General features: G+C 35.8%; 62 protein-coding genes and 6 pseudogenes (1 of these 68 running past the window's edge). 51 read left to right on the top strand and 17 right to left on the bottom strand.

All coding sequences use genetic code 11. The annotated features are described in order from the left end of the window. Positions 1–123, bottom strand: the 5' portion of a protein-coding gene (locus tag B9T35_RS18415; RefSeq protein ID WP_171264259.1) for a hypothetical protein. The gene continues 42 nt to the left of window position 1, outside the view; the window shows 123 of its 165 coding nt (coding positions 1–123); its start codon is at positions 121–123; its stop codon lies off the left edge, out of view. A 364-nt stretch (positions 124–487) separates the two neighbouring features. Beyond that, positions 488–1,042, bottom strand: coding sequence for a lipocalin family protein (locus B9T35_RS09760; protein ID WP_086190923.1), 555 nt, complete (start codon positions 1,040–1,042; stop codon positions 488–490). Positions 1,043–1,470: 428 nt separating this feature from the next. Between B9T35_RS09760 and B9T35_RS09755 the strand changes: the two are divergent. Then, positions 1,471–2,303: pseudogene (locus tag B9T35_RS09755) on the top strand (IS5 family transposase); the annotation flags it as partial. A 153-nt stretch (positions 2,304–2,456) separates the two neighbouring features. Here the strand turns inward: B9T35_RS09755 and ilvA are convergent. Next, positions 2,457–3,995 (bottom strand): threonine ammonia-lyase, biosynthetic, encoded by a 1,539-nt coding sequence (gene ilvA, locus B9T35_RS09750; RefSeq protein WP_086190922.1) that lies wholly within the window; start codon positions 3,993–3,995, stop codon positions 2,457–2,459. A 116-nt stretch (positions 3,996–4,111) separates the two neighbouring features. Here ilvA and rpiA point away from each other — a divergent pair, with 116 nt between their 5' ends. From rpiA to B9T35_RS18660, 12 genes and pseudogenes are all read left to right on the top strand, one after another. Continuing rightward, positions 4,112–4,783 carry a ribose-5-phosphate isomerase RpiA gene (gene rpiA, locus B9T35_RS09745; protein WP_086190921.1) on the top strand — a complete coding sequence of 224 codons (672 nt, stop codon included), beginning with the start codon at positions 4,112–4,114 and terminating at the stop codon, positions 4,781–4,783. A 91-nt stretch (positions 4,784–4,874) separates the two neighbouring features. Continuing rightward, positions 4,875–5,546 (top strand): SprT family zinc-dependent metalloprotease, encoded by a 672-nt coding sequence (locus B9T35_RS09740; protein WP_086190920.1) that lies wholly within the window; start codon positions 4,875–4,877, stop codon positions 5,544–5,546. 205 nt (positions 5,547–5,751) lie between these two features. Beyond that, complete coding sequence (locus tag B9T35_RS09735) at positions 5,752–5,967, top strand: hypothetical protein (RefSeq protein ID WP_086190919.1); 216 nt, start codon at positions 5,752–5,754, stop codon at positions 5,965–5,967. A gap of 32 nt (positions 5,968–5,999) precedes the next feature. Next, complete coding sequence (argC, locus tag B9T35_RS09730) at positions 6,000–7,049, top strand: N-acetyl-gamma-glutamyl-phosphate reductase (RefSeq protein ID WP_086190918.1); 1,050 nt, start codon at positions 6,000–6,002, stop codon at positions 7,047–7,049. Between the two features lie 79 nt (positions 7,050–7,128). Next, a complete protein-coding gene (locus B9T35_RS09725) occupies positions 7,129–7,878 on the top strand; it encodes a DUF6776 family protein (RefSeq protein WP_086190917.1) in 750 nt (249 codons plus the stop codon). A 17-nt stretch (positions 7,879–7,895) separates the two neighbouring features. Then, positions 7,896–8,309, top strand: coding sequence for an ATP-dependent Clp protease adapter ClpS (clpS, locus tag B9T35_RS09720; protein WP_086190916.1), 414 nt, complete (start codon positions 7,896–7,898; stop codon positions 8,307–8,309). A gap of 9 nt (positions 8,310–8,318) precedes the next feature. After that, entirely contained in the window at positions 8,319–10,595 is a 2,277-nt protein-coding gene (gene clpA, locus B9T35_RS09715) for an ATP-dependent Clp protease ATP-binding subunit ClpA (protein ID WP_086190915.1), read from the top strand. Positions 10,596–10,782: 187 nt separating this feature from the next. Then, entirely contained in the window at positions 10,783–11,136 is a 354-nt protein-coding gene (locus tag B9T35_RS09710) for a YnfA family protein (protein ID WP_086190914.1), read from the top strand. A 59-nt stretch (positions 11,137–11,195) separates the two neighbouring features. Then, positions 11,196–11,369: a transposase-like zinc-binding domain-containing protein gene (locus B9T35_RS18835; RefSeq protein ID WP_416202437.1), complete on the top strand. Its 174-nt coding sequence runs from the start codon at positions 11,196–11,198 to the stop codon at positions 11,367–11,369. Between the two features lie 6 nt (positions 11,370–11,375). After that, complete coding sequence (locus tag B9T35_RS18250) at positions 11,376–11,573, top strand: hypothetical protein (RefSeq protein ID WP_139842017.1); 198 nt, start codon at positions 11,376–11,378, stop codon at positions 11,571–11,573. Positions 11,574–11,820: 247 nt separating this feature from the next. Then, complete coding sequence (locus B9T35_RS18830; RefSeq protein ID WP_086190913.1) at positions 11,821–11,949, top strand: hypothetical protein; 129 nt, start codon at positions 11,821–11,823, stop codon at positions 11,947–11,949. 12 nt (positions 11,950–11,961) lie between these two features. After that, a pseudogene (locus B9T35_RS18660) lies at positions 11,962–12,078 on the top strand (transposase); the annotation flags it as partial. Positions 12,079–12,189: 111 nt separating this feature from the next. Here B9T35_RS18660 and B9T35_RS09700 read toward each other — a convergent pair. Continuing rightward, positions 12,190–12,786, bottom strand: coding sequence for a phosphatase PAP2 family protein (locus B9T35_RS09700; protein WP_086190912.1), 597 nt, complete (start codon positions 12,784–12,786; stop codon positions 12,190–12,192). A 315-nt stretch (positions 12,787–13,101) separates the two neighbouring features. Between B9T35_RS09700 and ybaK the strand changes: the two genes are divergently transcribed. The 13 genes and pseudogenes from ybaK (at position 13,102) to B9T35_RS09640 (ending at position 25,995) form a co-directional block, all read left to right on the top strand. Continuing rightward, entirely contained in the window at positions 13,102–13,569 is a 468-nt protein-coding gene (ybaK, locus tag B9T35_RS09695; protein ID WP_086190911.1) for a Cys-tRNA(Pro) deacylase, read from the top strand. A gap of 323 nt (positions 13,570–13,892) precedes the next feature. Further along, positions 13,893–14,057, top strand: coding sequence for a hypothetical protein (locus tag B9T35_RS18410; protein WP_171264258.1), 165 nt, complete (start codon positions 13,893–13,895; stop codon positions 14,055–14,057). Beyond that, positions 14,054–14,434 carry a hypothetical protein gene (locus tag B9T35_RS09690; RefSeq protein WP_086190910.1) on the top strand — a complete coding sequence of 127 codons (381 nt, stop codon included), beginning with the start codon at positions 14,054–14,056 and terminating at the stop codon, positions 14,432–14,434. The genes B9T35_RS18410 and B9T35_RS09690 overlap by 4 nt, the downstream gene beginning before the upstream one ends. Continuing rightward, positions 14,422–15,693, top strand: coding sequence for an MFS transporter (locus tag B9T35_RS09685; RefSeq protein ID WP_086190909.1), 1,272 nt, complete (start codon positions 14,422–14,424; stop codon positions 15,691–15,693). Before B9T35_RS09690 ends, B9T35_RS09685 begins: the two co-directional genes overlap by 13 nt. Next, entirely contained in the window at positions 15,690–17,954 is a 2,265-nt protein-coding gene (locus B9T35_RS09680; protein ID WP_086190908.1) for a TonB-dependent receptor, read from the top strand. The genes B9T35_RS09685 and B9T35_RS09680 overlap by 4 nt, the downstream gene beginning before the upstream one ends. Positions 17,955–18,294: 340 nt before the next feature. Next, positions 18,295–19,569, top strand: a pseudogene (locus tag B9T35_RS09675) (MFS transporter). Between the two features lie 354 nt (positions 19,570–19,923). Further along, positions 19,924–21,525 (top strand): histidine-type phosphatase, encoded by a 1,602-nt coding sequence (locus B9T35_RS09670; RefSeq protein ID WP_086190907.1) that lies wholly within the window; start codon positions 19,924–19,926, stop codon positions 21,523–21,525. A 297-nt stretch (positions 21,526–21,822) separates the two neighbouring features. Beyond that, positions 21,823–22,461, top strand: a complete 639-nt coding sequence (locus B9T35_RS09665; protein WP_086190906.1) for a 2'-5' RNA ligase family protein — start codon at positions 21,823–21,825, stop codon at positions 22,459–22,461. Then, positions 22,449–22,961 carry a bifunctional adenosylcobinamide kinase/adenosylcobinamide-phosphate guanylyltransferase gene (gene cobU / locus B9T35_RS09660; RefSeq protein ID WP_086190905.1) on the top strand — a complete coding sequence of 171 codons (513 nt, stop codon included), beginning with the start codon at positions 22,449–22,451 and terminating at the stop codon, positions 22,959–22,961. Before B9T35_RS09665 ends, cobU begins: the two co-directional genes overlap by 13 nt. A gap of 20 nt (positions 22,962–22,981) precedes the next feature. Next, positions 22,982–24,034, top strand: a complete 1,053-nt coding sequence (cobT, locus tag B9T35_RS09655) for a nicotinate-nucleotide--dimethylbenzimidazole phosphoribosyltransferase (RefSeq protein ID WP_086191086.1) — start codon at positions 22,982–22,984, stop codon at positions 24,032–24,034. Positions 24,035–24,043: 9 nt separating this feature from the next. Beyond that, on the top strand, positions 24,044–24,799 hold the full coding sequence (locus B9T35_RS09650; RefSeq protein WP_171264257.1) for a histidine phosphatase family protein: 756 nt from the start codon (positions 24,044–24,046) through the stop codon (positions 24,797–24,799). Then, positions 24,796–25,548 carry an adenosylcobinamide-GDP ribazoletransferase gene (locus B9T35_RS09645; RefSeq protein ID WP_086190904.1) on the top strand — a complete coding sequence of 251 codons (753 nt, stop codon included), beginning with the start codon at positions 24,796–24,798 and terminating at the stop codon, positions 25,546–25,548. Before B9T35_RS09650 ends, B9T35_RS09645 begins: the two co-directional genes overlap by 4 nt. Before the next feature lie 108 nt (positions 25,549–25,656). After that, the gene (locus tag B9T35_RS09640; RefSeq protein WP_086190903.1) at positions 25,657–25,995 is read left to right on the top strand and encodes a DUF5713 family protein; all 339 of its coding nucleotides are present in this window, start codon (positions 25,657–25,659) and stop codon (positions 25,993–25,995) included. Positions 25,996–26,092: 97 nt separating this feature from the next. Here the strand turns inward: B9T35_RS09640 and B9T35_RS09635 are convergent, their stop codons facing one another. From B9T35_RS09635 to B9T35_RS09625, 3 genes are all read right to left on the bottom strand, one after another. Further along, positions 26,093–26,437 (bottom strand): hypothetical protein, encoded by a 345-nt coding sequence (locus B9T35_RS09635; RefSeq protein ID WP_086190902.1) that lies wholly within the window; start codon positions 26,435–26,437, stop codon positions 26,093–26,095. Positions 26,438–26,500: 63 nt separating this feature from the next. Then, positions 26,501–27,190 carry an LrgB family protein gene (locus tag B9T35_RS09630; RefSeq protein ID WP_416202435.1) on the bottom strand — a complete coding sequence of 230 codons (690 nt, stop codon included), beginning with the start codon at positions 27,188–27,190 and terminating at the stop codon, positions 26,501–26,503. Positions 27,191–27,192: 2 nt separating this feature from the next. After that, on the bottom strand, positions 27,193–27,639 hold the full coding sequence (locus B9T35_RS09625) for a CidA/LrgA family protein (RefSeq protein WP_086190900.1): 447 nt from the start codon (positions 27,637–27,639) through the stop codon (positions 27,193–27,195). 98 nt (positions 27,640–27,737) lie between these two features. Here B9T35_RS09625 and B9T35_RS09620 point away from each other — a divergent pair, with 98 nt between their 5' ends. Next, entirely contained in the window at positions 27,738–28,637 is a 900-nt protein-coding gene (locus B9T35_RS09620) for a LysR family transcriptional regulator (RefSeq protein WP_086191084.1), read from the top strand. A 176-nt stretch (positions 28,638–28,813) separates the two neighbouring features. Continuing rightward, a complete protein-coding gene (locus B9T35_RS09615) occupies positions 28,814–29,113 on the top strand; it encodes a hypothetical protein (protein ID WP_086191083.1) in 300 nt (99 codons plus the stop codon). A gap of 145 nt (positions 29,114–29,258) precedes the next feature. Here the strand turns inward: B9T35_RS09615 and B9T35_RS09610 are convergent, their stop codons facing one another. Continuing rightward, entirely contained in the window at positions 29,259–30,071 is an 813-nt protein-coding gene (locus B9T35_RS09610; protein WP_086190899.1) for an alpha/beta fold hydrolase, read from the bottom strand. A gap of 80 nt (positions 30,072–30,151) precedes the next feature. Continuing rightward, on the bottom strand, positions 30,152–30,856 hold the full coding sequence (locus tag B9T35_RS09605) for a hypothetical protein (protein ID WP_228147118.1): 705 nt from the start codon (positions 30,854–30,856) through the stop codon (positions 30,152–30,154). Between the two features lie 244 nt (positions 30,857–31,100). On the opposite strand from B9T35_RS09605, the gene B9T35_RS09600 reads away from it, so the two are divergent. Together B9T35_RS09600 and B9T35_RS09595 are read left to right on the top strand one after the other, a co-directional pair. Beyond that, positions 31,101–31,361 (top strand): hypothetical protein, encoded by a 261-nt coding sequence (locus tag B9T35_RS09600; RefSeq protein WP_086190898.1) that lies wholly within the window; start codon positions 31,101–31,103, stop codon positions 31,359–31,361. A 3-nt stretch (positions 31,362–31,364) separates the two neighbouring features. Further along, positions 31,365–32,111 carry a zeta toxin gene (locus tag B9T35_RS09595; protein ID WP_086190897.1) on the top strand — a complete coding sequence of 249 codons (747 nt, stop codon included), beginning with the start codon at positions 31,365–31,367 and terminating at the stop codon, positions 32,109–32,111. A 47-nt stretch (positions 32,112–32,158) separates the two neighbouring features. On the opposite strand, the gene B9T35_RS09590 is transcribed toward B9T35_RS09595, so the two are convergent. Beyond that, positions 32,159–32,470, bottom strand: a complete 312-nt coding sequence (locus B9T35_RS09590; protein WP_086190896.1) for an ArsR/SmtB family transcription factor — start codon at positions 32,468–32,470, stop codon at positions 32,159–32,161. Between the two features lie 87 nt (positions 32,471–32,557). Between B9T35_RS09590 and B9T35_RS09585 the strand changes: the two genes are divergently transcribed. Genes B9T35_RS09585 through B9T35_RS09575 form a run of 3 tightly spaced genes read left to right on the top strand, consistent with a single transcriptional unit; the run spans position 32,558 to position 34,282 of the window. Continuing rightward, entirely contained in the window at positions 32,558–32,968 is a 411-nt protein-coding gene (locus B9T35_RS09585) for a YeeE/YedE family protein (RefSeq protein ID WP_086190895.1), read from the top strand. Positions 32,969–32,981: 13 nt separating this feature from the next. Next, positions 32,982–33,392, top strand: a complete 411-nt coding sequence (locus B9T35_RS09580; protein WP_086190894.1) for a DUF6691 family protein — start codon at positions 32,982–32,984, stop codon at positions 33,390–33,392. Between the two features lie 2 nt (positions 33,393–33,394). Then, a complete protein-coding gene (locus B9T35_RS09575; protein WP_228147117.1) occupies positions 33,395–34,282 on the top strand; it encodes an MBL fold metallo-hydrolase in 888 nt (295 codons plus the stop codon). Positions 34,283–34,313: 31 nt separating this feature from the next. Here the strand turns inward: B9T35_RS09575 and hpaA are convergent, their stop codons facing one another. Next, positions 34,314–35,198: a 4-hydroxyphenylacetate catabolism regulatory protein HpaA gene (gene hpaA, locus B9T35_RS09570; protein WP_086190893.1), complete on the bottom strand. Its 885-nt coding sequence runs from the start codon at positions 35,196–35,198 to the stop codon at positions 34,314–34,316. A 148-nt stretch (positions 35,199–35,346) separates the two neighbouring features. On the opposite strand from hpaA, the gene B9T35_RS09565 reads away from it, so the two are divergent. The 9 genes from B9T35_RS09565 (at position 35,347) to B9T35_RS09525 (ending at position 44,327) form a co-directional block, all read left to right on the top strand. Next, entirely contained in the window at positions 35,347–36,006 is a 660-nt protein-coding gene (locus tag B9T35_RS09565; protein ID WP_086190892.1) for a fumarylacetoacetate hydrolase family protein, read from the top strand. Positions 36,007–36,009: 3 nt separating this feature from the next. Next, complete coding sequence (locus tag B9T35_RS09560) at positions 36,010–36,768, top strand: fumarylacetoacetate hydrolase family protein (RefSeq protein ID WP_086190891.1); 759 nt, start codon at positions 36,010–36,012, stop codon at positions 36,766–36,768. 72 nt (positions 36,769–36,840) lie between these two features. After that, positions 36,841–38,301 (top strand): 5-carboxymethyl-2-hydroxymuconate semialdehyde dehydrogenase, encoded by a 1,461-nt coding sequence (hpaE, locus tag B9T35_RS09555; protein WP_086190890.1) that lies wholly within the window; start codon positions 36,841–36,843, stop codon positions 38,299–38,301. Positions 38,302–38,350: 49 nt separating this feature from the next. After that, positions 38,351–39,211 carry a 3,4-dihydroxyphenylacetate 2,3-dioxygenase gene (hpaD, locus tag B9T35_RS09550; protein WP_086190889.1) on the top strand — a complete coding sequence of 287 codons (861 nt, stop codon included), beginning with the start codon at positions 38,351–38,353 and terminating at the stop codon, positions 39,209–39,211. A gap of 38 nt (positions 39,212–39,249) precedes the next feature. Then, on the top strand, positions 39,250–39,639 hold the full coding sequence (locus tag B9T35_RS09545; RefSeq protein ID WP_086190888.1) for a 5-carboxymethyl-2-hydroxymuconate Delta-isomerase: 390 nt from the start codon (positions 39,250–39,252) through the stop codon (positions 39,637–39,639). Between the two features lie 26 nt (positions 39,640–39,665). After that, on the top strand, positions 39,666–40,469 hold the full coding sequence (hpaH, locus tag B9T35_RS09540) for a 2-oxo-hept-4-ene-1,7-dioate hydratase (protein WP_086190887.1): 804 nt from the start codon (positions 39,666–39,668) through the stop codon (positions 40,467–40,469). Between the two features lie 15 nt (positions 40,470–40,484). Continuing rightward, entirely contained in the window at positions 40,485–41,285 is an 801-nt protein-coding gene (gene hpaI / locus B9T35_RS09535; RefSeq protein ID WP_086190886.1) for a 4-hydroxy-2-oxoheptanedioate aldolase, read from the top strand. A gap of 12 nt (positions 41,286–41,297) precedes the next feature. Next, positions 41,298–42,746 (top strand): NAD-dependent succinate-semialdehyde dehydrogenase, encoded by a 1,449-nt coding sequence (locus tag B9T35_RS09530; protein ID WP_086190885.1) that lies wholly within the window; start codon positions 41,298–41,300, stop codon positions 42,744–42,746. Positions 42,747–42,956: 210 nt separating this feature from the next. Further along, positions 42,957–44,327, top strand: a complete 1,371-nt coding sequence (locus B9T35_RS09525; protein ID WP_086190884.1) for an MFS transporter — start codon at positions 42,957–42,959, stop codon at positions 44,325–44,327. 31 nt (positions 44,328–44,358) lie between these two features. On the opposite strand, the pseudogene B9T35_RS09520 reads toward B9T35_RS09525, so the two are convergent. Continuing rightward, positions 44,359–45,205, bottom strand: a pseudogene (locus B9T35_RS09520) (IS982 family transposase). Positions 45,206–45,525: 320 nt separating this feature from the next. Here B9T35_RS09520 and B9T35_RS09515 point away from each other — a divergent pair. From B9T35_RS09515 to hpaR, 7 genes are all read left to right on the top strand, one after another. Beyond that, entirely contained in the window at positions 45,526–46,794 is a 1,269-nt protein-coding gene (locus B9T35_RS09515) for a p-hydroxyphenylacetate 3-hydroxylase oxygenase component (protein WP_086190883.1), read from the top strand. A gap of 28 nt (positions 46,795–46,822) precedes the next feature. After that, positions 46,823–47,767, top strand: a complete 945-nt coding sequence (locus B9T35_RS09510) for a p-hydroxyphenylacetate 3-hydroxylase reductase component (RefSeq protein ID WP_416202434.1) — start codon at positions 46,823–46,825, stop codon at positions 47,765–47,767. Between the two features lie 98 nt (positions 47,768–47,865). Beyond that, on the top strand, positions 47,866–48,732 hold the full coding sequence (locus B9T35_RS09505) for a helix-turn-helix transcriptional regulator (RefSeq protein ID WP_228147116.1): 867 nt from the start codon (positions 47,866–47,868) through the stop codon (positions 48,730–48,732). Positions 48,733–48,831: 99 nt separating this feature from the next. Further along, positions 48,832–49,794 carry a PDR/VanB family oxidoreductase gene (locus B9T35_RS09500; protein ID WP_086190881.1) on the top strand — a complete coding sequence of 321 codons (963 nt, stop codon included), beginning with the start codon at positions 48,832–48,834 and terminating at the stop codon, positions 49,792–49,794. Between the two features lie 18 nt (positions 49,795–49,812). Then, positions 49,813–50,907, top strand: a complete 1,095-nt coding sequence (locus B9T35_RS09495) for an aromatic ring-hydroxylating dioxygenase subunit alpha (RefSeq protein ID WP_086190880.1) — start codon at positions 49,813–49,815, stop codon at positions 50,905–50,907. A 154-nt stretch (positions 50,908–51,061) separates the two neighbouring features. Continuing rightward, positions 51,062–52,300, top strand: a complete 1,239-nt coding sequence (locus tag B9T35_RS09490; RefSeq protein WP_086190879.1) for an OprD family outer membrane porin — start codon at positions 51,062–51,064, stop codon at positions 52,298–52,300. Between the two features lie 248 nt (positions 52,301–52,548). Further along, positions 52,549–52,974 (top strand): homoprotocatechuate degradation operon regulator HpaR, encoded by a 426-nt coding sequence (gene hpaR / locus B9T35_RS09485; protein WP_086190878.1) that lies wholly within the window; start codon positions 52,549–52,551, stop codon positions 52,972–52,974. 19 nt (positions 52,975–52,993) lie between these two features. On the opposite strand, the pseudogene B9T35_RS09480 reads toward hpaR, so the two are convergent. Continuing rightward, positions 52,994–53,522 (bottom strand): annotated as a pseudogene (locus B9T35_RS09480) (IS5 family transposase); the annotation flags it as partial. 21 nt (positions 53,523–53,543) lie between these two features. On the opposite strand from B9T35_RS09480, the pseudogene B9T35_RS09475 reads away from it, so the two are divergent. Next, positions 53,544–53,651 (top strand): annotated as a pseudogene (locus tag B9T35_RS09475) (transposase); the annotation flags it as partial. A gap of 313 nt (positions 53,652–53,964) precedes the next feature. Here the strand turns inward: B9T35_RS09475 and B9T35_RS18405 are convergent. The 4 genes from B9T35_RS18405 to B9T35_RS09460 form a co-directional block, all read right to left on the bottom strand. After that, positions 53,965–54,123, bottom strand: a complete 159-nt coding sequence (locus B9T35_RS18405) for a hypothetical protein (RefSeq protein WP_171264256.1) — start codon at positions 54,121–54,123, stop codon at positions 53,965–53,967. A 56-nt stretch (positions 54,124–54,179) separates the two neighbouring features. Continuing rightward, positions 54,180–55,124 (bottom strand): alpha/beta hydrolase, encoded by a 945-nt coding sequence (locus tag B9T35_RS09470; protein ID WP_086190876.1) that lies wholly within the window; start codon positions 55,122–55,124, stop codon positions 54,180–54,182. Between the two features lie 174 nt (positions 55,125–55,298). Further along, the gene (gene argF / locus B9T35_RS09465) at positions 55,299–56,219 is read right to left on the bottom strand and encodes an ornithine carbamoyltransferase (protein WP_086190875.1); all 921 of its coding nucleotides are present in this window, start codon (positions 56,217–56,219) and stop codon (positions 55,299–55,301) included. Positions 56,220–56,344: 125 nt separating this feature from the next. Further along, positions 56,345–56,998 (bottom strand): TetR/AcrR family transcriptional regulator, encoded by a 654-nt coding sequence (locus B9T35_RS09460; protein WP_086190874.1) that lies wholly within the window; start codon positions 56,996–56,998, stop codon positions 56,345–56,347. 241 nt (positions 56,999–57,239) lie between these two features. On the opposite strand from B9T35_RS09460, the gene B9T35_RS09455 reads away from it, so the two are divergent. After that, on the top strand, positions 57,240–57,671 hold a 432-nt coding region (locus tag B9T35_RS09455; protein WP_171264255.1), incomplete at its 3' end, for an isocitrate lyase/phosphoenolpyruvate mutase family protein.

The raw sequence follows: 57,671 nt of genomic DNA, 5'->3' as shown, positions 1-57,671 counted from the left end.
CTCAGGTTCAGTTGATGGTTTTGGTGTACTTTCAGTATGTTCATTGGCCGCTTGAAGAGGGGGTAGAGCCGTAGAGTTGGCTTTACTTGAGAAAGCTTTGAATCCAGTAATTGGAGTGGTCATATTCTTTCCATTGAATTGTTTGTTGAGTAGCCATCATGGGCTTTAAAACTGTTAACACTACGGTAGTTGTGAGATGCATATGTGGATATATGTACGATTAAAATGTTTATATCTTATTTATATTTCAGGATTTTTTTTAATAACTCTATAGCGGCATGATTCATATCAGTATGTGAGTAGTCAAGGTGTTTCATTTATATTCCCTCGATACTGATCTACCACAATCGTTCTAATTGATGAATTCATCAATGTATTTCAGTTCATATCAAAAAGACATAATGAAGTTAGATGATTATCAGGTCGCAGATTGTAAAACTATATGTTGAAAGAGTTATTCAAAAAAGCCCTCAAGGGAGGGCTTAATTTATTTCTGTTGAGTCTTAATTAAATCACTTAAGTCATAACCTTGGTTTTTAGCGTGATCCAAAAACTCTGTAACGACAGCTGGATCAAGTGTTGGAGATCTGCTTAATAACCATAAGTATTTTTTGTTTGGTGTGCCGACCAAAGCAACTTGATAGTTTTCATCTATTTTTAAAATCCAATAGTCACCTCGTCCAACAGGCAACCAGCGAAGAGCTTTTGGTAAAAAACTAACTTTTAATTTAGAATTTGCAGGGGCATTCTGTACAGATGCTTCACCAATGGATTGCTCAAGCTTCCCATCTTTGTTAAAGCATTGATTATCAATCTTTATTGTTCCATTGTCATTTAATGAGTAATTTGCAGTTACATTGTAATCACATTTCTTTTGAAAATATAATGGTTTACGAGCAATTTCATGCCATGTTCCTAAATATTTATTTAGATCAACTTTTGGTACAGTCTGTACTTTCTCATCACTGGCATATGCTAATGCAGCAACACTAAGAAATGCCATTCCAGAGATAAGGGTAAAAATCTTCAATTTGTTGTTCATAATATAGCTCGTATATTTAAGTACTTCATAAATATACAGAGTTTGAATGCTTATTCGGGATGACGAATTGTAAAATTGTTTACAATTCATGTAATTTTTCATAACAAGATGGAGCTTCTTTTTTTTGTATTTTTAAGTTCGCGTGCTTTTAGCATAAATTTGAAATTAAGATAGTCTTAAATTAAAATGAGTGAAAGTTAATAAAATATTTAGGTTGTTTTTTTAAGGTTGCTATAGTTCTGTTTAATAAGTGTAGCTCGAAAGGTGTATAGAGAGTAGTCAAGTTGATAAATATTTGAAATAATAAAAAATTATTTGAATAATATTCAGTTTTCTATAAGAGGTTCATATGTAATCTTAAGATAGTTTCAGAAGGCTTTGTTGCGCAAAGCTGTTCTTAAAGACTTCTTCAGTAATATAATTTTCGAATGAAGAAGCCTATATTCAAAATCTATCTTACAACCAATTGGTCCTCTTACATGAGCAGTATACTGCACAAGGTTAATCAAGCGAGGCAATATTTCAATTTGGTCAACCCTAAGACTCAATGGTATGCTCGTCCACAAGGCAAGCATGGATGAAATCAAATCTATTCCGATACAGCATTCAATGTTGTTTGATGATCAAATCTCTATTTTGCCTTTCTTTAGGTATGGCCACTGGCTTTATTCAAAGCCTTATTCAACTTTGTGGTTTAGATTGGACAGCTCCGAATATAAGTGATATTCGTATTCAACTCTCTGTCGCAGACAAAAACATATTGATATTGAGATAGGTTATCAGAAAAGTCATGATGGTTTTCCTTGCGCAGTATAGTGCTCATCATAGACTTAACTGGCTTGAAGTTTTTAGGTGAAGGTGAATGAAGCGTAAGAAACATTAGCCTGAATACCGTCGCCAATGGCGTAAACTTCATATCGGCGTTGATCCTAAGACCTTGCAAATAAGAGCTGTGCAGTTAACAACAAATAATGTCAGTGATTCACAAGTACTCGGGGATTTACTCAATCAAATTCCACTTGATGAGCGAGTTAACTCTGTTTATACCGATGGAGCTTATGACACTAAATGCTGCTGACAGCTCATTTCAGATCGTCAAGCATATGCAGTCATTCTACCAATAAAGAATGCAAAGCCCTAGAAAGATAAACAAGCGAGGTTTATCGAGCGGAATGAGTTATTGAGAACAGTCAAATGCCTAGGAAGGGTAATTTGGAAAAAGTGGTCTAGGTATCATCATCGAAATTTGGTGAAAACCAAGTAGCTTTGTCTTTAAAATATTTATGCAACAAAGCTGTTTTGAATACATTTGCACGATTAAAGCAATTTAGAGGAATTGCAACTCGTTATGACAAGCTAAAGCGAAATTATGAAAAAAGAGCTTCAACTGAAGCTCTTTATTTTTTAGAAAGGATTACTTTAAGAAACGTTGATAACCTAAGTTATTGGTAATTTCTACATATGGATAAGTAATGCTTTTTAATGTTTCAATTAAACCGTCTGGATTCTGTTGAGCATCTTCTGCTTCAAGTCCAACCAATACACGACCTTCGGCAGCGCCGTGGTTACGGTAATGGAACAGGGTAATGTTATGCGTAGGCCCAAGACGTTCTAAGAAAGTCAGTAAAGCACCAGGGCGTTCAGGGAATTCCACACGGAATAAACGCTCATTTTCAATATCTGCATGGCCACCGACCAAATAACGAATATGTAGTTTCGCGACTTCATCATCAGATAAATCATCGACATCATAATCAGCGTTTAATAATTCATAGATGTCATGGCGTTCTTTTTCACCACCTTTTAAGCTAATACCAACGAAAACTTGTGCAGCAGATGAATGACTTGCACGATAGTTAAACTCAGTAATATTACGACCTTGTAAAGCTCGGCAGAAGTTTAGGAATGAGCCTTTTTCTTCTGGTATGGTCACGGCAAAAATGGCTTCTTTGCGTTCACCAAGCTCAGTACGTTCTGCAATATAACGTAAACGGTCAAAGTTCATATTTGCACCGCAAACAATCGACACCATATTTTTATTTTCTAAACCATGTTCAGCGACATATTTTTTAATGCCTGCCAAAGCCATCGCACCAGAAGGTTCGACAATGCTACGACATTCATCATAAGTATCTTTAATCGCAGCACAAATTTCATCTGTATTCACAATAATGACATCACGTTCAACAATTGGACCTGATTTATCAGATTTTTGTAGTTGAATCACTTCAAATGGTTTTTCGCCAATTTGTGCAACTGCTGTGCCATCAGCAAATAAGCCCACTTGAGGTAGAATAACACGTTCATTCTGTTCAAAAGCTGCTTTTAAACAAGCAGATTCATCATATTCAACAGGAATAATTTTAACGTGTGGTGCAACATCACCAAAATAAGCAGCGACACCAGCAATTAAACCGCCACCGCCCACGGCAACGAATACATATTCGACATCACGCCATTGACGTAAAATTTCATTGGCGATAGTACCTTGACCTGCCATGACCAATTCATCGTCATAAGGTGGAATGAAGGTCATGCCCTCATCTTTAGAGCGTTGAATGGCATATTTATTGGCAACGTCAAAAGAATCACCATGCAAAACTACTTCGCCACCCAAACGTTTTACCGCTTGAATTTTAATATCAGGTGTGGTTTTTGGCATCACAATAATGGCGCGAATTCCTAACTTTTGACCAGATAAAGCCACGCCTTGCGCATGGTTACCTGCTGAAGCAGTAATAACGCCACGTTCCAACTGAGATTTCGGTAATTGACTAATACGGTTATAGGCACCGCGTAGTTTGAAAGAAAAGACAGGTTGTAAGTCTTCGCGTTTGAAGCGAATATTATTATTTAGTTTTTCACTAATTCGTGGCGCTGCTTCGAGTGGGGTTTCGATGGCAACGTCATAGACAGTTGCTTGTAATATTTGTCGAACCAAACGAGACAGCATGTTAATTTTCCATCTAACAGTTTAAAATGAACATTCATTGTAACAAACCCCTGTACATTTGCGTTTTAAAATTGCGCTAAATATGCAAAGAAATTGAAATTAAGTTGAGTGATGTCATGAGCCTTTATGCAACCCAAGATGAGAAAAAACAAGCAGCAGCACAAGCCGCTTTAAAACACTTACCGAAAGGTGGCATTCTAGGAGTTGGAACAGGAAGTACTGTAAATTTCCTAATTGAATTATTGCCAGAGCTTCAACTTGAAGCCGCAGTTGCAAGTTCAGAAGCGACAGCACAACGCTTGAAAAAATTAGGCATTGAAGTGGTTGATATGAACCACGTGGGTGGTTTAGATGCTTATGTGGATGGCGCAGATGAAATTGACCGTCATATGCACATGATAAAAGGTGGTGGTGCTGCTTTAACACGTGAAAAAATTGTAGCGTCTATTGCAAAGAAATTTGTTTGTATCGTGGATGATTCAAAATGGGTCGAGCAGTTGGGGCGTGAATTTCCACTTCCAGTTGAAGTGATTCCAATGGCGCGTTCTGCTGTGGCACGTAAAATTGTTTCTTTAGGTGGCGATCCTGTTTATCGTGAAGGTGTAGTCACGGATAATGGTAATGTTATTTTAGATGTATTTAATTTGAATATTTTGAATGCATTAGAACTTGAAAAAGCTTTGAATGACCTGCCTGGTGTAGTAACAAACGGTATTTTTGCAATTCAAAAAGCAGATGTTGCGATTGTTGCGACCAACAATGGTATTGAAGAACGTACAGCGGTTTAATAAATTCTCCCTAACTCTCCTTTAAAAAGGAGGGAAAAAAGCCTTTCTTCGAAAAAGAGGGGCTAGGGAGGATTCAAAAGTAAATAAAAATATGACCCTAAACCTTCCTGAAATTAAAATTAGTCATCATGCACGTGCAACACGACTTCGTTTGCGGGTTGATCACACTCAAATTCGTTTAACTGTTCCTCAATTTTGTACAAAAAAGCAGATACAGGATTTTCTCAATCAATCTGAACAGTGGATGATTGAAACGTGGCAAAAACAACAAGAAAAAATTGTACAGATTGATCGAACTTTACCTACAGCGTTAAAGTTATTTAATTTAGAACAACCGTTACAAATTAGCTATCAGACTCAAAAACAATCTTTTATTTTAGATGATAAAAATCATCAAATTTTTATGAGTGATCGACAACCTGAGCAATATTTAAAAGCTTTTGTGATTGCTTATGCTAAACATCATTTACCTTTGTATTTTGAACAGATCAGTACTGAAATAGGTTTAAAGTATGGTCAATGTTCAATTCGTCAACCCAAAACACGTTGGGGAAGTTGTACTTCTAAACATGACATTATGTTGAATAGTGGTTTGATTTTATTTCCAAAGGAAATTGCTCGATATGTATGTGTGCATGAATTGGCACATACTCAACATTTTGATCATAGTGCAAAATTTTGGGTGGAAGTTGAAAAGCATGATTTGAATTATGAAAATCATCGTAAAATTTTAAAAAACAGTCCAGTACCATGGTGGTGGTAAATAAATTATTATTTTTAAAGTAATAATTATGTAGGATGTATTTTACTGTTTATGTAAATTAGAGAATGGTGAAAGAAAAGAGTCAATAAAAGAGTCAATAAAAGAGCTTTTAGATGAAGTTAAAGAGACTTTTGAAATAATAAGTAGTCATAAAAATATTTCAAAACCTAAAGTTAAGTCGGTATTTGAACATCTTAGAAGTAGTTTGGAGTATGCTGCTCATGATATTCATAGGGATGATGAGGTTGTAAAAGCTGCTTCTATTTCAGTAGGTGGAGTTAATTTAGCTTACTTAGGTGGTAATTTTTCCAATATAAGATTTATTAATACTCGAGTAAATGGAGTATTAATAGATGATTTTGTTTATGAAGGGCTAAAACTGTTCAGTAAGTGGAAACTTCCTGTCATACTAGCAAGTTAAGAAATAGATTGTTTTAAAGTGAGGTAAAGCACGTGATTTCAGTTGGTATTGTCGGTGGTACAGGTTATACAGGCGTTGAATTGTTGCGTCTATTACTACGACACCCAAATGTACAGGTGAATGTACTGACTTCACGTACCGAAAATGGTCGCCGTGTAGATGATATGTTTCCAAGTCTACGTGGACATACCGATCTTTACTATTCCGATTTAAACATCGACGAACTTAAAAAATGTGATGTCGTATTCTTTGCAACACCACATGGTGTCGCAATGAAACATGCCGAAGAATTGCTAAAAGCGAACACAAAAATTGTCGATTTAGCAGCAGATTTCCGTTTACAAGATTTAGAACAGTTTGAAAAGTGGTATGGATTAGAACATGCTTGCCCAGATATTTTAAAAGATTCAGTTTATGGTTTGTCAGAACTGAACCGTGACAAAATTAAACAAGCCAATGTCATTGGTAATCCTGGATGTTACCCAACAACCGTACAATTAGGTTTAGCACCCTTATTCAAACACGCTGAAACATTGGTTAAACCTGAAAGTATTATTATTGATGCGAAATCAGGTGTTTCAGGTGCAGGCCGCAAAGCCAGTTTAGGTATGATTTATTCAGAAAATGCAGATAACTTTAAAGCATATGGCGTGGCAGGACATCGTCACCATCCTGAGATTGTAGAAGCACTTGAAAATATTTCAGGTCAAAAAGGTGTGTTTGATCATATTCTTTTTGTACCGCATTTAGTGCCTATGATTCGTGGCATGTTCAGCACGATTTATATTGATTTGACTGATGCAGGCGAAGCAACAGATTTACAAGATTTGTATGAACAATTCTATGCCAATGAAGCATTTGTTGATGTGATGCCTCCGAATAGTTCACCTGAAACTCGTTCTGTACGTGGTGCGAATCAATTAAGAATTGCACTATACAAACCTCAGCCAAAGCGTTTGGTTGTTTTGTCCGTACAAGATAACTTAGTGAAAGGTGCTGCAGGTCAGGCTGTACAAAATATGAACTTAATGTTTGGTTTTGCAGAAGATGCTGGCTTACAAGGTATAGGATTATTACCATAAAACACGCTTTATAACTTCACACACGTCTAACTTTGCGGTTAAATGTGTGTTTTGACTCTATCAACGATCAGAGATGACGATGCCGAACACAGAAACAAATACCGCGTCACAACCCGCTCAGTTGCCAAAGAAGCCTTTTATGAAGGGAAGTATGCCCCTCATGTTGGGTGGAGTCGTATTGTGCGCTGGAAGTATGCTTTTGGGCTATACCGTGGGTCATCGTCAAGGATTAACAGTCGTTGGTTATGATGCAGATGCTGAGCAATTGGTTGATGTGGTGCAGAAACAGAAGACTTCTTTAAATGCATTAAATAAAAGTTTAAATGCTGCTGTGCAAGAAAAAGATGTTGCAGTTGCGAATTCAAACGATTTATTTGAAGCGTTAACGAAAGCAAAAGCAGAGAAAGAACAAGTAGAAGGTATGAGTACCATCTATCGTGAAGTTCTAAGAGAACGTGGCGGTTTAAGTTTAACCATACAAAATTTAGCAGTGAAAGCATTGCCTGAAAATGCGTATGAATATCAGATTGATTTAGTCCAAGTTAGCTCGAATCGTCGCCGTGCGACAGGTAGTGTTGAAATACGCTTAATTAATGGTACAGAAGTGCTCACTATTCCAATGGAAGATAGCAATTTCAACTTTGATGATATTGAGCGTTTAACAGGTCGTTGGACAATGCCTAAAGGCTTTAATCCACAATACATTGAAATACGTGTAAATGGTGCTACACCTGTCATTAAACGCTTTAGTTGGGCACGTGGTAAACCGATTGATAATACAGCTGCTTTTGCTGCGGAAGTACCGCAAGCTGAAGCCAATGCAAAATAGTGATGAACTCTAGAAATATGCGAAGTATCAAACGTCAAATGAGCTTAAATGAAGTTAAATCATCATTTCATCAAACTGGTTATGTCGATTGGCATTTGAGTCCTCGTTTAGGCGATACTCCTCAGGAAGATACAGAAGGTGATGTTTCAGTTCAAACAGCACCACCAGAATTCAAACGTCCACCTTTGTATGCTGTCGTTTTAATGAATGATGACTACACACCAATGGACTTTGTTATTGAAATTTTACAACAATACTTCGCATTGAATCTTGACCAAGCCACTCAAGTAATGTTAACAGTACATTATGAAGGAAAAGGTATTGCTGCTGTCTATCCGCGAGATATCGCAGAGACAAAGGCAAACCAAGTAAACAATTATGCTCGGTCTCAAGGTCATCCATTACTTTGTCAGATTGAGCCACAAGAATAAGGGGTTTTCATGCTCAGTCGTCAATTAGAAGTTTCGTTACGTTTGGCTGTTAGCATGGCTCGTCAAAAGAGACATGAGTTCCTTACAGTTGAACATTTATTATTGGCTTTGCTTGATAATGATTCTGCAGTGAATGCTTTAAAAGCATGTGGTGCGGAAATCGTGAGTTTGCGTAAAGAATTAGAAGAATATGTAGAACAACATACGCCTAAGCTTGGTGAAAGTAGTGATCAAGCACCTCATCCTACAGAAAGTTTTGATCGAATTTTACAACGTGCAATTTTCCATGTTCAATCGAGCGGTGGCGATCGGACAGTTGAAGGTGCAGATGTTCTGGTTGCGATGTATTCTGAACGTGACTCTTTTGCAGTTTATTTATTAAAACGTCATCAAATTAATCGTTTGACTTTGACTCAATATTTATCTCATGGTGGGCATAAAGAAGAGATCCAAGTTGAAGAAGAAGTTGAGGATTTAGATGGTGAATCAAGTGCATCTGCAAATGCGGGTCCATTAGAGCTTTATACGTTAAATTTAAATATAGAAGCACAAAAGGGCAAAACAGATCCGTTAATTGGACGTGAAAAAGAAATTGAACGGACTGCTCAAATTCTTTGTCGTCGTCGGAAAAACAATCCACTTCTAGTCGGTGATCCAGGTGTAGGTAAAACCTCAATTGCGGAAGGTTTAGCTTGGTTAATTGTGAATGGTAAAGCACCAAAACCTTTGGCGAATGCGGAAGTTTATAGTTTAGATATTGGCGCATTGGTTGCAGGGACTAAATATCGTGGTGATTTTGAGAAACGTTTAAAACAACTTTTAAATGCTTTGAAAAAGAAACCTGAAGCAATTTTATTTATTGATGAAATTCATATGATTATCGGTGCTGGTTCAAGTATGGGTAGTACTATGGATGCATCAAATTTAATTAAACCTGCTTTGGCCAATGGCTCTTTACGTTGCATTGGTTCAACAACTTTCCAAGAGTATCGTCAAGTTTTTGAAAAAGATCATGCACTTTCACGCCGTTTCCAAAAAATTGATGTGAATGAGCCATCGATTTCTGAAACCATTGATATTTTACGTGGTTTAAAGTCGAAATTTGAAGAATTTCATCATGTTCAATATGATGATAAAGCTTTGGTTTCCGCTGTAGAGCTTGCTGCAAAATTCATTAATGATCGCTTCTTACCCGATAAAGCGATTGATGTGATTGATGAAGCAGGTGCGCAACGTCGTTTAAAAACTGAAGAAGAAAATACAGTTATTACCGTTGAAAATATTGAAGATATTGTATCTAAAATTGCACGTATCCCACCAAAAACTGTATCGAAAGATGACAAGTCTGTACTTGAAAATCTTGAGCGTGATTTGAAACGTGTGGTCTTTGGGCAGGATGAAGCGATTGCTGCATTGGGTTCAGCAATTAAATTGTCTCGTGCTGGTTTGAAATCTCCAGATAAGCCTGTGGGTAGTTTTGTATTTGCAGGACCTACAGGTGTGGGTAAAACTGAAGTGACGAAGCAATTGGCGAAGTTGCTCGGTGTTGAACTTGTCCGTTTTGATATGTCAGAATATATGGAACGTCATGCCGTTTCACGTTTGATCGGTGCGCCTCCAGGTTATGTCGGTTATGACCAAGGTGGATTACTGACAGATGCAATTCATAAAAATCCGCATTGTGTGTTGTTGTTGGATGAAATTGAAAAAGCACATGTAGATGTTTTTAACTTGCTATTACAAGTAATGGATCATGGTGCTTTGACCGATAATAATGGTCGTAAATCTGATTTCCGCAATGTGATTATTGTTCTAACAACCAATATTGGTGCAGAAAGTATTTCACGGACTAGTATTGGTTTTAATGAGCAAGACAACAGTAATGATAACCAAGAAGCAATGAAACGAGCATTCTCACCTGAATTCCGTAACCGTTTAGATGGTGTAATCCAATTTAAAGCATTGCCAACGACTGTGATCGATTCGGTAGTTGATAAATTCTTAACAGAATTACAAGCACAATTGGATGATAAGAAAGTAGTGCTGGAAGTAGATCAAAGTGCACGTGATTGGTTATGTGATAATGGTTATGATCGTTTAATGGGTGCTCGCCCAATGCAACGTCTAATTCAGGAGCACCTGAAGAAACCGCTGGCTGAAATGATTTTATTCGGCGAACTTGCTGATCATGGCGGTAATGTTGCTGTTTCTGTTCAGAAAGAAAATGGCAAAGCTGTAGGTCTAAAACTTGAAGTTTTTGAAGATCAAACTGCTGAACCTGCATAAGCATAGATTAAGTAAAAATAACCCGTGAAGTCACGGGTTATTTTTTGTTTTTATTTTATCGATAAATTTTTTATGTGAAGTTTTTATTTTTTTCATTTAATAAGAAATGAATGTGCTTTATGTAAGAGGTTTATTATTTGTTGATGAAATATTTCATATTCCAAAGTGAAAGGAGGATGGGCTGTAGATGGATATTCAACTAACTAAAGTTGTAACGACATTTTTGTTGTTTTTAATCACTGCAGTTGCTGAAATTTTAGGATGTTATTTTCCTTATTTGATTTTGACCCAAGCTAAGTCGCAATGGTTATGGATTCCAACTGTCTTAAGTTTGGCAGTCTTTGTTTGGTTGCTGACATTGCATCCTGTTGCATCTGGACGAATTTATGCTGCATATGGTGGTGTGTATATTTTTACTGCTTTGATGTGGTTGAAATTTGTAGATCAGGTTTCATTAAGTCGTTGGGACTTAATGGGGGGAGCTATTGTATTGACTGGTGCCGCGATGATTATTCTGCAACCCCAGGGTTTAGTGCGTTAATTGGTAGTGTCCAATATCAACGTGTTTTAATCTAGAATAAAATCGAAAGCATCTGAGTAATAAATAATAAATATGATTACAAAACGATAAGCTATCTATGTACCCATTGCCAATCAGCGAATATCTTTAAGAATGGGCACAGCAAAAGTGGGAATGCACAGTTCAGATATAAAAATTGTGGTCGATCAAGTGTGCTCAAACCTAAAATCAAATACACAGAAGAGCAAAAATAATTCATCATGAACACTTATCTAGAACGAAGCAGTTTAAGAGGTATGCAACGTCTATTGGGTCTTGCGCCTGAAACACTTATGAGCTGGATAAAAAAAGTAAAAATAAGGAAACTCAGTGATGAATTACTGGATGCAGATCCTAAAGATGTACTCGAATTGGATGAACTTTGGAGCTCTGTAAAAGCTCGTCGTCATAAGCTTTAGACTTGGATTGCACCCTGCCATCGTACACGCTAGGTCGTCGCTTATGTATGCGGTCAGCGTAATGATAAAATATGTATAGATTTACGTTGCCGTATTCCTATAGGCTATTTTAATTCAGCCACATGCAGTGATTATTGGTCAAGTTATGCTGAGGTATTTGATGCTGTGCTGATACCCATCGTTCTGTGGGTAAACATACAGGTTAACTAACCATGTTGAGCGGTTCAATGGCACATTAAGAAATCGTTTGGGACGTTTTACACGGAAAACCTTAAGCTTTTCAAAGAAGAAAGAAAATCATGAAGCTGTCTTGCATATATTTTTATTGAAATATAATCAGGATATGAAAGATAAATGGGGAGCACGTCAGATTTGAGCACTACCATTGAAAAAATACAATCGAGAAATCAATAAAAGAAGAATAGGTGTAGAGCACGTATTTAGTGTATTGAAGACTTTTAAAATACTTTCAGAGCATTATAGAAATAGAGGTAAAAGACTCTGATTAAGATTTAATTTGATTACAAGAATTTACAACATGGAATTCAACAAAAAGTGAGTTATGCAAGAGGTCTAATAAAAAGGGAGAATATTCTCCCTTTACTATAAATCTAAGTTATTTAACCCAACCTTTTTGTAATGGCTTGGAAAATATAAAACAGTAAATCTTAAGTGCTAAATCAATTAAATTTGCACCATGCTTTATCCAAATTTTTTGCATGATGATATTGGTGAATAATGCGACAAAGAATGCCCCAACCATATCTAATGGGAAATGTACGCCTAAATAAACACGAGACCATGCAACTTCAATCGCCAGTAGAAGAAGAAAAACCCCGATATTCTTTTCTTTTGCAAATAAGTACGAGAGAGCAATACTACTGAAAATAAGCATATGATCACTTGGAAAAGATGCATTTGGAGCATGATAAATCAAGGTTCTACCCGCATCGATCATAAACGGTCGAGGATGAGGGAAAATAGATGAAATCATGAATCCAATTATTAAAGCGATCACTGTTGTGAGTACTGCTTTAAATGCAAGTTCTTTACTTTGGCGCGAACCTAAAAACCATGATAATAAAAGGAATATGATTAAAAGGTATAAAGTGTCATTTGCAATAAATATGGCAAAATCCACCATATAGATATTTGCGCCAATAGGGGCATTGAGATGTTCAAATAAATTGAGGTTAAATGCTTCTAAAGACATTTCTTCTCCATGATTGATAAATGTCTAAATTAAAATAATTCAAAGAGTTGAATAAATTGGATTGAGCATTATAGGACGCTAATAAAGAGTGTATGTTTGTATTATGTTTTAAGTGAATATTAGGCTTTTCCCTAAAGTTAATTTTCTTTCTCCTAATATCGAAAAAAAGAGATTATCTATACCTATCTAAGATGATGATTACCACAAGATATAAAACAGTTATGTTTTAATGATTGAAAAACAGCCTAAGTATATTTAACATTTGGTTTTAAAAACCATATAATTCAAATATTCATCATAATTCAATGAACAGATATGACACCTGCATGTAAAATTCTAAAAGCTCAAAAGTTTGAATATTCAATTCATGAATATGAACATGATGTAAATGCCAAAAGTTTTGGTTTAGAAGCTGCTGAAAAATTGGGTTTAGAAGTAGAAGAAGTGTTTAAAACACTCATGGTAACGGATGATAAGAATTTTTTTATTGCAGTATTGCCAGTAAATCATCAATTAAATTTAAAAAAAGTTGCAAGTGCTTTTGGCTGTAAAAAATTACATATGGCTGATCCAAAAGTTGCTGAACGATTAACAGGTTATCTTGTTGGAGGTATTAGTCCAATCGGGCAGAAAAAACGTTTAAAAACGGTGATTGATGCTTCTGCTACATCTTTAGCGAAAATCTATGTGAGTGGAGGGAAGCGTGGTTTAGATATTGGCGTTAAACCACAAGATTTAGCGGATGTTTTAAGTGCACAGTTTATAGATGTGGTGGATGAATGATTTTTATATACAAATGTCAATTTTATTAAAACAGTAGGTTTTTTAGATAGTTTTATAAATCAAACCTATTACAAATAAGAATATTATCATTTAATACAATTGAGTAATTAAGATTAATAATTAGAAGTATAGTGAATACAATAATAAAAAATCATTTATAAACAAAATCTTAAATCATACCTTTGTGATCGCTTTCAGGATAAATACAAAATTGCATATTTAAATGATAATTATTATTATTTATATTCTCTATTGTTGCTGATCACAACATCGAGTTTAGAAAAATCATAAATTAAATTTTAGCGTTTTATTAGGGTGATTCAATGAATAAATTATCTCAGCAGTATCATCATTTCTACTTTAATAATGAGATGCAAAACTATCTGAGGCGATTAGAGGATCGCTACCTAGCAGATTCAAAACAACAATTATCAACAAGCCTGAATATCTCCGAAAATAATGATAAACAAGCAGAGCCTGTTCTATGAGTTATACCTCCACATCGATCCAAATTAAGGACATGCGCTTTTCAGCGCATGTTTCTGTTGCTGAGTTTGAGCGGTGGCTCGCCGAAGTCGAACAATTTTTTTTATTAAAACAAAATTTTGTATTGGTAATGACAACAGAAATAGGAACAACATTTGCTGATGAATATCGCCAAATTCAGGCTGCTTGGTATAAGCGTTATAAGGCTGATTTTTTTAAGTATTGCATCGGTCTGGTGCGTATTGCACAAGATCAGAAGGATCAGCAACGTCTGAATGCACCTGCTTTGCATGCTGCTTGGCGTGTACCTTATTACGTTAGCTTAGAACATTCTGATGCCTTGCAATGGGCGGTGCAGAGGTGGATATGCAAAATATAAACTCAAATAAATCAAGAATGACAGTATCACAGCAGGTTTCTGTACTGAGCCTAGGTGTCGTGGTTATTTTATATTTAGCACATGCTTTACCACTATATTTTTATAACGTGGCTTTACCTGCCATTTTAAGACATCAAGGGGTAGATTTACGTTGGATTGGGATGTTGTCACTTCTATACATTCCATGGGCATTTAAATTTTTTTGGGCACCATATATAGACCAAATTTATATCAAAAAATTGGGTAAACGCAAAACTTGGCTATTGTTCACACAAATTGCTTTAGTCCTTGGTGTTATTGCGTTGGCATTGACTGAGTTTACCTATGGTTTAACGGTATTTGTGATTGTTGGATTATGGATTTCGACATTTGCTGCAACTCAGGATATTGCTATTGACGGTTATACCGTTGAGGCATTTTCAGAAGAAAATTATCGCTTTGGCAGTATGGCGCAAAGTATGGGGGTTGCTTTAGGAAGTATGATTGGTGGAGCAGCTACACTGTGGTTATACCAATATTATGGATGGAGAACAGCGTTAATTTGTCTTGCTATCATGACAGCAATGACCATGATTGCAATTTTTCAAATTAAAGAACTCACGGCGCAGCAAATTGCAAAAAAACCACCAAGCTTAAGTCGTGCATTTAAACGACCTGAAATTTTATGGGCATTATTACTAATTGTTTGCTATCGCGTGGTTGAAGCACCTGCAATGGCTATGCTCAATCCTATGTTAATTGATCAAAAATGGTCTTTATCACAAATCGGGATATTAATGTCTGTTGTGGGAGCCGGTGTAGGTTTACTTGCAGCAATATCAGCAGCATTTTTACTGAAAAAGATTCAAGCCACGCAACTTTTAATTTGGGCAGGTTGGTGTAGAACAGCGTTGTATGGCTTATTAGGAGTAGCCATTGTTTTAGGTTGGTTAAACCAGTGGCATTTATTACTTGGTATTTTTGTCGTGGCTTTTTTAGCGATTCGATATGTTGCCATGACTTCACTGTATGCCTATTTTATGCAAAAAAGCTCAAAAGAACAAGCAGGTACAGATTTTACTATTTTAGTTTGCTTTGAACTTTTGGTTTATTTTATTGGCGGAGCAAGTTCAGGATTTTTAGCAAAATCATTAGGCTATGGCAATTTTTATCTAGTTCTTGCTGTTGCTTCTATTGTGAGTGTTCTACTCAGCCAACTCATTATCTTTAAATCAAAAAAATATAATTCTTCAATCCTATTATCTGGGGAAAACTCATGAAAAACCTTTTTATTCCAATGCAACTGACTTGTTTAACATTGGCTGTATGTACTCAGCTTTATGCACAAGATACAAATATTGAAAATATAACAGGGAATACAACAGCAGAAGCAAAACAACTTGCACCTATTGTTATGACAGCAACACGTTCTGCGAAAAGCATTGCTGATATTGCAGGAACTGTTTATAGCATTGATCAAGCTCAAATTGAAAAACAAGCCAATGCAGGTAAAAGTATTGCGGATATTCTAGGAATACTTGTTCCTTCGTTAACACCCAGCACAGGAACGACCAGTAATTATGGAATGACTATGCGTGGACGAGTTGTTCAGTACATGATTGATGGTGTACCCCAAACGGGTTATCGAGATGGCTCAAGACAATTGAATAGCATCAGCCCTGCAATGGTGGAGCGAATCGAGGTTGTTTCAGGTGCAAGTAGTATTTATGGTTCAGGTGCAACGGGTGGAATCATCAATATCATTACTAAAAGCGGTGGTGAAGATCCGCTTAATTTTGAAACAAAAGTGGGTATTACTTCAGGCAATAATTTCCGTAGTGATGCTATCGCCTATGAAGCATCACAGAATATGTCTTTTAATCAAGGTGCGTTAAAAGGTTCATTGGGTGTGAGTTATGCCAAACGTGGTGAAATTCAAGACAGCAGCGGAAACAGAATTGGGCCTGAAATTGCGCAAACAGATCGCCAAGATACAGAAACTGTGGATGTGAATGGACGAATTAGTTGGAACATTGCAGATGGACAGAATTTAAGTTTCGGGGCGCAATATTATAATGATGAGCAGGACAGCGATTATGGTCCTGATTATGGAAAAAATTTAACCGTTTTATTGAAAGGTGCAACACCGAGTTTGAAAGCCATAAAAGGATTACAACTTGATAGCCAACCACAAACTGAACGTTATAGTTTCAATACACAATATCAAAATGATCAGTTTTTAGGACAAATACTGAATGTCGAAGCCTATTATCGTAATGAACAAGCACGTTTTTTCCCAGCAGTGAATCCAATTACCAATAGTGCCATTAAACCGAATGGTTTTGATTACTTAGTTTACCAATCAGCTACGGATATTGATGTATGGGGAGCACGTTTAGCATTACAAAAGAAATTTGATGTCTCTGGTCATCCTCTGGGGCTAACGTATGGGGTTGATTATGAAAATGAACAAGATCAACAGAATATTCAACGCTATGATCTCAATACGTTTATGGCAAGTAATGGATTACAATATAAGCCGTTAAAACAATATTCATTTGGACCTGATGTAGAAACAGATAAATTAGGTTTTTTTGTGCAAAGTGATGTTGAAATTTCTGACCGATTAAGCGTGCAAGCAGGTATACGTCATGAGCGCGTCGAAAGTGAAGTGGATGCTTCAACACCTTATACAGAAGCAATCGTGGCTGATATTACTTCAGGTTATTTGGCAAAAACCTTGAATGGTGGAACGGTTAAGCATGATGCAACTTTATTTAATATTGGAGCGGTTTATCACTTAACGGATGCACAACAAGTCTTTGCTAATTTTTCGCAAGGGTCAAACTTACCCGATGTGCAGCGAATGTTACGTGATGTACCTGCAAATTTTGTAGTTAATAGTCAAAGTATAGATCCAATTAAAGTGAATAGTTATGAGCTTGGCTGGCGTGTACAGAGCGAAAATGGATTAAATGCAGGTTTAACCGCATTTTATAATGATTCTGACAAGAGCCTGAAATTTGGTGCACCCAGTTTCACTATTGAAGTAATTGATACTGATGAGAGAATTTATGGTGCGGAAGCCAATGTCTCTTATCGAGTGGATCCTACATGGACTGTGGGTGGTACAGCTGCCTATACGCAAGGGCAATATAAAAATAACAATGGTCAATGGCAGGAACTGGATGCTATACGCGTAGCACCATTAAAAGGAACGCTTTATTCAGACTGGCAATTTACAGATGATATAGGTTTACGTGTACAGACTTTAGCAATTGGAGGCACAGATGAAGCACGTAAAGATGCAATTGCAAATGGTTCAACACGACCTCCTGCAGAGATTAAAGGTTTTGCAACAATGGATGTGATTACCAATGCAAAAATAGGACCTGGAACTTTAGGCTTTGGTGTCTACAATGTTTGGAATACAGATTATAAGTCTATTTATAGCCAAGCAGTTTTGCCTGTGTATGGTGCTATTTCAAGTTTACCTGCGCAAGGTAGAAGTTATGGTTTGAGTTATAGCATGAAATATTAAGTCATCTAGATGATTAGCGAAGAACATTTTATATAAGTGTTTATATAAAATGTCTCATAGTAGAGAGATTGGAAGATCTCTCTACTATTTATAATAGACCTCTTACGAAAGTTGAGAAATAAACAAAATTTTATAAGCGGAAATGATATTTGATTAAGATTAAATGTTCCTTTTCCCACAAGAAGAAGATGAGGATGAATCCTAAATCGAATGTTCTTCCTAGCTTGTCTCCTTAAAAGGAGAGGAGGAATCCATTGCTAAAAAATGTTGATTAAACGCTGATTTATGCAAGAGATTTAATACTAAACGATGCTGTTTTTAATTTTTTAGATTGGACGAGATAATGAAAAATAATAAGATTTTTATGGCTGCAAGTTTGGCAAATGGTGCTTGTTTTTCAATGATATTGCCAATTTTAGCGCCGTTGATTCGTCAAATACACATGAGTGAGCTACAAGCAGGATTATTGGTTTCAGCAGGTGCATTGTTAATGTCTATTGCTGCAATATGGATCTCTAAAAAACATGAATTTCAAAATATTTATAAATTATTAAGCATCGGTTTTGTTGGAATGGCGCTGACTTGGTGAGTATTTACAGGAGTTTTAGCGTATGGATTATATGCACATATCTCTGTAGGCCTGTTTTTTATATTATTGTTTCTAGCGCGTGCCAGTACTGGGATTTTTATGGCAATGCCGCAAATTGCATTGCAAACCTATGTGATGTCTCAATTTTCAGAAGAACAACAACGCAGTCAAAATATGGCTAAATTTGGCGCATTAAATAGTATGGGGTTAATTCTAGGACCACTACTGACAACCTTATTACTTGGATGGGGAATTTTAACGCCACTCTGGGCTGCGATTGTTTTATTAAGCTGTATCAGTGTTTATATCTTTATTCAATTTGATCACTCTTCAACTACAACGAATCATTCTGCGAATAATAAAATCTCTAAAAAGCAAAATATAGATGATCCTCATATTGATAAAAATGAATCTTTAAATAGCACATTGCCATTTAACAAGGATGACCAATCATTTGCCATAAGAAACAGTTTAATTTGGTTAATCCTTGGTTTTAGTGTGTATTTGGCTATTGTGACATTAAATTTAACAGCTGGCTTTTATATTCAAGACCATTTCAAAATGAGTATTCAACAGAGTGCAATTTATTTTTCACAGTGTTCACTGATTGTAGGAATAAGTTTGGTCACCGTGCAAATACTCATTTCTAAATATTTCAAATGGTCAATACAGCGTTTATTAAGCATTGGAATATGTAGCATGTTACTTGGACTCGTCATTTCGATCTATACAAATCAAATGATTGTTTTTCAATTGGCTTATATTCTTTATGGTATTTCTGTGGCGTGTTTAATTCCTGCTTTTACCACAGGCGCATCACAATCTGTACCTCAAGATGCTCAGGCAAAAATTGCAGGGCTATGTACTGCAACTCAAGCTTTAAGTTTTGTTTTTGGGCCCGTTTTAAGCACAGGTTTGTATCAAATGAATCAACAATTCCCTTATATCTTTTTAATTGTCATGTTTATTACGCTTTCATTATATTTTTTAGCCTCGCAATACAGCAAAAGAAGCATCGCTGTTTAATAGACTTTTACAAAAGTCAAAAAACGAATAAAACTTTATCAGTGGAAATAATATTTGATTAAGATTGAATATTCCTTTTCCCACAGGAAGACGGTTAGGATGAGGGTGAATCCTAAAAATAACCTTCTTCCTAACTCCCTCTTTAAAAAGGAGAGGAGGAATCCATTGTGAAACAAATGTTAATTAAACGCTAATTTATGCAAGAGGCTTAATATCTATCTATTTATGACTTTTAGAAGAAAATCTTTTGATTATTCTTTAAAATAAAAAGGTTATGAATATTTTTTAAAATTATTTAATCTTGTTGTCATAACATTTCGCTAGATTCAAGCAACTTTAAAATCTGGTTATAAAATGAAAGCTTTAAAATTAAATATAATGATCTGTTCAATTTTGGCAACCAGTTTACTTGTGTCTGCATGTAATAATAATGATTCAGATAGCCAAAATGCTGTTGTAGAACCACCGAAAGTTGATAACTCACTTTATTTACAAACCAAAGTTCCTTATCAACCACAACAAAAAATAAGTACCTATTCCGCCGTGCCAAATGGCTATAGTCCAGTCTTTACTGAACTTGTTGCTCGTCATGGTTCACGTGGTTTATCGAGTATTAAATATGATTTAGCACTGTATAACTTATGGTTAAAAGCCAAAGAAGAAAATGCATTAACGGATTTAGGGCTTAAATTGGGCCCAGATTTAGAAGCGATGATGAAAGCCAACATTTTATTGGGTTACGGCGTAGATGGTATTCGACAATTTGGGTATGGTAATGAATCAGCTTTGGGTATCAAAGAACATCGGGGGATAGCAGATCGCCTATTACAACGCTTACCTCAGCTATTTAAAAATGCTGCAACGCAAGGCCAATCCGTTCAAGTTGTGAGTTCAGGTGTCGATCGTGCGGTAGATAGTGCTAAATTTTTTACCAATGAACTGTTAAAACAACAAGTTGATCTAAAAAATATTATTACACCAATGACTTATCAAAGCTTGAGTAGCACTTCAACACCAAGTATTGCTGATGGTGGAGTGAATCGCTTTCAATTGTATTTTCATAGCCTAACCGCGGCTGATGATGTGGCCAATGTTAAAACAGATCTTGAAAAATCTGTGTATGATTCTAGTCTGAAATATCAAGATTTTGAAGCCAATAACGCTGATTTAGTACAAAAAATAAAAGACTTAAGCACAGATAGTCGTGCACAAAAAATTGCAATTTCAGTCCTTAGCCCGATTTTTAAACCTGAATTTATTCAGAAAATAGGGCAGTCTGGTTATACATTTAGCAATAGTGGTTCATTTACAGCGACTGCACCGAATGGCGATAAAATTACAGAAAAGGGCAAAGCAAAAAATACCATTGCTAGTTCTGTGGATGCAGCAGCTTATTTATATGAGTTATATTCAATTACAGGCGGGATGGCTGAGGAATTGGCACAGACTGATTTTAAAAAGTATATGCCTATAGATGCTGCAAAATTTTATGCTCAATTTAATGATGCCAATGATTTTTATAGTAAAGGACCGAGTTTTGATTCAGGTAAAGCCATTACCAGTAATATTGCCCAAGGATTAAAACAAGACTTTTTTAAACAAGTGGATGATGTGATTGCCAAAAAGCAAAAAAATGCAGCTGTATTACGTTTTGCTCATGCAGAAATCATTATTCCACTTGCAACCAGTTTTGAATTAAAAGGCATGATGCAATCTTTGCCTTTAAGCCAAACCTTTAATTATGAAAATAGTACATGGCGTGGAGAAGATATTTCACCAATGGCGGCCAATATGCAGTGGGATATTTATCAAAATAACCAAGGTCAAACTTTAGTGAAAATGTTCTATAACGAAAAAGAAACCAGTTTTAAAGCCACATGCGATTATGCACGTTATACGGCAAATAGTTTTTACTATGATTATCTAAAACTTAAGCAATGCTATAATATTTCATAGGCTTATTGCACAACTCAATTTTATTTCTCCTTTGTAATAAGTTTAATTATCGATATTTATATTGATATACATTTTTTTGATGGATAGAGGAGAGCATAAGCTCTCCTGCTTTCTAAGTGAAAATATGTGAATGGAATTAGTTTTTAACACTCTCAAAAAATAATTTTATTTTTAAATCGACTAAAATACCAAAGTGAATCTTATTCATGTTCTAGCGTTTAAAACTAAAGCAACATGTGCAGTAAGTTGTATAGTTCCATGTTTTAATAAGGCACTTTTATCTGTATGTGATGTTACGTGTTTCTACAACCTTCCAGCCAAACGATTGCAACTGATGCTCGGGATTATCCCGAATGGCATCACGGGCGAGAAAACTATGCGCTTTGGTATGTAGAAATAAAGAATTCTGCATTATTAGATTATTTAGAACAATTGAGAACACAATTTTCAGATATTCTTTATCAACCGAATCAACGACAATTTCACATCACTTTATATATTTGTGGATTTTTAACTAATCAAAAAAATCATTGGAATGATGACTTTCTCATTGAAAAATTACAGCAACAATTCAATATTTTATCCCAAATGCAATTGCAATCATTTCGTTTAAGAACCTATAAAATAAAAAGCTTTTCGAGTGCTTTATTTGTAGAAGTACTTGATATTGAGGGTATGCTTGAACATATTCGTTCAATATTAGTGAGTATGAAAGTCGATATTGCAGCTTTAACTTATTGTCCACACATTACACTTGGTTTATACAATAAAGCTTATGAAAGCGATCTTATTTTTAAGCGTATTGAGCAAGTTCAACAGCAAAATTTTGAGTTTTTGATTGATCATTTAACCTTTGGTCATTATCAAGCGCAGACTTTACAAGGGCAATTAATCCCTCATACACAGCTACAATTAGGTGATGCATGTTGCAATTGATATTAGGTGGTGCACGTTCAGGTAAAAGCCGATTGGCAGAACAAATTGCCAAAGATTCAACATTGGATGTGATTTATATTGCGACTGCTCAGGCGTGGGATGATGAAATGCAAAGTCGGATTATGCATCATCAACAAGAAAGACCTGATCATTGGCTGGTGATTGAAGAAAACCTTTACTTAGCAGACCGACTTTTACAAGTAGACCAAGAAAATCAAGTCATTTTAGTGGATTGCCTAACTTTGTGGATGACCAACTTGCTCATGCATGAACAAGTTGAATTACAAATACAACAATGTCAGAAATTATTGGATTTCTTACCAAAGTTTAAGTCTGACATCATTCTAGTGAGTAATGAAACAGGTTTAGGTGTTGTTCCCATGGGTGAAATTAGTCGTAAATTTGTCGATGAATCTGGGCGTTTACACCAACAATTGGGTCAAATTGCAAACAAAGTTGTGTTTTGTGTCGCTGGGTTTCCAATGATATTGAAAGGGTAAAAGTAAAGATGGAAAAAATGATGAATTGGTGGTTAGAAGTATGTCAGCAGCCGAGTAATGAAGCAAAACAAGCTGCAACTGAACGTCAGTTACAATTGACCAAGCCGACAGGTTCTTTGTCTGAACTGGAAAATACAGCCATTTTATTGGCAAGTTTACAGAATAATTCTCGCCCTCATATTGATAAACCGTGGATTACAATCTTTGCAGGTGATCATGGTGTGATGGACGAGAATATTTCGGCATATCCACAAGCAGTTACGCGTCAAATGTTGCAAAACTTTGCTTCGGGCGGTGCATGTATCGCTGTAATCGCAAAGGAATACAATGCGACTTTACAAGTGATTGACTGTGGCTCTGTTGGTGATGCTTATGACTATGTGGGTGTAGAACGGCATTGCATTATTTCAGGCACTGCTAATTTTGCGAAGAATGTAGCAATGACCGAAGAACAATGTATTCAAGCGATGAATTTAGGCCGCGAAAGTGTTGAAAAAGCTTTGGAAAATGGCGCTTCTATTTATGTTGCAGGTGAAATGGGGATTGGTAATACCTGTTCCGCTTCTGCTGTGGTATGTTTTTTACTCAATGAACCTGCTGAAAAATTGACAGGTGTGGGTACAGGTATTCGTGAAGAACAACTCATTCATAAGAAAAATATTATTGATCAAGCGATAGCATTACATACAGACTATGTGGCAAATGATGCTTTTAAAGCACTGTGCGCCGTAGGTGGTTTGGAAATTGCGGCGATGACTGGCGCTTATATCCGTTGTGCTCAACTCGGATTACCAATGGTGATAGATGGTTTTATCAGTTCGGTATCTGCTTTGGTTGCAGTGCGCCTAAATCCTGAAGTTCGTCAATGGATGCTCTTTGGACATCAATCGGCTGAATATGGACATCAACGAATTTTAGCTGAATTGAATGCCAATCCACTATTAAAATTGAATTTACGTTTAGGTGAAGGCAGTGGTGCAGGAGCAGCATTGGGCGTGATTAAGCTTGCATGTAGTCTACATAACAATATGGCGACTTTTGCCGAAGCAGCTGTGATTGGCGAAAAGGTTTAATTGCTTAGCATGCATAAATCAGCGATAAAACTCAGAATTGATCTGCTTCGTCATGGTGAAACCACGTTGAGCCATACTTTACGTGGTTCAACCGATGATGATTTGACTGAAAAAGGATGGTTGCAAATGCAACAGACCATCAACCAAGCTGTTCATGTATACACTCATCAAACGAATCAGAAAATTGATCATCAAAGTCGAAATGTTGGCCAATTCCAAAATATGGTTTCAAATCCATTGGTGCAATGGGATGTAATTTTTAGTTCACCTTTAAAGCGTTGTCGACTCTTTGCTGAAAATTTTGTAGAAAAAGTAGCTGCACAATTTGAAGTGCAAAGTCAGTTGCCTTTATTTTTAGATCAAAATCTAAAGGAAATGCATTTTGGTGATTGGGAGGGCATTTCGACCCAAACGATCTATGAAAATGAGCCTGAGTTACTCGCTAATTTTTGGCAAGAGCCTACAAAGTACACGCCACCGAATGCTGAAACCATGCAGATTTTTCATGATCGAGTTTTAAAGGCAATACATAATATTCAACAGCAGATGCTAGAAAATAAATGGCAACATGCATTGATTGTTACACATGGTGGTGTTATCAAATTATTAAAATGCTTGGCAATGAATCAACCTTTAGATGACATCTTAAAAATGTCCGCTGAGTTGGGACAATTGAATTCATTTGAACTTGATGAGGATTCCTCCATACGCTTAGTTGGGAAAGGTTGTTGGGGAAAGCTGAATAGTGGTGAGAATAAAGCATGACACCCTTTTTAATTGCTTTGCAATTTCTCACGACATTTCCTATTCAGTTGAAGGCGATGCCTACTCAGCAACAGAATGCACAATCATTATTGTTTTATCCTGTGATTGGTTTAATTATCGGTTTGATTTTATTTGCTCTAGCGACATTACTCCATGTTCTTCCTGTGGTTTTATTATCGAGCATTATTCTCATTCTCTGGATTTGGCTAACAGGTGGCTTGCATTTAGATGGTTTGGCAGATACCGCAGATGCATGGGTGGGTGGTTTTGGTGACAAACAACGTACTTTAGAAATAATGAAAGACCCTGCATGCGGTCCTATTGGCGTTCTGAGTTTAATTATTCTTTGTTTGATAAAATGGTCTGCCATTTATGTTTTATTGGAAAAACAACTCTATTCCGCTTTGATTTTATTTCCTATACTGGGACGGTTAGCGCCATTATTCTTATTTTTAACCACCAAGTACGTGCGTGAAAAAGGTCTAGGCTCATCTATTGCAGTGTTTATTCCTAAAAAATGGTCGATATTCATTTTTTTACTGTGCTTGTTTACAACAGTCTATTTTGCTTGGGTCGGAATATTTACAGCTTTAATTTTTATGCTTACTTTGCTGTATTTACGGCATAAATTTATTCAAAGAATAGGTGGAATCACAGGAGACACAGTTGGGGCGAGTATTGAAATTACAGAATCTTTAAGTCTATTGAGTTTTATGATTTTAAGTTTTTATTTTATTCGTTCTATTTGAATGGACTCATTATTTATTTTTTTAAAAATATGTTGAATTAATATAGAAAAATAGTTTGAAACATTGAATAATCAATTCATAAAATAAATCCCAATGATTGGAATACACATGATAAAAAATAAGGCAATTAATGAACATATTTTTCTTGAGGATATGTATAAAGATCAATATTATCCAAGAGATTTAGTCGATAAGTTGAAACAAATCCTATTGAATGTATGCATCGGGATTGAGCAAAATAATCCTAAAAATCTTGAACAGTTATATGCTTTAACTCATCAGGCAACTGAAGAAATTAATGATTTACAGCAAGCATTTGATGATGCTGACAGTGAAATTGAAACTGTAGCGAGGGAAAGCCTAGGTACTGACTTTCACTTTATTGCTCAGGCTTATGATTTTAAAGATGCAGACATAGAAGAATTAATTTCACCTCGAGATTGGTAAAGATTCTAGTCATTGAACAGTTCTGCCATTGATTCTGTATGATTAAATATGAGATGTCTTGTCATTCTTTTGTTTCTATTCAGCTTGAGTGATCATGTTATTTTATGGGAATGCAATATGATTTAATACTTGTAATCTTATTTTTTTGGTTAAAACTGTAAATATCACATGCAGCGATATGGTTTTTTGCATCATCAGAACGGAAAATTGCAAATCCATCAATGATCACGGTATTAGACGTTTCATAAGTATTATTAATCGAAAAAACACATTCCACAGATTTAAAATATTTAAAAATATTCTGGCAATATTTAAAAACTTCACCAATTCCATGAAGTTTTTGTTCACCAATAATGTCCCATTGAATATCAGTTGCAAAATATTGATCAATATCTTGCAATTGTCCTAAAGAAAATAATTGAGCGATTTCTATTTTTTGCATTTTTATTCCTTTGAGCAAGCTTTCTATAAAGTTGATTCAAATTACTCTATAGAAGTATTATATTTATCCAAGAAGATAAACAATACTATGCACTAAAAATGGTCCTAATATCACCATAAAAACACCTGCTAAAACCATCGTTAAGCTCGCGATAACACCTTCTTCACGATTTCTCATATAGGCTTTGGTGGTTCCAAAACCATGTGCAGAATTACCTAAAGATGCACCTAAGGCGAAATGTGATTTTAAGCGAAGGGTTGCTAAAATAAGATCACCAAATAGCATACCCACAACGCCTGTAATCATGGTGAATAAGATGACTAGTTTAACTGAACCTCCAATACGATTGGTTAATTCCATTGCAAAGGGGGTTGAAATAGAGCGCGCCATTAAACTGTAACGAGTAGATTGATCGAAATTGAACAATTGAGCCAAATAAAAGGCACTGATCATTCCTGCAAGCATACCAATCGTCACTCCCATACCAATAGATAAAATATGCTCTTGAATCATCTTTCTATATTCGTAAATTGGAATAGCGAAAGCGACAGTCGCTGGTCCAAGCATCCAGACGATCCAATGGCTTTCTTGCATATAAGTATCATAGGAAATATGAGTAATCATCATCATACAGATAAATAGAATAGGTACTAAAAAAGCAGGCGATAATATTAAATAAGGGAGTTTCCGATAAATCTGTTTCGCGATCATATATGCAGCAACAGTACCAATAAGACACAGCATTGAAAGCATCGTTATTCTCCACGATGAGCTAAATGTTTAACTTCTGTTTTATGGATGCGTTGTTTCAATTTGGTTTCTAATTTGAAGCCTAAATGAACGCTGTATGCCGTAAATACCATGACACAAATCGTGCCTAAAAATACAGAAATGATCAATTGCCATCCTTCAGTGAGGAATAAGTCTTTATATTTCATTAATCCAATTAAACAGGGAATAAAAAATAAGACCAATTCAGCAAGAATAAAATCTGAACCTGCTTTAATCCATTGAAGTTTAAACACACCGCTTAATAGTCCAATGAGAACAATGAAAAGCCCAATAACTGCGGCAGAGACAGGTAAATTAAATACGCTTTGAATAACTGAACCAATCCACCAAAACATTAATAAGATACCAACTTGTAAAAAGACTTGAGTCATTCTTTTTATTTTGGAAAATGCAGTGAGGTTTTCAGACATGTTACATACATCATTTTAGGAGATAGATTATTTTAATACTAAATTTTATGCTAAATTATGAATAATATTTTAATAATTATTCTATTTTAGGCATGATTGTGGATTTGAAAAGTTTAAAAATTTTTGTTGAAATTGTGCAGAGTCAAAGCTTTAGTTTAGCTTCAGATCATCTCTTTATGACTCAACCAACCGTGAGTAAGGCGATTCGTAATTTAGAAGAAGAGCTGGGTACTGCCTTATTTAAAAAGGGTGAAGCAGGTCGTAAACGAGAAGCTTCACTGACTTATACGGGCGAATTAATTTATCAACATGCTGTAAACATGTTAAATGAGCAAAAAAGTATTTATGAAACCATTGAACAAATCCAATTTTTAAAAAAAGGAAAACTCACTTTAGGATTACCACCTTTAGGCTCTATATTATTTAGTTCACTCATTGCTTTGTTTCATAAGCATTATCCTGAAATTCAATTAAGTTTTTTAGAGGTTGGTGGAAATAGCATTGAACAAGCAATTGCAGATAAAAGTGTGGATGTCGGGATATTACTGGGAAATTTACGTCCGATTTTTGCTTCTATTCCAGTCATAGATTCACCGATGTGTTTATTGTCTAAAAAAGATTCACAATGGAGGAATAAGACACAAGTTTCTTTATTGGAGCTGAAAGAGGAATCCTTTTTACTTTTTTCAGATACATTTACGTTAAATAATATGATTATAAATGAAGCTAATTCAGTTGGTTTTGAACCCAAAGTTGTTTGTAAGAGTAGCCAGTGGGATTTTATTGCGAAGATGATTGGATCCAATATGGGGATTGCTTTATTGCCACAAATTTACTGTGAACAACTCGATTTGAATCAATTTAATATTTCAAAATTAATCAACCCAAGTTTAAATTGGACATTAAATATGGCTTGGAATACCACTGTTGCGATGAGTCCAGCGACAAAAGCTTGGCTGAATATTGTGGAAGAGAATAGAGATAAAATTCATTTTTGATTGATATCTAAATTGTTAATCGTAGCATTTGTCATGTTTATAAAAGAGTGTGTAAAGATCCAGAGGATCTTTACACAAAAACCAGAAATGTGACATAAGTCTCACATTAATCAAGTTGATGATATATTAAGGAGACGTATAATTTAATAAAATAATTAGAATATATGGTGGTTTTTATGAGTCATTCTTCTGATCGAGTTTTTATTTTTAACTCAAATAAGTCGTGCTTTTCATCGGCTGTATTTTCTTCTTTTCCACTTGCAAATATTTGGATTGAAAAGAATGCATTAAGTGGTGTTTTAACAGAATACCCTTTAAATCAAGGCAGTTATGATTGGGCTGTAGAGCAAGGTTATTTTAAAGTGAAATCTCCAATTGATCGCGCACCTGTATTTATCGGCAGTTTTATTTCAACCTATCAAAAAAGATGGCATTTTATTGATGGTGAAGTGCTTCAAGAAACAGTTGATCAATAAAAGCCATTTCATTTATCTGTTAGAAATGAGCATTTTTTATAAGAAGAAAGCACCTCTTGCATAAAGCCTTTTAAACTTTATTTATAAAATAAAGAGGCGGTAGATACTTATGCAAGATTTTTAAAGATAAGTTCCGTATAAAATTTTATCGTTTAATCCAACTTTGAATAATAGATACAACTTTTTCAGGTTGTTTAATCCATGCACTGTGTTGATTACCTTGTATATCTTGGGTTAAATCTAAACGCTCAATTTGAGGGTTTTTAAAATAACGACTTAAAGCAAGCGTTGAACTGAGTGGTGCAAATTCATCATTCTTCATTTGGATAAATAAGGCAACATTATCAGAAATAACCTCATCTCCAATAATATGTTTGTAGTGACCTGTAAGTACCGTTTTAGACCAATCTTGCATTAAAGTTTTAGCTTCTTTATTGCCAAATCCAATTTTGTAGCCTGCCAAATAATCATCTTTATAAATCATGGTATTAAAAACGGTCACCGCTTTTAAAATATTGAATTTACCTTTTAAATTCCAATTTAGAAAACCAATATTGCCTGTAGCGATACCAATCACATCAACTTCTTCATGTTGGGCGTATAAGGTTGCCAAATGCCCACCTAAACTATGACCTAAAAGAACAGGCTTCTGATCTAATAGATCTTTAGACATTTGAACCAATTGTGGAATGAAATAACCAAGTAAATCTGCATAACCATAATCGAAGTCAGCAGAAACAGTCGGAGTGTTACGACCGCAACCCGGATAGTCTGCAGTAATGACATTAAAATTATGTTGAACCAATGTTTGAATCAACGTGTCATATTTACTTATCGCGACACCTAAAGCAGGCAATAAAATAATATTGGTTTTATTATTTAGCTGATGATAAATATCAACAGCAATTGCATCACTTTGATAAAAATGAAGGCTTTTTTGTAAAACATTCTCAGTCATTTGTTATTTTCCGTTGAGTTCCAAATTTTATTCTTTAAAAATATTCATTTTAATCATGGTCGATAAGCCTGATGCTGACATCAATGCTGTACGTGACTTTGGATTTCGTTTGCTTCTCGTTTAATCAGTGTTCGCATCACATCATTAAATTGAGCCCTTGGGTACTGCGCTAAAACCTCATCACGATAACTGGTTTGTAATATTCCGAGATCCGTTCCAATCACATCACATGCTGTCGCTTTTTGTAAGATCAAAACTTCTTTACTTAAGCTTGTATCATGTTCATCTAAATAGCCATTCATATGTAAGCAAATGGCATTGGAAATATTCTCAGTTTTATCTTGAGGATAATCATGCTTTTGGCACAAAGCCTCAGCATGTAAAGCACTTGCATAAGTAAAACATTTACATTGAGCATGGTTCTGAATCTTTTCATCTACTAAAGCCAAATCATGAATAAGACTGGCGATGAGGACACTTTCATGATCAATGTGCCATGTTTTACATTTGGCAATTGCAATAGCCCAAAAATAACTACGCCATGAATGGTTAATAATACTGAATGAACCACAATTGTCTAATTCTAAAATTGCCTCTTTCACCAGTGCCGTATCAGGAATCTGAAACTCACTTAATTCTAAAGGTGTCTGAGAAGGTGTTTGTTGCAGAAATGTTTTACTGAAAGCAAAGCTGGCTGGCATGAGTACTTGATTGATGAGTTTGATTTTTTCTTTAATTGATAACTGACCATGACGGTTATTCATCCATTCACGAGAACCTATCATCTCAAATTTAGTCCTATATTTTAAAATTAGAGTAATTGCTCTAATTTATTATGCATAAAGATAAAATGAATACAAGTACAGGTTTGATCATCTGATAAGGTGGTAAATTAAAGAATAGAAAATGATGAAATAAGCTGAATAAATAGACAAATATAACGATTGTGCTAAGATATTGAAAAGTGCATTTTTATGAATAGAAGGTCAGTAACTTCCTATCTATATAAAAAGCAGAGCGGAGCAGAGTATGACAGCATTTACAGCAATGAAAACCAGTGTACGAGAGGAAGCAATGATTCCTAAGCTTGCTATAGAAGCGTTTACACATGCTTTTGAACAAGCAAATGCATCATCTGCAGATGTGGTTTATGTACACAATCAACAATTAATTCAACAGAATAAATTGGGTGAAATAGTTGTCTTGAAAAATGTTTCAGATGCTTATGTGGTGCCAAAATTAAAACATACGGTGTTAAAACGTAAGAAAAAACATGAGCTAATGGCTTAAAGAATGCCTCAACCGCGAATTAGGATGTTTGCGGGTCCAAACGGATCTGGAAAAAGTACCATTAAAGATTATTTGCCGCCCCATCAAATTGGGGCATATTTAAATGCAGATGAACTTGAAAAGGTTTTATATGCAACGCAAAGTTTTTCTCTATATGACTATCATTCTGCTTTATCTGCCGAATCGCTGATTCAATTTTTAAAATTAAAAAAAAGAAAAAAAGGCGAGTTGATCATTTCATTGCTCTCTTCTGAACCTATTATTCAAAATGATGGCTCTATTCAATTCGAAGCACATGAAATAGATTCGTATCTTGCAGCGCGTATTATTGATTTTATTCGCCTAGAATTTTTACGATTAAAAATTAGCTTTACTTTTGAAACAGTAATGTCACATATCAGTAAAGTTGAGTTTTTAAGAGAAGCGCGAAAGCAGGGCTTTAAAACCTATTTATATTATGTCGCTACAGTTGATCCTGACATTAATATTGGTCGTGTGCATTATCGAGTCTTTGCAGGCGGGCATCCTGTGCCTGAGCAAAAGATTCGTGAACGTTATTATCGTAGTTTAGATTTATTGATGCCCGCAGTAGAAGCATCAAATCGTACTTATATTTTTGATAACTCTTCGGATGGGCAAAAAGCATCTTTCATTGCTGAGATTGAAGATGCTGAAACATTAAAATTGAATCCTGAAATTGATTTTTTCCCTAAATGGTTTGTAGATAAAGTATTGGATGAGTTTGGTTAATTTAGATGAATGACTAGTGATAACTTTAAAAATTCAGATGATGAAAACTAATCTTCTGTTTGGCAGTACAGTTCATACAGTTTTTGCATAAGATCTAATACTCGTTGATCTTGAATAGAATAATAAATTTGTTTACCCTCACGCCGTGTTTGTACCAATTGTGCTTTTCTGAGAAGTGTCAACTGTTGTGAAAGTGTAGGTTGTGGAATTGCAGTTAATTGTTCAATATTTTGTACATGAATCTCTCCATCTTTTAAGATGCATAAAATTTTTAAACGGTCAGGATTTGACAGAATCTTTAACTGATCTGCAACACTATTGATCTTATTTAAATCTATTGAAAAATTATTATTTTGCATTTTTAAATTTGCTCGATATCAAAATACAACTTGAATAATTAAAAATATTATATATTATTAATACATATATTGTATAGGTCATAAACGATGCATGATTTTCTTTATGCCTTTTTAGGCGGTTTACTTTTAGGTGTCGCAGTTGTTGGCTATTTATTTGTGAATGGTCGTATCGCAGGCATTAGTGGTCTTATTGCTCAAGTGCTTAATCCACAAACCATTTTAAAAACACCCGCAGTATGGTTTATCGCAGGATTATTCATTACACCTTTTATTTACGGCATTTTTGTAAAACCTGACATTGTGATGACTTCAAACCCGCTTATTTTAATTATTGCAGGTTTATTGGTTGGCTTTGGAACACGTTTAGGTTCAGGCTGTACCAGTGGTCATGGCATCTGTGGGATGAGTCGCTTATCTAAACGCTCAATAATTGCAACGTGTACATTTATGTTGGCAGGTTTTATTACGGTATTTATCACTCGTCACATACTTGGGTAAAGGGAGTATTCTAATGAAAAATATTTTTGCATTTATATTCGGTGGAATATTCTCTGTTGGGCTGATGTTTTCAGGTATGGCAAATCCAGGGAAAGTGATTGGGTTCTTAGACTTGTTTGGGAATTGGGATCCAAGCTTGGCATTTGTGATGATGGGTGCTATCGCTGTTGCCTTCATTCCATTTCAAATTGCTATTCGTAAACCTGTCACTGTATTTAATGAGCCAATTGAATTACCAAAGAGCAATCAGTTAGATCAAAAATTACTGACAGGTGCTTTTATTTTTGGTATTGGTTGGGGAATCGCAGGGATTTGCCCAGCACCAGCATTTACCTTGATTGGTTTAGGGCACTATGATGCGTTATATTTCATTATCGCAATGTTAGTTGGTGTATTAATTCATCGTAAATTTGCAGGAGCATAAGATTGAATAGCACAGTGTTAAATGGAAATCCGTGGGTACAAGATTTTTTTGATGAACAGACCAATACTTTTAGTTATGTGGTCACAGATTCAAAATCTAAACACTGTGCCATTATTGACAGTGTATTGAATTATGATGCGTCGTCAGCAACAACCAAAACGATTCATGCTGATCGTATTATTGCTTATATTCAAGAAAATCAGTTTACTGTGCAATGGATTCTTGAAACACATGTCCATGCAGATCATTTAACAGCTTCACAATATTTAAAAGAACAGTTAGGTGGCAAAATTGCCATGAGTGAAAAAATTGCGACCGTACAAGAAACCTTTAGTACAATTTATAACTTAGACATCAAATATTATAATTCACAGCAATCTTTTGATTATCTATTTCAAGATGGCGAGCATTTTAAAATTGGCGAATTAGAAGCCTATAACATTGCTACGCCTGGGCATACACCTGCTTGTTTGAGTTATGTGGTGGGTGATGCTGTATTCGTAGGTGATACTTTGTTTATGCCAGATTATGGTACGGCACGTTGTGATTTTCCTAAAGGAAGTGCAGGTCAATTATTTGATTCTGTACAGACTTTATATCAACTTCCAGAAAATATGCGCATGTTTTTATGTCATGATTATTTGCCTGAAGCACGACATACTTACAGTTGCGAAACGGATATTAAAACGCAAAAAACTGAAAATATTCACATTCATAGCGGTTCAAAAAAATTAGATTTCATTCAAATGCGTGAACAGCGTGATGCAACACTGTCTATGCCTAAGTTGATTTTACCTGCAATCCAAATTAATATGGATGCAGGGAAATTTCCTGAGCCTGAAGCCAACGGAGTTCGCTATTTAAAACTGCCTTTGAACTATTTTAAATAATTCTATTATATAGTTTTTTTGTATGATGTTTCTATTGTAAATATATTTGCCTAAATTCAGAAGGGCGAAGACCTGAATTTTTATGAAAAAATCGACTGAAGTAAGCAGGGTCTTTAAAACCTAATTGATAACAGATACTGTTAATGGTTGTATCAGTAAAAATGAGTAAGCGTTTAGCTTCTTGCATTTGGCGATCATAAATTAACTTTTTGGATGAAATTTCTGCTAAACGACGACAAATATCATTTAGTCGAGTTTCTGTAATGGTGAGCTTTTGTGCATATTGAGTCAGTGACCAATGTTGGTCATAATTTGATTCAATTAATTCATTAAATTTACGAAAAATAGTTAAATCATTACCACCATTCTTAGTACGTGGCGGTACAGCCTCAGCGAGACGCATGACTTGCAAAAATATTAAATTAATTAAACTTTTTAAAGCAAAGTTTTTTGCTTGTTTATTACTTTCAAACTCTAATTTAAGTTCATTTAAATATGTTTCTAGTAAAAATAACTCTTTTAAATATGTATCTTTAAGCTGCCCAGCGTGTAAACAGATGGGATGAATATGCTGAACTTTTAAATCTACTTGAAGAAGTGGCCAAATGATATTTTGTTGAATCGTTAATACATGTCCATCACATCCAGGATCTGTAATAAAAGAATGTGCAACAGATGGTGGGGTAAGAAAAAAGGCAGGCGCTTGGCAGACATATTTCACATCATCTAGAAATACTCGAACAGTACCTTTATTGAATACGTGCAGTTGAAAAAAACGATCATGACGATGTGGAGGCATATGTTGACCGAAGAAATTTGCAAGTTTAGCTTGAGCTTCATAGTGAATTTCTGCACCAGCATAGCGATGGTCATAAACATCACCCATATGTAAATTTGGAATAATTTCAGTTTTCATACATTCTAATCCGTGAAAAGTATTATTTTCATATCGTATCGTAAAAAGCGCTTGCAAATAGTTATGATATTAATTATAAAGTTAATATATTAACTAATTTGCAAAAAGCTCAATATGGAATATCGGGCATATCAAAAGAGAGTATCAAATGAATGATCTGAAGAAAATTGATACACAAGGTAATATCTTTGGTATTGCTTTGAATGATAAAGGTTTATATGAAGCCCTTAAAGAACAGTTTAACCAAAAACCGTATGTAAACGAGCCTGTTAAACCTGTTCTGTTTATCAAGACACCCAATACACGTAACCATTCTGGAAATGTTGTCGTTAAACAAGCGGATGACGTATTACAGGCTGGACCGACTGTGGGTATCGTGATTGGTAAAAGTACCAACCGTGTACCGAAAAGTGAGGCTTATGCACATATCGTAGGTTATGTGGTGGTGAATGAACTGAGTTTGCCAGAGGACAGTTATTACCGTCCTGCGATTAAAGCGAAATGTCAGGATGGATTCTGCGTGATTGGTGATGCTGTGGCGAAGGATCAAATAAAAAATGTGAATCAATTAGAATTACGTGTTTTTGTGAATGGCGAATTAAAGCAGACGGGCAATACTGCAAACTGGATTCGTACACCAGACCAAATTATTGAAGAAATTTCAGAATATATGCCTTTGAATGAAGGTGACATTATTCTGACAGGTACGCCACTCGGTCGTGTCAATTTGGAAGATGGTGATGTGGTTCGTATAGAAGTGGATCAATTGGGTGCTGTAGAAAATACCATTCAGGAACAGGGAGTATAAAACATGAAATCTGCTCGTATTCGTTACAACGATGACGTTATTAATGTTGAAGTACTGGATGACCTACAGGTCAAACTCCCGAATGGTCAGGTGCTTGCAGAGCAAGACGTAGAATGGTTGCCACCTGCGAATGGAACCATGTTCGCATTGGGTTTAAATTATGCAGACCATGCCCGTGAACTGGCATTTGAACCGCCGAAAGAACCACTTATTTTTATTAAAGCGCCCAATACATTTACAGGTCATAACCAAGTGACTTGGCGTCCAGATCATGTGGAATATATGCACTATGAATGTGAATTGGTTGCAGTCATTGGTAAAACAGCGAAGAACGTAAACCGTGAAGATGCGTTGGATTATGTTGCGGGTTATACCTTATGTAATGACTACGCAATCCGTGATTACCTGGAAAATTATTACCGTCCAAATTTACGGGTCAAAAACCGTCATTCAACCACACCTGTCGGTCCTTATATTATTGATACAGCATCAATTCCTGAGCCTAATCATTTAACCCTTAGAACATGGGTCAATGGTGAACTTCGTCAGGAAGGAACCACAGCAGACATGATTTTTAATGTGCCATTTTTAATTGAATACATTTCTTCATTTATGACTTTACAGCCTGGCGACATGATCGCAACGGGAACTCCTGAAGGTTTGTCCGATGTTATTCCCGGTGATGAAGTGATTGTAGAGATTGAAGGAATAGGTCGTTTACGTAATCACATTATTACAGAAACTGACTTTTTCAATCGTTGATTAACTGAATAAGCGCAGATATTGAATTTAAAAATATTGATTTTAAATAAATGAATCAAAAGGAATTTAGCCATGATTAAGCATTGGATTAACGGTCGGGAAGTTGAAAGTAAAGAAACATTTACCAACTATAACCCTGCAACAAATGAAGTGATTGGTGAAGTTGTAAGTGGTGGGCAGGAAGAAATTAATTTAGCCGTTGCAGCAGCGAAAAAAGCAGCGCCATTATGGGCCAAAACACCTGCCAAAGAACGTGCACGTTTAATGCGCCGTTTAGGTGATTTGATTGATCAGAATGTCGATAAAATTGCTGAACTTGAAACACTGGATACGGGTTTACCAATTCATCAGACTAAAAATGTGCTGATTCCACGTGCATCACATAACTTCAACTTTTTTGCTGAAGTTTGTACCCGTCTGAATGGTCATACCTATCCTGTAGATGATCAGATGCTGAACTATACGCTGCATCAGCCTGTGGGTGTTTGTGGTTTGGTTTCTCCGTGGAATGTACCATTCATGACAGCAACATGGAAAACTGCACCATGTTTAGCTTTGGGAAATACTGCGGTATTGAAAATGTCAGAACTTTCGCCATTAACAGCGAATGAGTTAGGGCGTCTGGCAATGGAAGCGGGCATTCCTGAAGGCGTATTTAACGTCGTACAAGGTTATGGCGCTACAGCAGGTGATGCACTGATTAGACACAATGATGTCCGTGCAATTTCATTTACTGGCGGCACCATGACGGGTCGTAAGATCATGGCAAGTGCGGGTCTGAAAAAATATTCAATGGAATTGGGTGGGAAATCGCCTGTTCTTATTTTTGAAGATGCAGATTTGGAACGTGCATTGGATGCAGCACTCTTCACTATTTTCTCATTAAATGGCGAGCGTTGTACTGCGGGTAGCCGTATTTTTATTCAGGAAACTGTTTATGATGAGTTTGTAAAAGAATTTGCGCGTCGTGCTAAAAATATTATTGTGGGTGATCCTCAGGACCCGAAAACCCAAGTCGGTTCAATGATCACCAAAGCACACTATGACAAAGTGACTGGTTACATCAAAATTGGCATGGAAGAAGGTGCAAATCTTGTGGCGGGTGGCTTGGAGCGTCCATTGCATTTGCCAGATCACTTAAAAAATGGTCACTTTGTTCAGCCTACAGTATTTGCAAATGTTGATAACAACATGCGTATTGCTCAGGAAGAAATTTTTGGCCCTGTGGTCTGTTTAATCAAGTTTAAAGATGAAGCCGATGCATTACGTCTGGCGAATGATGTTGAATATGGTCTGGCTTCTTATATCTGGACACAGGATATTGGTAAAGCACATCGTTTAGCTGCAGGGATTGAAGCAGGGATGGTATTTATTAATAGTCAGAATGTTCGGGATTTACGTCAGCCATTTGGTGGCGTGAAAGCATCAGGTACAGGTCGTGAAGGTGGTGAATATAGCCTTGAAGTCTTTACAGAGTTGAAAAATGTCTGTATTTCAATGGGCTCACATCATATTCCAAAATGGGGTGCTTAATTAATTTTCGTTCAATAGGGAAAAATCATAAATATCAGGATGACGTAAAATGGGAAAATTAGTACTCGCTGCAAAAATTACACATGTGCCTTCTATGTATTTGTCGGAACTTCCAGGGCCTCAGAATGGTTGCCGTCAGGCTGCGATAGATGGACATCATGAAATTGGTCGCCGTTGCCGTGAGTTGAATGTCGATACCATTGTTGTGTTTGACAGTCACTGGCTGGTCAATAGTGCATTTCATATTAATAGTGGTGCACATTTCGAAGGTGTTTATACCAGTAATGAGTTGCCACACTTTATTCAGAATATGGAATTCAGCTATGAGGGTAATCCTGAGCTGGGTCAGATTATGCAGGAAGAAATTTCTAAAACTGGTATTCGTGCTCAAGCACATAATATTAAAAGTTTAGAACTTGAATATGGCACATTGGTTCCAATGCGTTATATGAATGAAGACAAAAAATTTAAAGTGATTTCGGTTTCCGCTTTTTTAACCTCGCATGATTTACAGGATAGCCGTAAATTTGGTGAAGGTCTGGTCAAAGCGATTGAGCGTTATGACGGCAATGTTGCTATTTTTGCCAGTGGATCATTGTCACATCGTTTTATCTGGGATCGTGAATATCAACGTGGTATGGATGAATATACCCGTGAGTGGGATCATCAGGTAGACAAGCATGTTGTTGGTATGTGGGAACGTGCGGAATGGCCTGAATTTGTTGCCATGTTGCCTGAATATGCTGAATATTGTTATGGCGAAGGTGGGATGCATGACACCGCGATGTTGTTGGGTGCTTTGGGTTGGGATAAATATGACAAAGCGGTTGAAATTATTACACCAGCATTCCCAAGTTCAGGTACAGGACAAATCAATGCAATTTTCCCACTGCCAGATCATCTTAAATAAGTAAATTAAGACCCTATTAAGAGATAAGGAGCGTTCTTATGCCACATTTTATAGCTGAATACAGTGCAAATCTGGAAGATTGCATCGATTTTCAGGGTTTATTCGAACAGGTAAATACATTTTTAGGTGGCACAGGAATCTTTCCTTTAGGTGGTATTCGCAGTCGTGCCATTCGACTGGATCAATATCGAGTGGCAGATGCAAAGCATGATTATGCATTTGTACATATGACACTGAAGGTAGGCTCCGGGCGGGATCTGGAAACACGACAGCGAGTTGCAACAGAATTGTTCAGCATCATTGAAAAGTTCTTTCAGCCATTAAAAGACCAGCGCTTATTGGCAATCTCCTTTGAAATGACAGAACTTGATCCTGTACTTAATTTTAAATCCAATAACATTCACCAGTTTTTACAAGGGCAAGGCTGAATGCGTTTGAGGAAGGACTCTTTAAAATGTTAGAAAAAGCAAAAATTCAGGCACTCGCATTAGAGCTGGATCAGGCAGAAAAATCAGGGCAACAGATTCGCCAGTTTTCTTTGCAGTATCCTGAAATCACCATTGAAGATGCATACGAAATTCAAAAAGCATGGGTCGCTCATAAAATTTCAGAAGGCCGTAAACTGGTTGGACATAAAATTGGGCTGACTTCAAGGGCGATGCAGGTTTCATCCAATATTACAGAACCAGATTATGGTGCGCTGTTGGATGACATGGTCTTCCAGGAAGGCAGTGATATTCCAATGTCACATTTTATTGTGCCACGTGTGGAAGTGGAGCTGGCTTTTATATTGGCGAAGCCATTATCTGGCCCGAACTGTACCATTTTTGATGTGCTTGATGCGACAGATTATGTCATTCCAGCCGTTGAAATTATTGATGCCCGTTTACACAATGTAGACCCTGAAACTAAAATTACCCGTAAAGTTTTTGACACCATTTCAGATAATGCTGCCAATGCGGGTATTGTATTGGGTGGCCGTCCAGTGAAACCTAATGAACTTGATTTACGCCGTATTCCTGCAATTTTATATCGCAATGGTGTGATCGAAGAATCAGGTGTATCTGCTGCGGTGCTGAATCATCCTGCAAAAGGTGTGGCTTGGCTAGCGAATAAATTGTACCCTTATGGGGTAACTTTACAGCCTGGACAGATTATTTTAGGCGGCTCATTTACACGTCCTGTTGCAGCTCAGGCAGGGGATACCTTCCATATTGATTACGATCAACTCGGTTCAATTTCATTCCGCTTTGTTTAATCAGGAGTAATCGTTATGTTAGATACCACGAATTATTTTAAGAAAAAACTGAAGACTGAACAGCAAATTGGTATGTGGATTGGTTTGGCAAACGGTTATTGCGCAGAAATTGCAGCCAATGCAGGCTACGACTGGTTGCTTATTGATGGTGAGCATGCACCGAATGATATTAGAAGTATTTTAGAGCAACTTCAAGCTGTTGCTGCCTATCCAAGTCAGGCGGTTGTACGTCCTGTAACAGGTGATGTACATCTGATTAAACAATTACTGGATATTGGCGCACAAACTTTATTGATTCCAATGATAGAAACCGCTGAACAGGCTGAACTGATGGTCAAAGCCACCCGTTATCCACCCGAAGGAATACGAGGTGTCGGTGCAGCATTGGCAAGGGCTTCACGCTGGAATAACATTTCAGATTACTTGCAGACTGCGGATGAGGAAATTTGTGTCATTGTCCAGATAGAATCCAAAAAAGGTCTAGATAATATTGATGCAATTCTGGCCGTTGATGGAATTGATGGCGTCTTTATTGGGCCCGCAGATTTATCGGCAGCATTAGGCTATCGTGGAAATCCTGGTCATGCAGATGTACAAAAAGTTATTGTAGAGAGTATTGCAAAAATTCGTCAGGCAGGAAAAGCCGCAGGTATTTTATCTGCCGATGAAAAACTGGCACACAGCTATCTGCAATTAGGAACAGAGTTTGTGGCAGTTGGTGTCGATACCAGTTTATTGATGAAATCAATGAAACAGCTGTTGGGTAAATTCAAAGCAGTTGAAGGAAAAGTTCAACAAGGCCCAAGCGTCTATTAAGGAATACGACAGATGCAACTTCAAAATTCTACTTTATTTAAGCAACAGGTTTATATTGATGGTCAGTGGGTGAATGCTGATCAGGATAAAAGTTTTGCAGTCACAAATCCAGCCACTGGAGATGTAATTGCACAAGTACCGTCAGTGAGTGAGCAGCAGGTGGTACAAGCCGTTGAAGCCGCTGAAACAGCACTTGAAAGCTGGAAATTGACCACAGCAAAAGAACGCTCCATCTTACTGAAAAAATGGTATGCGCTAATTGTTGAAAATCAGGAAGATTTGGCAACAATTTTAAGCACAGAACAGGGTAAACCGATGACTGAAAGTCGTGGTGAAATTCTGTACGGTGCAAGTTTTATCGAATGGTTTGCCGAAGAAGCAAAACGAACGTATGGTGATGTAATTCCCCATGACAAACAAGGCCGTCGTTTGGTGGTGATTCGTCAGCCTGTGGGTGTTGTTGCGGCTATTACGCCGTGGAACTTCCCCAATGCGATGATTACCCGTAAAGTCGGGCCTGCACTGGCCGCAGGTTGTACGGTGATTATCAAACCTGCATCTGAAACACCGCTTTCTGCTTTGGCTTTGGTTGCATTGGCAGAACAAGCAGGCATTCCAAAAGGCGTTGTGAATGTCGTTACAGGGAGTGCACGTGAAATTGGTGCAGTACTGACCTCACACCCTACGGTACGTAAAGTTTCATTTACAGGCTCTACTCAGGTGGGTAAGTTATTGATGCAGCAATGCTCAACCACCATGAAAAAAGTCAGTATGGAACTGGGCGGAAATGCACCGTTTATTGTTTTTGATGATGCGGATCTAGACCATGCTGTTGAAGGCGCATTGGTTTCCAAATTTCGCAATAGTGGTCAGACTTGTGTATGTACCAATCGTATATTGGTACAGGACAAAGTTTATGATGCGTTTATTGAAAAACTGACTGCTGCTGTATCAAAACTGAAAGTTGCAGATGCATTTGAACAGGGTGCTGAACAAGGGCCTTTGATCAATGAAAAAGCCATTGATAAAATTCAGGAACATATTGATGATGCAACGGCAAAAGGCGCAAGAATCGTTTTTGGCGGACATCGCCATGCCTTAGGCCATACGTTCTTTGAACCAACCATTTTAGCTGATGTGACTGCTGAAATGATGGTTGCAAAAGATGAAACATTTGGTCCATTGGCACCTGTCTTTAAGTTTTCGACTGAAGCAGAAGCAATTTATATGGCCAATGATACCGAATTTGGTTTGGCGTCCTATATTTATACAGAAAGTCTGAGCCGTGCCTGGAGGGTGGGTGAAGCGCTAGAATATGGAATGGTCGGGATTAATGAAGGTATCATTTCAACTGAAATAGCACCTTTTGGTGGTATTAAGGAATCAGGTTGTGGTCGTGAAGGTTCTAAATATGGAATCGAAGACTATCAGGAGCTAAAATATATGTGCATGGGGATTTAATTTAAAAAATTAAATAGTAGTTTGAATATTTAATTTTTTATGTTATTAGTTAATATGTTAAATATATTTTGTTTTGGTAGCCTTAAAAATTAAGTTTAATTAAGAGATGGATTTTAAAAACAATCATATAGTTAATATATTAACTATATGATTGTGCAATTAAAAATGACATGAATTATCACGAAATTTGTCCTCTATAAGGAGATAGAAATGGCAATAAGTTCAGCATATATGTCCTCATCAGATAAAATGACCAAAGATGAAAAAAAAGTTGCTTATGCAACCATCGTTGGTACAACTGTTGAGTGGTATGATTTTTTTATTTATGCAGCCGCAGCAGGATTAATTTTCAAAGACTTATTCTTTGCACCTGCTGGGAATACTTTAGGTACAATTTTAGCGTTTGCTACAGTTGGTATCAGCTTTTTATTTCGTCCACTTGGTGCATTTCTTGCTGGATATTTAGGCGATAGATATGGTCGTCGAATAGTTTTAGTGACGACTCTTGTACTTATGGGTATTGCAACTACTTGTATTGGTTTATTACCAACTTATGCAAGTATTGGTGTTGCTGCCCCAATGCTATTATTGGTTTTACGTATTTTTCAAGGTTTGGCTGCAGGTGGTGAATGGGGTGGTGCTGTACTCATGGCAGTTGAACATGCACCTATACATAAGCGAGGCCGTTTTGGCTCATTTCCACAAATGGGTGTACCATTAGGTTTGATTTTAGCTTCAGCTATGTTTGCTCTTATGACAGGTGTTATTGCACCAGGCGATGCTTTTATTGAATGGGGGTGGCGTATTCCATTCTTATTCAGTATTGTTTTACTCTTTGTAGGTCATTGGATTCGCCGTACAGTAGAAGAAAGCCCAGTATTTGAAGAGATTAAAGAGCGTAAAAGTGCATCACAGACACCAATACGTGATCTTTTTAAAAACCATACTCTACTTGTTTTACTTGCTGCATTAGTTTTTGCAGGTAATAGTGCCTGTGGCTATATGACTACTGGAGGGTTTATTCAAAACTATGCAACCAACCCAAATGGTCCATTAAATATTCCGCGAACACCTGTTCTGATTTGTGTAACACTCGCTTCATTTTGTTGGTTGATTACAACTTACATTTCAGGTTGTGTTTCTGATCAAATTGGACGTAAAAAAACATATATTATTGGCTGGATCATCCAGCTCTGTGGTGTATTTGCTTTATTTCCATTAGTTAATACAGGGTCAGTTCCATTGCTTGCTGCTGGTTTATGCTTTCTTGCGAGTGGGATTGGTTTAACCTATGGTGTTCAATCTGCATTTTATTCAGAGTTATTTCCAGCATCTGTTCGTTTTTCAGGGATTTCAATTTCCTATGCTCTCGGTGCAATTTTGGGTGGAGCATTTGCACCAATGATTGGTACTTGGTTAGTCAGTGTTACAGGTTCAACATGGTCTGTGACAATTTATTTGGCCAGCATGACAACCATTGCTTTGTTGTCAACACTTGCTTTACGTGACCGTACAGGAATCCCATTAGGACCTGATCATGAGCAAGAACAATTAAAGTCCCCAATTATTTGGAAGAAATAATTATTTCATTTCCTATCAATAAAGAACCTGCTTAAGCCAACATTTTGTTAATTTGAATTGTTGGCTTATTCTTGTGACAGAGTTGATTAGTACATTATGAAGCATAAATCCCTACTAAATAACCAAAAATACTGCGAGCTTTACTGCTCAACAAATGGTACTTCCCTTTCAATAAGCTGAATAAGGTTTGTATTTTATTACGCTGTCTCAATCGGTATTCATTCGCTTTTGATAAGTTTAAGGCTTGTACGTTTTTACGATGATATGTAATTAATTCAATCCCTTAATCTTTAAGAATTTGCTTTAAATTTTGACTAATATATCCACAATCTGCATAGAGTTTTGCTTTTAACCCTTTTAATATCTGCTGTATATCCATTCGATAAAATCGTACTCACCAAATATCCTGACTAATTTGCGATCAAGTGCAACTTACGTCTAAATAATTATCCCATTGAACTTTTACCACGCGTTGCAAGCACTTTCATAGATTTATACCGCCCGATATACTGATTTTCGCATACAGGTAGCATCATTGAATCAATCCATAAGTGATAGTTTTGATGATTTTCCATCAAGGTGAAATATAAAGCATGCAGTGCCAATTGATGTGTATTGATGAGATAAGCGATACGTTGATAACAAAGCAAAGACCTAAAGAGATGACTGTAATTCTGCTTTAATGAAAAGAAAAATACTTTGAGGTTATTGAAGTATGAGTATTTATACGCAATGGCAATGAACACGTTTTCTAAAACTTTCAATTGAGAGGGCCATATTTTTAAGCGCTTGTTACTGTATTTCAAAAAATCCCAATAGATTGCTTCAAATTTTAGAAAAAAGCTATCAATGATGCATAAGGTATATATGAGATACATGGCGCAAGGAGCAGGGTAACTGAAGACATAAGTGGTGTAGTAACTCCCTAAAGATTTTTAGTCATTTTTTAAGTGTTTTTCTTATCCGCGATTCGGGTTAATTAGTTTAGTTGTTTATCATAATTTTAAATAAAGCGCATGAGGTAAAAATTCTTTAAATAAAAATTTAAAATAACCATGGAAAGTACCATTTTAAATAAGAAAAGTGCATTAACGATCTCCTATAAAATATGAATAATAACCTTAAAGTAAGATCTGAACAGTATTTTAGACATGATGTCTGATGAAGGAAATACAGAAGTATTTAAGGAAGAGTAATGATGGAAAATACAATTTCAAATGTCGCATCTTTAAGTGATTTTCATGATCATAGCAATAATGATTCTATTCACTTGATGTATACCGAAGCTAAAATACCTTTACATCCTAAAAAATCAATGCTTGAGCAGATTAAAGAAATTCTTCCACGTATTGCTAAAAATGCCGAATACGCGGAAGAATTACGTCAAGTGCCAGACGAAAATATTCAGCTCCTAAAAGCCTTAAAATTTCACCGTGCATTTCAGCCGAAAGTATACGGTGGTTTAGAAATGAGTCTGCCTGATTTTTCAAACTGTATTGTTGCCATTGCGGGTGCATGTGCAGGTACCGCATGGGCTTTTAGTTTGCTCTGTACGCATAGCCATCAAATTGCGATGTTCACAAAACAGTTACAAGACGAAATTTGGTTGGTGAACCCTGATGCAACAGCAAGCAGTTCTATTGCACCCTTTGGAAAAGTACAAGAAGTAGACGGTGGTATTGTTTTAAATGGTGAATATGGTTGGAGTAGTGGCTGTGATCATGCGGAATATGCCATTGTTGGTTTTAATCGCTTTGATGCAGAAGGCAAGAAGATTTATTCATTTGGTGTGATACCACGTTCAGACTATGAAATTATAGACAATTGGTTTGCTCAAGCTATTAAGAGCAGTGGTTCTAAACAGTTAAAATTAGTTGATATTTTTATTCCTGAATATCGTATTTCAAAAGCAAAAGAAATGATGGAAGGTAGATCAGCAGGTTTTGGCTTATACCCAGAGTCTAAAATTTACTATTCACCATATCGTCCATATTTTGCAAGTGGTTTCTCTGCAGTAAGCTTGGGTATCGCAGAACGTATGGTGGAAGCTTTTAAAGAGAAACAACGTGGTCGTATACGTGCATATACTGGTGTAAATGTCGGATTATCGACTCCAGCATTAATGCGTATTGCAGAATCTACACATCAAGTGGCTGCGGCTCGTGCTTTTTTAGAGAAAACTTGGGAAGATCATCGTTTGCATGGTGAGAACCATATTTATCCAAATAAGGAAACATTGGCATTTTGGCGTACCAATCAGGCTTATGCAGTTAAAATGTGTATTGAAGCTGTTGAACGTTTAATGGCTGGAGCTGGGGCAACGAGCTGGTTAGATAATAGTGAGCTACAACGTTTATTTCGTGATTCTCATATGACAGGTGCGCATGCTTATACAGACTATGATGTGTGTGCACAGATTTTAGGGCGTGAATTGATGGGTATGGATCCAGATCCAACTATGGTTTAAGACTACATCAAAACAAGGACTCAATATTATGAATGCGATGAATAAATTAGATGTAATTGAAGTATTTGATGCAAAAGCATTTCGACGAGCTTTAGGTAATTTTGCAACGGGCGTTACTATTATGACGGCACAAAATGCCGATGGTGAACGTGTTGGTGTAACTGCAAACAGTTTTAATTCAGTATCATTAGACCCAGCCTTAATTTTATGGAGTATTGATAAGAATTCATCAAGCTTTAAAATTTTTGAAGAAGCTACACATTTTGCAGTAAATATACTTTCAGCTGCTCAGATTAATTTATCAAATAAATTTGCACGCCGCGGCGAAGATAAATTTTCAGATGTGGAGTTTGATCTTGGACAGGGTAGTTCACCATTATTTAAAAATTGTTCAGCAACATTTGAATGTGAGAAGTTTGATATTTTAGAAGGGGGTGATCATTGGATTATTCTTGGCAAAGTTGTGAAATTTTATGATCATGGCCGCTCTCCATTGTTATATCATCAAGGTGCTTATTCAGCAGTATTACCACATCCAAGTTTAAAGACACAAGTTGAAGCCGGTGAGGATATTTTCCCCGGGCGTTTATACGACAATATGTACTATTTGCTGACACAAGCTGTTCGTGCTTATCAGGATGATTATCAACCTAAACAGTTGGCAAGTGGGTTTCGTACAAGTGAAGCACGTTTACTTTTAGTGTTAGAAAGTAAAACAGTAAATAGTAAATGCGATTTATTGCGTGAAGTTGCAATGCCTATTCGTGAAATTGAACAAGCAACAGAAATTTTGGCACAAAAGGGTTTATTAATTGATACTGGTGAGAGCTATACTTTAACGGAGCAAGGCAATAAATCAGCGTTCATGTTGTATAAAATTGCTGAAAGCCATCAAAAAGAAGTTTTTGAAAAATACTCGGAAAATGATCGTGAATTATTTAAGATTATGCTGAAAGATTTAATTGGTATTTAAGAAAAATTTTGCATAATTCAGCTGTGTTTTGTTGAAAAAGGATTTTACTCAGGTGAAATCCTTTTCTCCTTTAATAATGAAAATATAATAAGTTTATTATGATTAAAGGAAGTTGGATATCAAAGATAAATCTAAGTTTAAGTAAAACTTGTAAAAATATTAAAATTAATATATTAATTAACCTAATCATCTTAAATGGACTAAACAAGATGAAACAGCATAGTGAATTTGCTCATTTTGTTGATTTAGTTGCTTTAATGGGGCGATCAGATTTTGATTCATCATTATTAATATATTTAAATCAATGGATTCAATCTAAATACTTTTCAATACTTCGAGTGAAAGATAAAACTCCTGCTTTATTACTGTGCGGTACACAAGATGATAGTTATGCTATTCCATGGAATTGTGGGCAATCTTATGTAAAACGTTATCATCATTATGATAATTTATATCAAGAGTTATTTAATAAAGATATGCAACAACATCAAATAGCTACGGGTTGTGTATGTGCAGATGATATTATTTTTGAGCCTTATCGTAATGAAATTTATGAAAAAAATGGTTTAATTCAACGTTTATGCGGTCTATGTCGTGATGAGCACAATCACCCTATCTTATTTAATTTATATCGTCATAAAGATCAAGGTTTTTATGCTAAGCATGAAATTGAAAGCTTTGAAAAAATGATTCCTGCATTAGCTAAAATGATACAAGGTCACCTAGCACTTAAGGAGAAATTCCAGCAAAAAGATTTTAGGCATCAGCTGTTGTTACAACAGTCAGATTTGACTCATCAGGAATTAGAAGTGTGTATTCGTATTTTGAAAGGCATGAGTTATATTGGAATTGCTCAAGATCTAGTCTTAAAAGAAACGACGGTTAAAACCTATCGTAATCGAGCATTTGATAAATTAGGAATTAATTTAAAAAGTCAGTTATTTTCTATGTTTATCCATTCTTAATAAAGAGATACTTGTCCTCTTTTTGGAGGACATCATTTTTGTTGAGAGCTTCTATACTACATATATTCATATGGAATATATGAGTTGGAGTGATCAGCTATGGAAAGTACACAATTAGATTTAGTTATTACTGATTTTAAATCAGAAGCAAAAGATACTGTTGTTTTAGAGTTACAACACCCTCATAAATTTGATTTACCGGCATTTAGTGCAGGCTCTCATTTAGAAGTTTATTTAGCTAATGGTTTAATTCGTCACTATTCATTATTAAATTCGTCTGCTGAAAAACATCGTTATGTCATTGCTGTTGGTTTATCCGCTGAGACTAAAGGTGGATCACAATATATTCATCAACATCTTCGAGTTGGAGATCAAGTTAAAGTTAGTCATCCACGGAATAATTTTGTACTGGGTGATACTGAGGAATATTGTTTTATTGCAGGTGGTATCGGAATTACACCTATTTTATCAATGGTTCATTGGTGCATTCAACATCATAAAAAATGGCGATTAATTTATGCTTTAAGACATAAGCAGCGAGCAAGTTTTTATGAATATTTAATGCAACTTTCACCTGATAATATTCAATTTTATTTTAATGATGAAAATAATGATCAACATTTAAATGCACACGAAATTGTTAATGGCTTATCAGAGAAAGAGCACATTTATTGTTGTGGTCCTAATGCAATGATGCAGTCTGTAAAAGATGCCACACAAGCGCTTAGTACAGAGCGTGTACATTTTGAATGGTTTAGCGCGCCAGCTATAGCAATTTCAGAGGTTCAGAGTTCAGGTTCATTTCAATTGAAATTAAAAAAATCTGGGAAAAAAATACAAGTTAAGGCAGACCAATCAATTTTAGATGCTTTAGAAGAAGACGGATTTGAACTTCCATTTTCTTGTCGCGCTGGAATTTGTAGAACATGTGAAACCACGATATGCAGTGGTATAGCAGACCATCAGGACATGATTTTGTCAAATGAAGAACGCGATGCAAATAGAACGATGTTGATTTGTGTTTCAAGAGCTAAAAGTCAAATACTTGAGTTAGATTTATAAAATATTAAGGATGATTTAATGACAATTCCAACTGTAAATATTATTGAAGCATGCCGTAAAGCAACAGATAAAATGGCCGATAAAGATACACCACTTATTTATAATGAATGGTATGTCGCTGGTTTTAAGGAAGAAATAGGACGTAATTTATTAGCTAGAACATTTTTGAATAAACGCGTTGTAATGTATCGTACTTTAGAAGGTCAGCCAGTGGCTTTGGAAGACCGTTGTGCACATCGTTCATTTCCATTGTCCAAAAGCCATTTGGAAGGAAATGAGATTATTTGTGGCTATCATGGCTTTAAATATAACAATGTTGGTAACTTGGTTGATATTCCATCCCAAAAAAAATGCCCACATGGGATAGGTATTCAAACCTACAAATTAGTAGAGAAAGGACCATTAGTTTGGATTTGGTTGGGGAATCAAATTTTAGCTGATGAGGAAAAAATTCCAGACTTATATTGGATGGATAGTGATGATTGGGCGGCAACAACCGGATATTTTTTTCATCCAGGAAATTATGTCAGTATGCATGAAAATTTGATGGATTTAACTCATTTAACATTTTTGCATGCAGATACGATTGGTACGCCAGATTATGCAAGCGCACCCTATAAAATGGATTTAAAAGAAGGACATTATAAATTAATTCGTGAAGTAGTACCCACTACACTGTCTCCAGTCTGGGGAGAAACTACGGGCTTAGCTGGAAAAAATACTGCAGCGCGCATAGCGACATCTGAATTTTTATCACCAGGTTTACATCAGGTAAGTGTGAGCTTTTATGATTCAGCTGTAGATGAAAGTATTCGTCAAACTTTTAAAATACATACAGCACATATTTTAACACCTGAAACAAATAATACGATGCACTATTTTATTGTTCATGGTCGTGATTTTGCTTTAGATGATCAAGAAATAGAAGAATATATGCATGAACAACTTTTCGCTGCTTTTCAAGAAGATGTGGTGGGGCTAGGTGCATTGGAGCAGGTCCTAGATGATAAAGATATGCATCATTTTGAGATTTCAGTAGCAAGTGATGCTCCAGCAGTGGCGACTCGAATTTATTTAAAAAAGCGGGCTGATCAAGAGTCAGTAATGTCTTAGTTTATTTTTATAATGAATATATTAATAAAGTGTTGTTTTGAATATTGTTAATATATTAATTATATGTTTATATGTGCATCAGGTGATTGGAAGTCATCTTTATAATCTTATCATCTTTGGATGATAAGGAAAAAAGAATTGAAAAGGATGTATCATGGAAATGTTAAAAATGTCTAAAAGAAATATCTTGTCAATTGTCGTTCAATTTACTTTAATAGGTTTAGCTTGTAACCAAAGTGCTTTTGCAGAAGATAATTGGAAGCTTTTTTTAAAGAATGCTTATATTGATCGTGATTTCGATAATGAAACAGTAAAAGATACTGGAAGTTGGTCCCAAGGTATTTCATTATTTTATAATTCAGATTATCAAAAAACCCCAATCAAAGATATTGAAATTGGCTTAGATGGCTCTGTTCAATATGCAGTACGTTTAAGTAATGATAAACATGTAGCTGATACAGTTTTGCCATTTGATTCTCAAACCCAAAGTCAAGCAGATGATTTCTTAAAGTATGGAGGGACATTAAAACTAAAATATAATGAAAATGTTCTTAAAGTGGGTGAACTTTGGTTAGATTTGCCAGTTACTTCTGTTGATGCAAGCCGTCAGTTATTAGCCTCTTATTTAGGAGCTAACTTTAACAGTAAGATCAATGATAATTTGAGTTTAGAGTTAGGGCGCGTAACGAAAGTTTCGCCACGAAATGCAGAAGGGTTTCAGAAATTTGCTTATACTTCTAAAGGTGTAAAACATCAGTCCGATGGTTTGAATTATGTTGATTTACGTTATAAAGTGAATGAAAACCTTAAAGCCGAATATTATTTCGGTAATTTAGAGGATTTATATAATAAATATTATTTAGGCTTAGATCATGATTTAAAACTTACTGATAAACTAATTTTAAGTTCAAAATTTAAATATTTTAATGCCCAAGATGCTGGCAGTGGCTTAGATATTGATAGTCAAAATATTGGTTTATTGGAAACTGTTAAGTACCAAAACCATAGTTTTGGCATGGGTTACCAGAAAATAGTTGGTGATGCTTATCCTATTCCAGATGGCTTCTTACCTGAACTTTACTTTATTAACTGGAATGTAACAGGTTTCTTTAAAGAAAAAGAACAGTCATATCATTTTATTTATGGCTATAACTTTAAAGATTATGTACCTGGGTTAAATTCATTGGTTAAATATTCATATGGTGATCATATTAAAATGGCAGATGGTTCTGAAAATAGTGAATCAGAACTTAATGTTATAGCGAGTTATAACCTACAACAACCTATGCTTAAAGGTGTGGGATTACAGTATTTATTTGCGAAATATGATGTGAAAAAGGGAAATGATTTTAATGAAAATCGTATCTTTTTGACTTATACCAAGAAATTTTGATACATAGGACTTTAATTCTGCTTATAAATTTTTTATGATTTTTAAATTAATTTAGAGTAGATGTCTTACATAATTTTTAATAAGCTCTCTATTTTTCCATGAGGGAAAATAGAGAGCTTTATGCAAAGAAGTCTAAAGAATATATAATTTAAAAGCTAATTAAAATTTGAATATTAAAAATGTGTATAGATGTTTTATTTCTTTAAAATAAGTTAACATATTTATAATTTGAAATTATAGGTTTATTAATGAAAACAATCCGCCCATCTTTAACTTTAGCTTTATTGCAAGCACGTGAAGCAACAATGACACATTTTAGACCTGCTTTAAATGAAGCGGGATTGACTGAGCAACAATGGCGTATTGTTCGTATTCTTTATCAACATGAAGAATTAGAAAGTAATCAATTGGCTGATTTGGCATGTATTTTAAAGCCAAGTCTAACAGGTATTTTAAATCGTATGATTGATCAAGGTTTGATTCAAAAAAGAAAAGATAACAATGATCAACGGATTAATTTAATTACATTAACTGAACAGGGCAAGCAGTGTTTTGAAATACAGGCTGTAAAAATGGAAGCATCTTATAAAAAAATTCAAGAGCAGTTTGGTCTTGAAAAAACACGGCAACTCATGGAGTTATTGAAAGACTTATCTAAAGTAAAATTAAGTTAAGTATTTTTATGGTCTGTCCTCATTTGGTTTTGCACCAAATAAATGAGCAAGCCAAAAATAACATTGATTTGTAATTGCGAGCTAACTTATCAAAACGAGTGGCAATACCTCGGAAATGTTTTAAGCGAGCAAACGCATTTTCAACGAGATGCCTTAATCCATAAAGGTAATGATCAAACTCAATGTTTAATTTTTTACTGTTAGACTTTCTTGGAATGATCGGAATCATATGATGATTTTGAGCAACTTCACGAATATCCTCTGCATCATAGCCTTTGTCTGCAATCAAATACTCTGCTTCACCGACCAATCCAATTAATTGGCTTGTAACTTGACTGTCGTGGACTTCACCGCCAGTCATTTCAAAATCAATCGGGTATCTACTCGCATCGACGGCAAGGTGAATTTTTGTAGTTGCTCCAGCTCTTGATTTTCCAATTGCTCTATCTTCACCATGCTTAGCTCCACTTACATGCTGATGCGCGCGGATATAGCTTCTATCAATTGAATAGCCACCGATTTTGTAGATACTCTTTACTTAGATAAAATGGCTAATTAACGTGGTATTTATGAGTAGTAGCAAGCGATATCCTAAAGAATTAAAAATTGAAGCAGTAAGGCAAGTGACTGAAAAAGGTCATAGCGTGGTTGAAGTTGCCACATGTTTAGGTACAAGCAATCTAAATTATTGATAGTGTTAAATCTGCAAATGCAATAAAACTGGAATAAACCCTTAAGGAACTTTACTTTATGGTTTTTATGTAATCTTTTATAAGGGTTATTTACCTCATTTATGAGAGGTTTCATCATAATGATTTAAAAGTTAGCAGGTAGCGATATAAATAGCTTTATAAAATGAATTGTGCGATTGAAGCTTAAAATTATCGAAAGTAAACTTTGTAATGGCGTAAGGCATTTTATTAGAATCTTGTTTTTCTTTGAGATTGGCATAGATTTCATTTACGTTCAGTTTTGAAATAGCAATTTGCCCTAATACTTCACGTTCATGGTTTTAGTGGTGAGATGGTGATCTACAAAGCTAGATAGTTGTTCAATAGAATCACTTTCTAATTCAAAAGCAAAAGTTGCACTTGAATAAATTAAAAAGCTCAATGCTGAGATAAAAACAAGGGGATTAAGTTTTTTCATATGGTTTCCTTTTATAATTTTAATAAGTTGTTTATAGAGGCTCTGAATTTTCAGCGCTATAGCATTTTTATGCTTTTTAACCAATCTAGTAATAAAGTTGGCCACTCAGTTGTTGGTGTATTTTGTTTACCTAAGCCCCAGCCATGACCGCCTGTTTTAAAAATCTTAAGTTTATTCTTTACATCATTTTGTTCTAAAGCATGTTGCATTTTTATACTATTTTCAACTGAAGAAATTGGATCATCTAAAGCATGGGCTAAAAATGTCGCTGGTGTATTCGAAGTCACTTGTAGATCTACAGAAAAAAAAGCCTGTTCAGCTGAATTGGCATTTTTCCCCAAAAGTGTTTTATAGGCATGAGTTGTATTTAATGGCGGTTGCATATTAATAATAGGGTAAAGTAAAACTGCAAAATCGGGTCTTGCTGAAATTTTATCTAAATCATCTTGTGGATTGTAGAATTTAAAAGTCGACTGTGTTGCTAGAATTCCAGCCAAGTGTCCACCTGCGGAAAATCCCAATACACCAATTTTATCAGCATCATAATTTAAAGTATTGGCTTGAGATCGAATAATGCGAAGTGCTCTTTGTTCATCTGCAAAGGGTGCAAAGTGATTATGACCGTCTTGGTTAGGAAGACGATAAATCAGTTCAAAAACAGTAAATCCTTGTTTTTGAAAATACTGTGAAGTTGGTGTGGCTTCTTTGGCTAATTCCTCTCGAACATAACCGCCACCACTGATAATCAGTAAAGCTACATGATTGGAATGTTCAGGTGTGTAAACAATCATTCGAGGATTTATAATTTGACTAATCGCACCAGATTGACTGATTTTTTCATGATTAATATTGAGGGTCGTATTTGATAAAGCACTATTGATTAATGCTCTATTTGCTAAAGATGTATCCCATAGAAAAATAGTCTGTGTAGATGCCGAAGCTTGTTCAATTGAAAATAAAACAAGGGCAAAACTTAGAAAGTAACGGAGGAGTAGCTTCATGCAAAATCTACAATGATTTTTATTTATCATTACAAATAATAGCTGAGGTTTTGTTCATATTTTGTATGAAAAAAAGTATGGGAAATTTAGAAAATTTCAGTATTTAATAAAAAACCATTCCAAATTTAATCATTTGAAATGGTTTCGATTTAAAACATCGCTTTTAAAAGAAGATTAACTTTTCTTTAGATTTTCATTGATTAAGAATTCAACCAATGCTTTTTGAGCGTGTAAGCGATTTTCAGCTTCATCCCAAACCACGGCATTTTTATGGTCAAGCATATTGACTGAAATTTCTTCACCACGATGCGCGGGTAAGCAATGCATAAATAAACAATCAGGATGTGCTAAATCCATGAGTTTTTCATTCACTTGAAAGTCAGCAAACGCTTTTTCACGAATTTTTTGTTCTTCTTCTTGCCCCATGCTTGCCCAAACATCAGTCACAATTAAGTCAGCATTCACAGCAGCATCTTCAGCAGAATTAAAAATTTCTACACAATGTGCAAATTCTGATAAAAATTCAGGTTTTGGTTCATAGCCTTTTGGCGAAGCAATTTTTAATTTAAAGCCCCACATATGTGCAGCTTCAATATATGAATTACACATATTATTACCATCACCAATCCAAGCAACGGTTTTACCTAAAATTGGACCACGATGTTCAACAAAAGTCTGTACATCTGCAAGAAGTTGGCAAGGGTGGTGGTCATCAGTGAGTGCATTAATTACAGGAACGCTAGAATACTCAGCAAAGCGAGTAACAATATCATGTCCAAATGTACGAATCATCACAATATCAAGCATGCTTGAAATCACACGAGCAGCATCTTCAATCGGTTCACCACGACCCAGTTGGGTGTCACGTGATGATAGGAATATAGCACTTCCGCCAAATTGGCTCATACCGGCTTCAAATGAAACACGAGTACGCGTACTCGACTTTTCAAAGATCATTCCCATGACTTTCCCAACAAAGGGTTGAAATACCTCATTATTGTGCTGCATGCGTTTGAGTTCTAAGGCGCGATCAATAATGCGGTTGAGTTCTGCTGTAGATAAGTCACGTAAAGTAAGAAAATGTCGTAGAGCCATGGTTACTCCACAATAATCGCTGAGTCAATCACAATAAGAAACTGACCAACAATTCATTGTTGGTTGATGGAAAATAGAATGGAGAATCATCTAATATACTATAAGAGCACTGAATTGCAAAAAAACTAGACCTTTTGATGACCGTCTAAGAAGCGATCAAGGCAATATTGAATGTGTTTGGTTACTTCTTGTTCGGATGAGCTAATATCTAAGCCCATAATAATGCGCCACTCATAATTTCTAAGAATGCCAAAATACATCATGGCTGAACTAATTGGGTCCGTGCAGTTGATTTTCCCTTGCTCATGTGCTTTGGCAAGTTCATTCGCAACAGTGAGCTGAATCAGTTTTGCACCTTTTTCATGCAGATAAAGGGCTAGTTCTGGATTGTTTTGAGTTTGCTCAATGACCAATCGCATAAATGCAATATTGCACGGTTGCATGATGTGATGATAAAAGTTGATGAGTGTTTGAAATAGATAAGAACGTAAATCACCAATCTTATTTTCGAGTGAATAACAGATATCTTTGAAAAATATTTCCCGACGATAATCACAAATCGCAGTGAATAAGCCTTCTTTATTACCAAAATACTTGTAGATGGATGCTTTTGATCCGCCTGCATGATTCACAATGTCATCAAGTGAAACAGCATCAAATCCACGTTCTAAAAATAGATCATTCGCAATGAGTAGAAATGCAAGGCGACGTTCATGACCACGACGTGTTTGAGGGCTGTCGCAACAAGAGATTTCCATTTGTGCTAAATGTTCATGCATATAATATAAAAGTAAATTTGGACTGTGCTGATTATATCAAAAGTGTCAAGATTTTTCTGTTTTGATGTGATTTTATATTGAATTCACCATTTCAAAATTTTATAGTGGTAATTAATGAATTTATATTCATTTTTTCTATGACTAAAGTGTTAGAGCATTTGACCTAAAAAGTCATAGATGTTGAATCTTTTGAAGATATACTCAAACCTCGATAAATAAAGTGATAACTGTGGAAGGGAATATGACAGAACAAACGTCTGCAGGTTTAAGATTTAGACAAGCGCTAGAAGTGGAAAAACCATTACAGATCATAGGTACAGTCAATGCTTATGCAGCAATGATGGCGAAACAAGTCGGCTACAAGGCGATTTACGTTTCGGGTGCAGGGGTTGCGAACTATTCTTATGGCTTACCTGATTTAGGGATGACCAGTCTTGATAACGTATTAGAAGACGTCCGTCGTATTACCGAACGAGTCGATACTCCATTACTTGTTGATATCGATACAGGATGGGGCGGTGCATTCAACATTGGACGCACAGTCAAACAAATGATTGCGGCAGGCGCAGCGGCTGTTCACATTGAAGACCAAGTGGCACAAAAACGTTGTGGACATCGTCCAAACAAAGAAATCGTCACTCAACAAGAAATGGTCGATCGCATCAAAGCAGCG

The organism is Acinetobacter sp. ANC 3832 (assembly GCF_002135415.1).
GTDB lineage: Bacteria > Pseudomonadota > Gammaproteobacteria > Pseudomonadales > Moraxellaceae > Acinetobacter.
The sequence above is the reverse complement of the archived record's forward strand: the minus strand, read 5'-3'. Positions and strand labels throughout refer to the sequence as shown.

What these genes read in the sequence shown, in the direction of transcription:
- B9T35_RS09760 (WP_086190923.1), bottom strand. Translation starts at nt 1,042, where the DNA reads ATGAACAACAAATTGAAGATTTTTACCCTTATCTCTGGAATGGCATTT.
- ilvA (WP_086190922.1), bottom strand. Translation starts at nt 3,995, where the DNA reads ATGCTGTCTCGTTTGGTTCGACAAATATTACAAGCAACTGTCTATGAC.
- rpiA (WP_086190921.1), top strand. Translation starts at nt 4,112, where the DNA reads ATGAGCCTTTATGCAACCCAAGATGAGAAAAAACAAGCAGCAGCACAA.
- B9T35_RS09740 (WP_086190920.1), top strand. Translation starts at nt 4,875, where the DNA reads ATGACCCTAAACCTTCCTGAAATTAAAATTAGTCATCATGCACGTGCA.
- B9T35_RS09725 (WP_086190917.1), top strand. Translation starts at nt 7,129, where the DNA reads ATGCCGAACACAGAAACAAATACCGCGTCACAACCCGCTCAGTTGCCA.
- clpS (WP_086190916.1), top strand. Translation starts at nt 7,896, where the DNA reads ATGCGAAGTATCAAACGTCAAATGAGCTTAAATGAAGTTAAATCATCA.
- clpA (WP_086190915.1), top strand. Translation starts at nt 8,319, where the DNA reads ATGCTCAGTCGTCAATTAGAAGTTTCGTTACGTTTGGCTGTTAGCATG.
- B9T35_RS09710 (WP_086190914.1), top strand. Translation starts at nt 10,783, where the DNA reads ATGGATATTCAACTAACTAAAGTTGTAACGACATTTTTGTTGTTTTTA.
- B9T35_RS18250 (WP_139842017.1), top strand. Translation starts at nt 11,376, where the DNA reads ATGAACACTTATCTAGAACGAAGCAGTTTAAGAGGTATGCAACGTCTA.
- B9T35_RS09700 (WP_086190912.1), bottom strand. Translation starts at nt 12,786, where the DNA reads ATGTCTTTAGAAGCATTTAACCTCAATTTATTTGAACATCTCAATGCC.
- ybaK (WP_086190911.1), top strand. Translation starts at nt 13,102, where the DNA reads ATGACACCTGCATGTAAAATTCTAAAAGCTCAAAAGTTTGAATATTCA.
- B9T35_RS18410 (WP_171264258.1), top strand. Translation starts at nt 13,893, where the DNA reads ATGAATAAATTATCTCAGCAGTATCATCATTTCTACTTTAATAATGAG.
- B9T35_RS09690 (WP_086190910.1), top strand. Translation starts at nt 14,054, where the DNA reads ATGAGTTATACCTCCACATCGATCCAAATTAAGGACATGCGCTTTTCA.
- B9T35_RS09685 (WP_086190909.1), top strand. Translation starts at nt 14,422, where the DNA reads ATGCAAAATATAAACTCAAATAAATCAAGAATGACAGTATCACAGCAG.
- B9T35_RS09680 (WP_086190908.1), top strand. Translation starts at nt 15,690, where the DNA reads ATGAAAAACCTTTTTATTCCAATGCAACTGACTTGTTTAACATTGGCT.
- B9T35_RS09670 (WP_086190907.1), top strand. Translation starts at nt 19,924, where the DNA reads ATGAAAGCTTTAAAATTAAATATAATGATCTGTTCAATTTTGGCAACC.
- cobU (WP_086190905.1), top strand. Translation starts at nt 22,449, where the DNA reads ATGTTGCAATTGATATTAGGTGGTGCACGTTCAGGTAAAAGCCGATTG.
- cobT (WP_086191086.1), top strand. Translation starts at nt 22,982, where the DNA reads ATGAATTGGTGGTTAGAAGTATGTCAGCAGCCGAGTAATGAAGCAAAA.
- B9T35_RS09650 (WP_171264257.1), top strand. Translation starts at nt 24,044, where the DNA reads ATGCATAAATCAGCGATAAAACTCAGAATTGATCTGCTTCGTCATGGT.
- B9T35_RS09645 (WP_086190904.1), top strand. Translation starts at nt 24,796, where the DNA reads ATGACACCCTTTTTAATTGCTTTGCAATTTCTCACGACATTTCCTATT.
- B9T35_RS09640 (WP_086190903.1), top strand. Translation starts at nt 25,657, where the DNA reads ATGATAAAAAATAAGGCAATTAATGAACATATTTTTCTTGAGGATATG.
- B9T35_RS09635 (WP_086190902.1), bottom strand. Translation starts at nt 26,437, where the DNA reads ATGCAAAAAATAGAAATCGCTCAATTATTTTCTTTAGGACAATTGCAA.
- B9T35_RS09630 (WP_416202435.1), bottom strand. Translation starts at nt 27,190, where the DNA reads ATGCTTTCAATGCTGTGTCTTATTGGTACTGTTGCTGCATATATGATC.
- B9T35_RS09625 (WP_086190900.1), bottom strand. Translation starts at nt 27,639, where the DNA reads ATGTCTGAAAACCTCACTGCATTTTCCAAAATAAAAAGAATGACTCAA.
- B9T35_RS09615 (WP_086191083.1), top strand. Translation starts at nt 28,814, where the DNA reads ATGAGTCATTCTTCTGATCGAGTTTTTATTTTTAACTCAAATAAGTCG.
- B9T35_RS09610 (WP_086190899.1), bottom strand. Translation starts at nt 30,071, where the DNA reads ATGACTGAGAATGTTTTACAAAAAAGCCTTCATTTTTATCAAAGTGAT.
- B9T35_RS09605 (WP_228147118.1), bottom strand. Translation starts at nt 30,856, where the DNA reads ATGATAGGTTCTCGTGAATGGATGAATAACCGTCATGGTCAGTTATCA.
- B9T35_RS09600 (WP_086190898.1), top strand. Translation starts at nt 31,101, where the DNA reads ATGACAGCATTTACAGCAATGAAAACCAGTGTACGAGAGGAAGCAATG.
- B9T35_RS09595 (WP_086190897.1), top strand. Translation starts at nt 31,365, where the DNA reads ATGCCTCAACCGCGAATTAGGATGTTTGCGGGTCCAAACGGATCTGGA.
- B9T35_RS09590 (WP_086190896.1), bottom strand. Translation starts at nt 32,470, where the DNA reads ATGCAAAATAATAATTTTTCAATAGATTTAAATAAGATCAATAGTGTT.
- B9T35_RS09585 (WP_086190895.1), top strand. Translation starts at nt 32,558, where the DNA reads ATGCATGATTTTCTTTATGCCTTTTTAGGCGGTTTACTTTTAGGTGTC.
- B9T35_RS09580 (WP_086190894.1), top strand. Translation starts at nt 32,982, where the DNA reads ATGAAAAATATTTTTGCATTTATATTCGGTGGAATATTCTCTGTTGGG.
- hpaA (WP_086190893.1), bottom strand. Translation starts at nt 35,198, where the DNA reads ATGAAAACTGAAATTATTCCAAATTTACATATGGGTGATGTTTATGAC.
- B9T35_RS09565 (WP_086190892.1), top strand. Translation starts at nt 35,347, where the DNA reads ATGAATGATCTGAAGAAAATTGATACACAAGGTAATATCTTTGGTATT.
- B9T35_RS09560 (WP_086190891.1), top strand. Translation starts at nt 36,010, where the DNA reads ATGAAATCTGCTCGTATTCGTTACAACGATGACGTTATTAATGTTGAA.
- hpaE (WP_086190890.1), top strand. Translation starts at nt 36,841, where the DNA reads ATGATTAAGCATTGGATTAACGGTCGGGAAGTTGAAAGTAAAGAAACA.
- hpaD (WP_086190889.1), top strand. Translation starts at nt 38,351, where the DNA reads ATGGGAAAATTAGTACTCGCTGCAAAAATTACACATGTGCCTTCTATG.
- B9T35_RS09545 (WP_086190888.1), top strand. Translation starts at nt 39,250, where the DNA reads ATGCCACATTTTATAGCTGAATACAGTGCAAATCTGGAAGATTGCATC.
- hpaH (WP_086190887.1), top strand. Translation starts at nt 39,666, where the DNA reads ATGTTAGAAAAAGCAAAAATTCAGGCACTCGCATTAGAGCTGGATCAG.
- hpaI (WP_086190886.1), top strand. Translation starts at nt 40,485, where the DNA reads ATGTTAGATACCACGAATTATTTTAAGAAAAAACTGAAGACTGAACAG.
- B9T35_RS09530 (WP_086190885.1), top strand. Translation starts at nt 41,298, where the DNA reads ATGCAACTTCAAAATTCTACTTTATTTAAGCAACAGGTTTATATTGAT.
- B9T35_RS09525 (WP_086190884.1), top strand. Translation starts at nt 42,957, where the DNA reads ATGGCAATAAGTTCAGCATATATGTCCTCATCAGATAAAATGACCAAA.
- B9T35_RS09515 (WP_086190883.1), top strand. Translation starts at nt 45,526, where the DNA reads ATGGAAAATACAATTTCAAATGTCGCATCTTTAAGTGATTTTCATGAT.
- B9T35_RS09510 (WP_416202434.1), top strand. Translation starts at nt 46,823, where the DNA reads ATGAATGCGATGAATAAATTAGATGTAATTGAAGTATTTGATGCAAAA.
- B9T35_RS09505 (WP_228147116.1), top strand. Translation starts at nt 47,866, where the DNA reads ATGATTAAAGGAAGTTGGATATCAAAGATAAATCTAAGTTTAAGTAAA.
- B9T35_RS09500 (WP_086190881.1), top strand. Translation starts at nt 48,832, where the DNA reads ATGGAAAGTACACAATTAGATTTAGTTATTACTGATTTTAAATCAGAA.
- B9T35_RS09495 (WP_086190880.1), top strand. Translation starts at nt 49,813, where the DNA reads ATGACAATTCCAACTGTAAATATTATTGAAGCATGCCGTAAAGCAACA.
- B9T35_RS09490 (WP_086190879.1), top strand. Translation starts at nt 51,062, where the DNA reads ATGGAAATGTTAAAAATGTCTAAAAGAAATATCTTGTCAATTGTCGTT.
- hpaR (WP_086190878.1), top strand. Translation starts at nt 52,549, where the DNA reads ATGAAAACAATCCGCCCATCTTTAACTTTAGCTTTATTGCAAGCACGT.
- B9T35_RS18405 (WP_171264256.1), bottom strand. Translation starts at nt 54,123, where the DNA reads ATGAAAAAACTTAATCCCCTTGTTTTTATCTCAGCATTGAGCTTTTTA.
- B9T35_RS09470 (WP_086190876.1), bottom strand. Translation starts at nt 55,124, where the DNA reads ATGAAGCTACTCCTCCGTTACTTTCTAAGTTTTGCCCTTGTTTTATTT.
- argF (WP_086190875.1), bottom strand. Translation starts at nt 56,219, where the DNA reads ATGGCTCTACGACATTTTCTTACTTTACGTGACTTATCTACAGCAGAA.
- B9T35_RS09460 (WP_086190874.1), bottom strand. Translation starts at nt 56,998, where the DNA reads ATGCATGAACATTTAGCACAAATGGAAATCTCTTGTTGCGACAGCCCT.